Raw genomic sequence first — 43,371 nt, 5'->3', positions numbered from 1 at the left:
GCCGCGCACCGCGGCGTGCGCCGCGGTGCGCGGCAGCAGGCGACTGAAGTAGAAGTCGGCGGTGGCCAGCTTGGCTTCGTAGAACGCGGCCTCGCCGCTGCCGGCATCCAGCTTCTCGCGCGCCACCAGGGCGATGCGCAACCAGAAATAGGCCAGGGTCACGTAGCCGGAGAACATCAGGTAGTCCACCGAGGCGGCGCCCACTTCGTCGGCATTCTTCATCGCCGCCAGGCCCACCTGCTGGGTCAGTTCGCCCCACTGCGCGTTCAGCGCCGCCAGTTGCGCGACCTGTCCCTTCAGTTGCGGATGCTCGGCCTGGGCCTGGCACAACTGGTGGACCAGTTTGGTGAAGCCGCGCAACAGCTTGCCCTGGCTGCCCAGTACCTTGCGGCCAAGCAGGTCGAGGGCCTGGATGCCGTTGGTGCCTTCGTAGATCTGTGCGATGCGGCAATCGCGGACCAACTGCTCCATGCCCCACTCGCGGATGTAGCCGTGGCCGCCGTAGACCTGCATGCCGAGGTTGGTCACCTCCTGCCCGGTCTCGGTCATGAAGGCCTTGCAGATCGGTGTCAGGAAGGCCAGCAGGTCGGCGGCCCGCTCGCGCTCGGCGGCGTCCTGCGACAGGTGCTCGGTGTCGAGCAACTGGGCGGTGAAGTAGGCCAGCGCGCGGTTGCCTTCGTTGAACGCCTTCATGGTCAGCAGCATGCGCCGTACGTCGGGGTGCACAATGATCGGGTCGGCCGGCTTGTCCGGCGCCTTCGGCCCCGTCAGCGAGCGCATCTGCAAGCGCTCCCGGGCGTAGCGCACGGCGCCCTGGTAGCTGGTCTCGCCAAGGCACAGGCCCTGCATGCCGGTGCCCAGGCGGGCGTGGTTCATCATGGTGAACATGCAGTGCAGGCCCTTGTTCGGCTCGCCGATCAGGTAGCCGGTGGCGCCGTCGAAGTTCATCACACAGGTGGCCGAGGCCTTGATCCCCATCTTGTGCTCGATGGAGCCACAAGAAACCGCGTTGCGCACGCCTGCCTCGCCGGCGGCGTCGGGGAGGAACTTCGGCACGATGAACAGCGAGATACCCTTGGTCCCGGCCGGCGCATCGGGCAACTTGGCCAGCACCAGGTGAACGATGTTCTCGCTCAGGTCGTGCTCGCCGGCGGAGATGAAGATCTTCGTCCCGCTGATCGCATGGCTGCCGTCGGCGTTCGGCACCGCGCGGGTCTTGATGATGCCCAGGTCGGTGCCGCAGTGCGGCTCGGTCAGGCACATGGTGCCGGTCCAGGTGCCGGCGGTCATCCGCGCCAGGTAGAGGTCCTTCTGCGCCTGGCTGCCGTGGGCGTGGATCGCCGACATGGCGCCGCGGGTCAGGCCCGGGTACATGCCCCAGGAGACGTTGCTGGCGCCGATCATCTCGCTGAGCAGCAGACCCAGCGAGTGCGGCAGGCCCTGGCCGCCGTACGCGGGATCGCTGGCGACACCGTTCCAGCCACCCTCGACGTACTGTGCATAGGCTTCCTTGAAGCCCTTGGGCGTGGTCACCACGCCGTTGTCGAAGTGGCAGCCTTCTTCGTCGCCGGAGCGGTTCAGCGGCGCCAGAACCTGTTCGCAGAATTTCGACCCTTCATCGAGGATCGCCGCCACCATGTCCGGGGTCGCGTCGCTGGCGCCGAGCGCCTGGTAGCGCCCATGGAAGTCGAATACCTCATCGATCAGGAAGCGCATGTCGCGCAGCGGAGCCTTGTATTCCGGCATCTCTGTTCTCCTCGGCAGGGGCGCCCTACAGGCGCGAATCCCTCGAAGCTACTGCGCCGGGCGGGCGCCTACAATCACGCTGCGGACGCTGAATGCAACGCCATAACCCCGAGGTCGGAAGGCCAGGATGCAGCGGATCGCAGGCATGAAAAAGCCCGCCGAAGGGCGGGCTCTTTCTCACCTGGGGAACGGGCCGCCAGCGGCCCGTGCCATCAGTAACCGAGGGCGAAATCTTCCTCGGCCATCTCCATCAGGTTGTTGGCGCCGGACAGCATGGCGGCGACGTGGGCGCGGGTACGCGGCAGGATGCGCTGGAAGTAGAAGCGCGCGGTCTGCAGCTTGGCCTTGTAGAAGGCTTCCTCGCCGGTGCCGGCGGCCAGCTTCTCGGCGGCCAGGCGCGCCATGTCGGCCCAGAAGTAGGCCAGGCAGGCGTAGCCGGAGTACATCAGGTAGTCCACCGAAGCGGCGCCGACTTCCTCGCGATCCTTCATGGCGGCCATGCCGACCTTCATGGTCAGGTCGCCCCACTCCTTGTTCAGCTGCGCCAGCGGAGCGACGAATTCCTTGACGGCTTCGTTGGCTTCGTTGGCCTGGCAGAACTTGTGCACGATCTTGGTGAAGCCCTTCAGCGCCTCGCCCTGGGTCATCAGCACCTTGCGACCCAGCAGGTCGAGGGCCTGAACGCCGGTGGTGCCTTCGTACAGCATCGAGATGCGGCTGTCGCGGACGTTCTGCTCCATGCCGTGCTCGGCGATGAAACCATGGCCACCGAAGATCTGCACGCCGTGGTTGGCGGACTCGAAGCCGACTTCGGTCATGAACGCCTTGGCGATCGGCGTGAGGAAGGCCAGCATCGAGTCGGCGGCTTTCTTCTGCTCTTCGTCCTGGCTGCGCTGGACGATGTCGACCTGCTTGGCGGCGAAGTACAGCATCGCGCGGTTGCCTTCGGCGAAGGCCTTCATGGTCAGCAGCATGCGGCGCACGTCAGGATGCACGATGATCGGGTCGGCGGGCTTCTCGGGCGCCTTCGGACCGGTCAGCGAGCGCATCTGCAGACGCTCGCGAGCATAGGCGATGCCGCCCTGGAAACCGACTTCGGCATGGGCCAGGCCTTGCAGCGCGGTACCCAGGCGAGCGGTGTTCATGAAGGTGAACATGCAGTTCAGGCCCTTGTTCGGCGGGCCGATCAGGAAGCCGGTGGCGGCGTCGAAGTTCATCACGCAGGTGGCGTTGCCGTGGATGCCCATCTTGTGCTCGATGGAACCGCAGGAAACCGCGTTGCGCTCGCCGGCGTTGCCTTCGGCGTTGGGCAGGAACTTCGGTACGATGAACAGCGAGATGCCCTTGGTGCCCTGCGGGGCGTCGGGCAGGCGGGCCAGGACGATATGGACGATGTTGTCGGCCATGTCGTGCTCGCCGGCGGAGATGAAGATCTTGGTGCCGGTGACCTTGTAGCTGCCGTCGGCCTGCGGCTCGGCCTTGGTGCGCAGCATGCCCAGGTCGGTGCCGCAGTGCGGCTCGGTCAGGCACATGGTGCCGGTCCACTCGCCGGAGACCAGCTTGGTCAGGTAGGTCGCCTGCTGCTCGGCGGTGCCGTGGGCATGCAGGGTGTTCATGGCGCCGTGGGACAGGCCCGGGTACATGCCCCAGGACCAGTTGGCCTGGCCGACCATCTCGCTGATGGCCAGCCCGAGGGATTCCGGCAGACCCTGGCCGCCGTGCTCGACGTCATGGGCCAGGCTCGGCCAGCCGCCTTCGACGAACTGCTGGTAGGCCTCCTTGAAGCCAGTCGGGGTCTTCACGCCGTCGGCGCTCCAGGTGCAGCCTTCCAGGTCGCCAACGCGGTTCAGCGGAGCGATCACCTGTTCGCAGAACTTCGCACCTTCCTCGAGGATGGCGTTGACCATGTCGGGAGTCGCGTCTTCGGCGCCCGGCAGGCTCTGGTAGTGCGCTTCGTAGCCCAGCAGCTCGTCGCGAACGAAACGGATATCACGCAAGGGGGCCTTGTAATCAGGCATAGCAGTCAACCTCTACGAAGGGTTCTGGTTAATCGGCGACCGGACGGATGTCCAGAGTCTGCGGTCGCAGTGCGGGATCGCTCCCGGTCGCCTTGCCGGACGCACTCATGCGTCCCGACTCTCAAACAGGCGTTTGAAACATACGTTTACGCCAATCCCTTGTCAAGCATCCGAACCGACCGCTCGGTCATGCCCGAAATCACTGGCTGCAACGACCATCCAAAGCGCTTTCGTCTCTCTCAGTAAAGCCCATGGCGAAGCGCCCGGCAGGCTTCAGGGGCCGCCGGGTGACAGTCGGAAAAGAAAGAGTCGGGGGCGACCGCTGCCGGCCGCCAGGGAGTCAGGCGTGGGTGTCGATCAGGGTGCCGAGGGTCTCGTCGGCTACCTCGATGACCCGGGCGCCGCTCTGCGCCTCGAGCTTGCCGCGGGTCAGCTCGACCATCTGCTCGGCCTGGGGCGAACGGGCCTCCACGGTGTTGCGGGCGATCTCGCTGCCGGCCTGGGCGACGCGGGCGCTACCCGACTGCACCGCATTGAGGCCACTGACGAAAGCGTTGCCGGAAATTTCCACCCTCTACTCCTGGGGACGCGCACGCGCCGCTACGATAGCAAGTGGCTTCTATTCAAGCAGACTTGGCCGGCGCTGGGTACCGCCCGTTGGTTATGGACGGCCCGCTGTTTATAGCCCGATGCCCAGGGGCCGCAGGTCGAGGTGCGCGGCCACGGCCGCGGGAGTGGCTTCCTCCAGGCGCGGTACCCGGCCCAGGCAGGGCGCCGGCAGGCGCTCGGCGAGGGTCGCCAGGTTCTCCTCCAGGCGCGAGGTAGCCGGGTCGACCACGTTGGCCACCCAGCCGGCCAGCGCCAGGCCGTCGCCTAGGATCGCCTCGGCGCTGAGCAGCGCATGGTTGATACAGCCCAGGCGCACGCCGACCACCAGCACCACCGGCAGCGCCAGCAGGCGCGCCAGGTCGGAGAGGTTCTCGCGACCCTGCAACGGCACGCGCCAACCGCCGGCGCCCTCCACCAGGGTGAGATCGGCCTGTAGCGCCAGCACCTCGCGCACCGCCTCGTGCAAGCGTGCGGCGCTCAGTTCGACGCCGGCCTCGCGCGCCGCCAGGTGCGGGGCGATGGCCGGCGCGAAGGCCAGCGGGTTGACCTGCTCGTAGGCCAGCGCCAGCGAACACTGGCCGAGCAACGCCAGCGCGTCGCCATTGCGCAGGCCTTGCGCCGTGGGCTCGCAGCCGGAGGCCACCGGCTTCGCCGCGGCGGTGCTCAGGCCGGCACGCCGGGCCGCGTGGAGCAGGCCGGCGGCGATGGTGGTCTTGCCGATCTCGGTGTCGGTACCGGTGACGAAGAACGCCGGCATGGTTCAGGAATCCTTGCGCAGCACGCCGAAGACGACGCGGTAGGTAGCGGGCAGCCCCTCGGGCTGGCGGAAACGCTCGTAGGCGGCGACCAGCGCGCGGATGCGCTGGCGCCCGGTCAGGCCGTCGGGCCGCCCGGGGTTGAGGTTGTGCGCGCCCAGCGCCTTGAGTTCGTGGGTCAGGCTGCGCAGGTCGGGGAAATGCAGGACCCGGTCCTCGTGGCGCAGGGTCAGCGGCAGCAGACCGCTGCCGGCCGCGTGTTGCAGGTAGTCGGCGAAGGCGCGGAAGCGATTGACGTGGACGAAGCCGTCCACCACCCGCCAACTGTCGCGCAACTCGCCCAGGGTACCGACGCACAGGCTGCTGAACGCCAGCACGCCGCCCGGCCGCAGGACCCGCCGCGCCTCGGCCAGGACCGCCGGGAGGTCGGCGCACCACTGGATGGCCAGGCTGGAGAACAGCAGGTCGCAACTGCCGTCGCGCAACGGCAGCCTCTCGGCGTCGCCGCCGATGAAATGGCTGGCGCCGCCGCGCGCGCGGGCATGCCGCAGCATGCCTTCGGCGATGTCCACAGCCAGGCCCTCGGCCGCGCCAAAGCGGCGTTCCAGGGCCCGGCTGAAATGACCGGTGCCGCAGCCGAGATCGACCCAGCGGCGCGGCGAGAAGCCTTCCGGCAATGCCGACAGCAGGCTCTCGCCGACGCCGCGCTGGAGTTCGGCCACCGCGTCGTAGCTGGCCGCCGCGCGGGAAAACGACGCGGCGACCCGGCGCTTGTCGGGCAGCGCGGCAACGCCATGGGGCGCCAGCAGCGGCGCGGAATCGTCAGGCATCGTCACCCTCGCGAAGGAATCTCAGGATTGCGCTGGCCACCTCGTCCGGGCATTCCAGCGGCAGGCCGTGGCTGGCCGCCAGGGTCGAGACCTCGACGTCCGGCAGCCACTCGAGCAGGGCCTCGGCGGCGGCCACCGGCACCAGCGCATCGGCTTCGGCGAACAGATGCAATTGCGGCCCGCGGAAGTTTTCCAGGGCGGCCCGGGTATCCAGTTGGCCGAGCAACTGCAGGCCGGCGACCAGCGCCTCGCGCTCCAGCTGCGGCAGCGCCACCTGCAGTTGCCGCGCCAGGGTCCGAGGGTCGCGCGCACCCTGGCTGACCAGTAGGGTGAAACGCTTGCGGGTCAGGTGCGGTTCGAGCAGGAAAGCCTCGAAGAAGTCCTCGAAGGTTTCCGCCGGCATCGCGTTCGGCCAGTCCTCGCGCACACGGAAGCACGGATTGCTGGCCAGGGTCAGCAGGCCCCGGCAATCGTCGCCGCGGCGCGCCGCCAGTTCGCCGGCGAGCATGCCACCCAGCGACCAGCCGGCCAGCCAGCTATCGCGCGGCAGGTTGTCGTCGAGTTCGTCGAGCCAGTCGGCGGCATCGTCCAGCGACGGCAGCGGCTCGATCAACACGTTCAGGTGCGGCTCGCGCTCGTGCAGCGCGTCGCGCAGCGGTTCCAGCGGTGCGCTGCCCAGGCCCCAGCCCGGCAACAGGATCAGGTGGTCACGCATCGTCTCCCTCCTCGGCTTCGATCTCTGCCAGAAGGCTAGACGACAGCTGTCGCCAGCTTTCGCCGAGGGCTTCGAGCAAGCGGTCGACCTGCGCTTCGCTGTGCGCGGCGGACAGCGTGACGCGCAGCCGCGCGCTGTTGGCCGGCACGGTTGGCGGGCGGATCGCGCCGACCATGATGCCGCGGGCTCGAAGCATGCCGGCCAGGGCCACGGCCTGGCGGCTGCCGCCGACCAGGATCGGCTGGATCGGCGTGAAGCTGTCCATCAGGGTCAGGCCAAGCGCCTCGGCGCCATGGCGGAAACGGGCGATCAGCGCCGCCAGGTGTTGCCGCCGCCAGCTTTCGCGGCGCAGCAGCTCCAGGCTCCTCAGGGTGGCGCAGGCCACCGCTGGCGGCTGGCTGGTGGTGTAGATGTAGGGCCGGGCGTACTGAATCAGGGTCTCGATCAGTTCCTCGCTACCGGCTACGAAGGCGCCGGCGGTACCGAAACCCTTGCCGAGGGTGCCGATCAGCACCGGCACCTGCTCCTGGCCGAGGCCGAAGTGTTCGACGATCCCGCCGCCGCTGGCGCCCAGCGGGCCGAAGCCATGCGCGTCGTCGACCATCAGCCAGGCGCCGCGGGCCTGCGCGACGGCGGCCAGGGCCGGCAGGTCGGCGAGATTGCCGTCCATGCTGAAGACCCCATCGGTGACCACCAGGGTATTGCCCTCGGCCTTGTCCAGGCGCGCGGCGAGGCTTGCCGGGTCGTTGTGCAGGTAGCGCGAGAAACGCGCGCCGGAGAGCAATCCGGCATCCAGCAGCGAAGCGTGGTTGAGGCGGTCCTCCAGCACCGTGTCGCCCTTGCCGACCAGCGCGGTCACCGCGCCAAGGTTGGCCATGTAGCCGGTGGAGAACAGCAGCGCGCGCGGCCGCCCGGTGAATTCGGCGAGGGCCAGCTCCAGTTCGTGGTGCGGACCGCTGTGGCCGACCACCAGGTGCGAGGCGCCGCCGCCCACGCCCCAGCGCTCGGCGCCGGCGCGTAACGCGGCGATCACTTCGGGATGATTGGCCAGGCCGAGGTAGTCGTTGGAACAGAAGGCCAGCAGCGGCTGGCCGTCGACCACGACGTCCGGGCCCTGGGCCGACTCCAGCAGCGGCCGCTGGCGGTAGAGGTCTTCCGCGCGCCGGCTGGCGAGGCGGGAAGCGAGATCGAAGGACATGGCAGGTCGCTCGTGTTGCTGGACGGACGCAGGCGCACCCGTCCACGCAGGGCCGACATCAGCGGCTGCAACGAAGGGACGGCGGCGCCCTCCCTTCCAGTATGGTCAGGCGGAAGCGGCGTTATAGAACAGCTTCGATTCGCGTTGTTCCACCAACGCCTGCTCGATGGCGGCCTGGTGCACTTCGTCGGCGTGCTCTTCGCGCTCTTCCGGCTTGATGCCGAGACGGGCGAACAACTGCATGTCCTTTTCGGCCTGCGGGTTCTTCGTGGTCAGCAGCTTTTCGCCGTAGAAGATCGAGTTGGCCCCGGCCATGAAGGCCAGCGCCTGCATCTGCTCGTTCATCTGCTCGCGGCCGGCGGACAGGCGCACGTGGGACTTCGGCATCATGATCCGGGCCACCGCCAGGGTGCGGATGAAGTCGAAGGGATCGACGTCCTTCTCTTCCGCCAGGGGCGTGCCCTTGACCTTCACCAGCATGTTGATCGGCACCGACTCCGGGTGCTCCGGCAGGTTCGCCAACTGGATCAGCAGGCCGGCGCGGTCGTCCACCGACTCGCCCATGCCGAGGATGCCGCCGGAGCAGATCTTCATCCCCGCCTCGCGCACGTAGGCCAGGGTCTGCAGGCGCTCGCTGTAGGTGCGGGTGGTGATGATGTTGCCGTAGAACTCCGGCGAGGTATCCAGGTTGTGGTTGTAGTAGTCGAGGCCGGCGTCCGCCAGCGCCTGGGTCTGTTCCTGGGTCAGGCGGCCGAGGGTCATGCAGGTCTCCAGGCCGAGCTTCTTCACGCCCTTGACCATCTCCAGGACGTAGGGCATGTCCTTGGCCGACGGGTGCTTCCAGGCAGCGCCCATGCAGAAGCGGGTCGAACCGATGGCCTTGGCCTCGGCCGCCGCCTCGAGGACCTTCTGCACCTCCATCAGCTTCTCCTTGTCCAGGCCGGTGTTGTAGTGGCCGGACTGCGGGCAGTACTTGCAGTCCTCGGGACAGGCGCCGGTCTTGATCGACAGCAGCGTCGAGACCTGTACGCGGTTCGGGTCGAAGTGCGCGCGATGCACCGTCTGCGCCTGGAACAGCAGGTCGTTGAACGGCTGCTCGAACAGGGCACGGACTTCGGCGAGGGACCAGTCGTGACGGGTGGCGACGGAAGCGGTTGCACTCATGGGGAAGATTCCTTCGACGCTTGCATGGCGCCTTTTGTCGGGGAGCCCCGGCACGCCGGGGTCAGGCTTAAGGGGCATCATAAGTGGCTCTAGGACGCTGTCAACCCAGACCAGGACACAGGTATACACCTGATCAATATTTGATCATTTCATCGGCGATCGTCGCCCCTGAGCATTTCACCCAAGACACTCGACTTCGGCCTACTTCAAGCGCTTCAAGCCGCCACCAACCAGACCATCAAGGAAAAGCCCTTCCAGATCACTGCAAGCAAGAACTGCAATAGCGCCTATGGCCTGGGAGCCCTTCTGAGACCCGTGAATTCTTCCAGCACCGTAGGCGACACGTTGGTGCCGGGAGACAACAAGTCCGTAGGCATCACCGTGCTCAGGCAAGAAGACCGTCGCATCGTCCCCTTCAACAAAGAATTCCAATTGGTGGAACACAGCAAAGACCAGGTCGTGGTGAAGAACTTCCTGGCCCAACTGAAATGGATGACCAACGCACCTACGTTGGGTCGATTCAATGCCACCACTGCGATAGATATCTACTACAAGTGAGCGGGAGGCCGCTTCGCAGACGGAAGCGGCCGGTATCGACGACTCAGCGCAGGAAGAAGTGCTGGAGTCGTTGCACTTGCCAGTTGTAACGGCGACGCGCCTCGAGACCTTCCTCCAGGCTGACGGCGACGAAACGCGCCTTCTGGTTCGGTTGCATCTGCGCCAGCCGGTTCAGGTCGGGGCTGATCACCGTGCCCAGCGTGGCATATCCCCCACCGGATACCGCATCACGATGCAGGACGATGGGTTCGAGCCCGCCCGGTACCTGGATCGAGCCGATGGGATAGCAGGCGTCGACGATGTTGGACGGGTCCGAGCCTGCGCCGAATGGCTGTTCGCGCGGCTCGAACCGGAGCGCCGTGCCGCCCTTGAAGCGGTAGCCGGTGCGGTCCGCCTCCGAGCCGACGGTCCAGGTCTCGGCGAAGAAACGCTCGACCGCGTCGGGAGTCAGGCGATGGACGTAGAGTCCGGGAACTACCCGCAAGCTCACCTCGCCGCCGACCTCCACCTGCAACGAGCGCGGCAGCGCCAAGCCCTCCACGGCAGAGGGCGAGGCAGGCCCCAGGGGCAGCAGGTCGCCCTCCGCCAGTCGCCGTCCCTGCAAGCCACCGATCGCCCCCAGACCGTAGGTCGAACGGCTGCCCAGCACCTCGGGTACCGCGATGCCGCCGTCGATGGCGAGATAGCCACGGGCGCCGGCACGGATGAAATCGAACCCCAGTACCTGGCCGGCGCGAACCCGGAAGGAAGTATCCAGCGGCATCTCCGCGCCCTCCAGGCGAGGCGTCATGCGCGCCCCGCACACGGCCACCAGGGCGTCGCGCTGGAACTCCAGCTGCGGACCCAGCAGCGCGCACTCCAGCACGGCGGCGGTCGGTGCGTTGCCCACCAGCAGGTTGGCCGCGCGCAGGGCGTACTGGTCGAGCGCGCCGGACGGCGGGATACCCAGGTGATAGTGGCCTTCGCGGCCGGCGTCCTGCACCGAGGTGGCGAGGCCGGGCTTGAGCACCTTAATCGACATACAGCACCTCCTGCAGACGTTGCGTGCAGCCTCGCGGATCGGCGAGGAACGCGTCGAGATCGAAACTCACCGGACGGATGCGCAGGTCGAATGTGCCCGCTTCGACTTCGGCCGCCATGCGCTCGTATTCGGTCCGCTCGATGGGGCGGAACTGGACGATGTCGCCAGCGCGGAAGAACACCATCGATTCCTCGAGATAGGGCAGGCCCTGGCGGGGATCGAAGATCGGCGCCGGAGTCACGCCGAACATCTGGTAGCCGCCGGCACCGCGCACCGAATAGATGCAGCCGAAGCAACCGCCGTGGCCGAGGGTCAGCTTCGGCGTGTCGATGCGCGGACGCAGGTACTTGGGCACCTGCAACTGCCGCTCGCGCTCGACCATCTGGTACATGAACGGCAGGCCGGCGACGAAACCGACCATCGAGACGAACCACGGCGTGCCGCTGTGCGCCTGGATGAACGCCTGCACGTCGGCGTAGCCGTTGATCCGCGCAGCGTACTCGAGGTCGGTGGAGTCCGGGTCCTGGTGACGGTCGCGGAAGCGCATCAGGGTCTCGTGGGTCCAGGGATCGTTGTACAACACCGGCACTTCGACGATACGCGTCTCGATGCTGCGCGCGGCGACCGCCTCGGCTTCCAGGCCGCGCACGGTCTCCAGCAGCGCCTGCGGGGCCAGCCGGTCGGGGTCGAAGCGGACCTGGAACGAGGCGTTGGCCAGGCACACGTCGAGCACCCCGGGCAATTGCAGGGCCTCGATGGCGCGGGTGATCGCCATGCCGCGAAAGAAGGCTTCCAGCGACATGGCTTCGGCGACCTCGGCGAACAGGTGCTCGTCGCCGCCGAAGCTGTAGCGGATGTTGGCGTGCATCTCAAACCTCCTGCGCGGCGGCGGTCCGCTCGGCGAGCCAGGTTTCCAGGGTAGCGGTATCGAACTGCGCGGCCTGTACCCGCGCATCGGCGAGCAGCCAGCGGTGCAGCGGCAGGGTAGTGGCCATGCCGGCCAGCACGGTGCGCTCCAGCGCCTGGCGCGCGCGGGCGAACGCTTCGTCGCGGTCGCGACCATGGACGATCAGCTTGGCCAGCAACGAATCGTAGTACGGCGGCACCCGGTAGCCGGGATACAGGTGGCTGTCCACTCGCACGCCCTCGCCCTGCGGCCATTCCAGGCGCTCCACGGTGCCGGGGCTGGGGAAGAAATTGCGCGCCGGGTCTTCGGCGTTGATCCGCATCTCCAGCGCCGCGCCGTTCAGGCGAATGTCCTCCTGGCGCCAGGGCAGCGCCTCGCCGGCGGCGATGCGCAGCATGGCCTGGACCAGGTCGATGCCGGTGACCATCTCGCTGACCGGATGCTCGACCTGGATACGGGTGTTCATCTCGATGAAGAAGAACTCGCCGCTGTGCGCGTCGAACAGGTATTCCAGGGTGCCCGCGCCACGATAGCCGAGACTCTGCGCCAGGCGCACGGCGCTCTCGCAGAGGGCCTGGCGCTGCGCGCCGTCCAGCGCCGCCGAAGGTGCCTCCTCGAAGACCTTCTGGCGCCGCCGCTGCAGCGAGCATTCGCGTTCGAACAGATGCACCGCGCGCTCGCCATCGCCGAGGATCTGCACTTCGATGTGCCGCGCCTGGCGGATGAAGCGCTCCAGGTACACCGCCGGCGAACCGAAGGCGGCCTGCGCCTCGCGCTGGGCGATGGGGAATTCCCGACGCAGTTCGTCGGCGTCGTGGGCGATACGGATGCCACGCCCGCCGCCGCCAGCGGAGGCCTTGACCAGCAGCGGATAGCCGACCTCTTCGGCGCAGGCCAGCGCCGCGTCGAGGTCGTCCAGCTCGCCGGGCGAGCCCGGCACCACCGGCACCCCGGCGGCCATCGCGGTACGCCGCGCCTCGGCCTTGTCGCCCATGCGGCGGATGGTCTGCGCATCCGGACCGACGAAGACCAGTCCGGCCGCCTGCACCGCTTCGGCGAAGGCAGGGTTCTCGGAGAGGAAACCGTAGCCGGGATGGATCGAGTCGGCACCGGTTTCCCGCGCCGCCATGAGAATCGCCTCAATATCCAGGTAGCTCCGCTCGGCCCGCGCAGGGCCGATCAGACGTACCTCATCGGCCAGCCGCGCGGCCAGCGAATCGCGATCCGCCTCGCTGCACACCGCTACCGTGGGAATGCCCAGTGCCTGCGCGGCGCGGATGATGCGCACGGCGATCTCGCCGCGATTGGCCACCAGCAGCTTGTTCAGTCGCTTGTGCATGGCGTCCTCCTCAGGTAGCGCTGGCGATCACCGCCAGCACCTGTCCCGGCTCGATGGCCTCGCCATCTTCCACGTGGAACGCCTGGAGTATGCCGGCCTGCCCGGCCTGCACTTCGGAAAACTGCTTCATCACCTCGATCAGCCCGATCACGCTGCCGGCCTCGACCGCCTGCCCGACCTCCGCGTAGGGTGGCGCGTCGGGGCTGGCCTTGCGATAGAAGGTGCCGGGCAAGGGGGACTGCACGTTATGTTCGGCCATGACGAATCCTCATTATTCGAACGTTGTAGGAAATGGCAGAAAAGCTTGTCGCGAGGCTCGCCGAGGCGAGCGGCGCTCAACGCGGCGCCTTGATGCGGATGCCGGCGCCTTCCAGGCGCGCGCGGGTGCTGGCGACCAGCTCCAGGGCGCCGGGGGTGTCGCTGTGGATGCACACCGAGTCGAAGGCGATGTCGAGGTCCTCGCCCTCGACGGTGCGCACCTTGCCCTCGCGGCAGGCGCGCAGGACCTTGTCGGCGACCTGTTGCGGATCGAGGGCGGCGACCCGCCGGGTGAAGACGATGGAGCCGCTACGGTCGTAGTCGCGGTCGGCGTAGAACTCGCGCACCAGCGGCTGGCCCAGTTCCCGACCGATGCGCCAGGTGGCCGAACCGGGCATGCAATAGAGCAGCAGTTCCGGTTCCAGGCGTTGCAGGGTCTCGACGAACAGGCGCGCGGCGGCCTCGTCGCGCGCCAGGTGCATGTAGAGCGCGCCGTGGGGCTTGACGTGTTGCAGCGACAGGCCCTGCAGCCGGGCGAATTCGCGCAGGGCGCCAAGCTGGTAGAGCATGTCGTTGACCAGCTCGATGGCCGGCGCGGCGATGTGCCGGCGACCGAAGCCGACCAGGTCGCGGAAGCCCGGATGGGCGCCGATGGCCACGCCATGCTCGGCGGCCATCTCCACGGTGCGGCGCATGCTGCTCGGGTCGCCGGCATGGAAACCGGTGGCGATGTTGGCGCTGCTGATCAGCGGCATGATCGCGGCATCCACGCCATCGCCGATGGTCCATGGGCCGAAGCCTTCGCCCATGTCGGAATTGAGGTCGACTTCAGTCATTGCCCGCTGGCCTCATCTGCCTTGTTGTTGGATGGAGCCACGGTAAAAGCCGGGAAAGGTATTGGGTAGATTTATTATTCGATAGACTGGTTTCTGAAAAACAGATACCTCTTCCGGATGCTGCCCATGGCCCTGACCCTCCGCCAGGTTCGCTACTTCATCGCCACCGCCGAGTTCGGCCAGATCTCCCAGGCCGCCATCCACCTGAACATCTCGCAGTCGGCGGTGACCAGCGCGATCCAGGAACTGGAGGGCATGCTCGGCGTCGCCCTGTTCACCCGCACGGCCCAGGGCATGAACCTGACCGACAGCGGCCGGCACTTCCTCAACCACGCCTATTCGATCCAGCGCAGCGTCGACGACGCGCTCAACAGCCCGCAACCGGACACCCGGGTCGACGGCACCCTGAAGGTCGCCGCCAGCTATACCGTGATGGGCTATTTCCTCCCCCACCACCTGCAACGCCTGGCGCAGTGGTACCCGGAACTGGAGCTGCAACTGTTCGAGGACGAGCGCGCCAGCATCGAGCGCGGCCTCCTCGACGGTCGCTACGACATCGCCGTGCTGCTCACCGGCAATCTCACCGAGCCCGGGATCGCCGCCGAAACCCTGTTCAACTCCGAGCGCCGGTTGTGGCTGCCCAGCCGCCATCCGCTGGGTGAGAAGGCCGACCTGGGCCTGGCCGACGTGGCCGGCGAGCCCTACATCATGCTCACCGTCGACGAGGCCGGGCAGAGCGCGCTGCGCTACTGGCAACAGAGCGGCCACCGGCCGCAGGTGATCCTCCATACCAGTTCGGTGGAAGCGGTGCGCAGCATGGTCGCCAACGGCTCCGGCGTGGCCATCCTCTCCGATCTGGTGTACCGGCCCTGGTCGCTGGAAGGCAAACGCATCGAGACGCTATCGCTGGTCGACCCGGTGCCGTCGATGAGCGTCGGCCTGGCCTGGCGCCGCGACACCGAAGCGAGCGCCGGGATGCGCGCGTTCCGCGAATACTTCCGCCAGTCGTTCCTCGCTCCGCAGCAAAGCAGCAGCCGGCGCTGAACCCGGCGGCTAATCTCTGATCCAACGCTGGGAACACTCAGGACAGGACACTCATGGGTACAGAAGGCTTTTTCGACGGACTGGGCGAGATGCTGGGCAGGGCGATCCGCTTCGTGGTGGACCTGCTCTCCGGCCTGCTGGGCGGCATCTGGGGCGCCATGGACGACTTCCTCCACGGCCTGGCCAGGGCCATCGGCATGGACGCATCGCTGTTCAGCTTCGTCTTCCTGGTGCTCGGCCTGTTGCTGCTCTACAGCGGCATACGCGCCTTCATGCGCCGCTCGATAGTCGGCGGGGTGATCTGGACGGTGCTCGGCCTGATCGTCATGAGCTGGCTCATCCACTGATCCACGCGTCGGCCGTTTCCGCAAGGAGCGAAGGAAGGTTTCGGTTATCCACAGGCGAGTTCCGAACCCGCTGGCAACGGCTGGTCGGCGGCGCGCGCCTGCGGTTGCATGGTGCGACATCCGCCAGGAAGTCCCGCCATGTCGTTCCCGCTTCGTCCTCTCACGCGCTGGCTTTTGCCGCCGCCGGCCTGCCTGCTCTGCGCCGCCCGCAGCGACCAGCCGCCCCGCCCGCTGTGCCGCGCCTGTGCCGCCGACCTGCCCTGGTCGCGCCAGCAGTGCCGGCGCTGCGCCCTGCCCCTGCCGCTGGACGGCCAGGTGTGCGGCGAGTGCCTGCGCCGCCCGCCGGCCTATGAACAGGCGATCGCACCCTGGCGCTACGCCTTTCCGCTCGACAGCCTGATCAACCGCTTCAAGCACCAGGCGGCCTGGCCGCTGGGGCGGCTGCTCGGCGAGTTGCTGGCGGAACACCTGCGGCAACGCTACGCCGAAGGCCTGCCGCGCCCGGCACGCCTGCTGCCGGTCCCGCTGGCGCCACGGCGCGAACGTCGGCGCGGCTTCAACCAGGCGCAACAGCTCGCCGAGCGACTGGCCGGCGAGCTGGACCTGCGCAGCGATCCGCACAGCCTGCGGCGAGTGCTGGATACGCCGGCCCAGCAGGGGCTGGACGCGACGGTGCGGCGGCGCAACCTGCGCCACGCCTTCGCCCTGGCGCCCGCCAGCGATGTTCGCGGGCTGCACCTGGCACTGGTGGACGACGTGCTCACCACCGGGGCCACCGCCGAGTGCCTTTCCCGTCTGTTGCGCCGGGCGGGCGCCGCGCGGGTCGACGTCTACTGCCTGGCGCGCACGCCGAAGCCCGGCTGAGCTGGGCTAAACTGCCGCGCAACCGATACGGGAGAGGATCCATGCGCGCACTGCTGGTCGTGGCCTGCCTGTTGCTCGGCGGTTGCAGCCACTTCGCCGAAGACGACTGGCTGGGCGAAGACAAGGCCCTGCATTTCGCCAGTTCCGCGGCCCTTACCGCGGCGGGCATGCAGATGGCCCACGACCGCGGCCTGCACGGTGCTCGCCAGGCACGCTTCGGCCTGAGCTTCTCGCTCGCCTTCGGCGTCGGCAAGGAACTCTACGACAGCCGTTCCGCCGGCAGCGGCTGGAGCTGGAAGGACCTCGCCTGGGACCTGGCCGGCGCCGCCGCCGGCTACGGTCTCTACCAGGCCGCCGAGTGACGCCCTTGCGTTTTGCCCATGGCTGTTGGAGCCTTCGCCGTATACGTCCGCTCATAGCGAAGCTTCCATGTCCGCACTCTCCACTCTCGCCCAGCACGTCACCCGTCGCCCGCAACGCATCGCCCTGCTCGCGCAGATCGCCGAACTGGGCTCCATCACCCGTGCGGCGAAGGCCGTGGGCATCAGCTACAAGGGCGCCTGGGACGCCATCGACGAACTGAACAACCTGGCCGAGCGTCCGCTGGTCGAGCGTAGCGTCGGCGGCAAGGGCGGCGGCGGCGCCCGGCTGACCGCCGAGGGCGAACGCCTGCTGGCTCTCTACCGGCGCCTGGAAGCCTTGCAAGCGCAGGTGTTGCAGGCCGCGGAAGACGCCGAGGACCTCAACCTGATCGGCCGCCTGATGCTCCGCACCAGCGCACGCAACCAATTGCACGGGCGGGTCCTGTCGATCCATGGCGAAGGCTTCCACGACCGCATCGCCATCGAGCTGCCAGGCCAGCAACGCATCGAGGCGCTGATCACCCGCGCCAGCACCGAGCAACTCGAACTCGGTCGCGGCCGCCCGGTACTGGCGCTGATCAAGGCCGGCTGGCTGGACGTCGGGCTGGAACCGCGCGAGGACCAGCCGAATCAGTTGCACGGCACCCTGGAGGAAATCCTCGCGGCCAAGGCCGGTCCCAGCGAGGTGCGCATCGCCCTGGGCAGCGGTCTTACCCTCTGCGCGCTGCTGTCCGGCGAACGCCTGGCCAGCCTGGGGCTGAAGAAGGGCCAGAAGGTGATCGCCTCCTTCGATCCAGCCCAGGTCCTGCTCGGCACGCCGCTGTGAACCTGCCGGCCCGCGCCGGCTTGCGTACACTAGGGGTCTTTCGAGCCTTGGATGCCCCGTCATGTCCCATCCCTTCGACCAACTGACCCCCGACCTCGTCCTGGATGCCGTGGAAAGCCTCGGCTATCTCAGCGACGCACGGGTGCTGGCGCTCAACAGCTACGAAAACCGCGTGTACCAGGTCGGCATCGAGGACGGCGAGCCGCTGATCGCCAAGTTCTACCGACCGGACCGCTGGAGCGACGCGGCGATCCGCGAGGAGCACGCCTTCTCCGCCGAGCTGGCGGAATGCGAGGTGCCGGTGGTGGCGCCGCTGTCGCGCGACGGCGAAAGCCTGTTCGCATTCTCCGGCTTCCGCTTCGCCCTGTTCCCCCGGCGCGGCGGGCGCGCGCCCGAGCCGGGCAATCTCGACCAGCTCTACCGCCTCGGCCAGTTGCTCGGCCGCCTGCACGCGGTCGGCGCCACGCGGCCGTTCGAGCACCGCGAGGCGCTCGCTGTGGATAACTTCGGCCACGCCTCGCTGGCCACCCTGCTGGAAGGCAATTTCATCCCCAGGAGCCTGCTGCCGGCCTACGAGTCGGTCGCCCGCGACCTGCTGAAACGCCTCGACGCCCTGTTCGCCGAGGTGCCCTACCAGCCGATCCGCCTGCACGGCGACTGCCATCCAGGCAACCTGCTGTGCCGCGACGAGGTCTACCACATGGTCGATCTCGACGACTGCCGCATGGGCCCGGCCCTCCAGGACCTGTGGATGATGCTCGCCGGCGAGCGCCACGAACGCCTGGCGCAGATTGCCGAACTGGTCGACGGCTACAACGAGTTCCACGACTTCGACCCGCGCCAGCTACCGCTGCTCGAAGGCCTGCGCAGCCTCCGCCTGATGCACTACAGCGCCTGGCTCGCGCGGCGCTGGGACGACCCGGCGTTCCCGCCGAGCTTCCCCTGGTTCGGCAGCGAACGTTACTGGGGCGAGCAGGTGCTGGTGCTGCGCGAACAACTGGCGGCGCTGGACGAGGAACCGCTGCGGCTGTTCTGAGCCTCCTGCGGACAGGGCGAATGGCGCGCGGCGCTATCCGTCCCGCCGCGGGGCAGGCGAGGGAACGGCAAGTGTGCCGGTGCTTTTCCGCGGGAACTGTGCGCAGACAAGCCCGCCACCCCCCTACTAGAATTCACAGGTCATCCGCTCGTGCATGCCGTGCACGGCCATTCTTACCTGCCTGACGTTTCAAGGATTCTCCATGGCGACCGCCAACCTCCGTCGGGGCTATGTCCTCGGCCTGACGGCTTATGTGATCTGGGGATTGTTCCCGCTCTACTTCAAACTGCTCGAACGCATTCCCGCGGTGGAAATCATCGTCCAGCGCGCGGTCTGGTCGGCCCTGTTCGGCGCCGTCCTGCTGCTGTTCTGGAAACACCCGGGCTGGTGGCGCGAACTGCGCCAGAATCCGCAGCGCTTCGTCGTGCTGGCCGCCAGCGGACTGCTGATCGCCAGCAACTGGATGACCTATGTCTGGGCGGTGAACAACGGCCACATGCTGGAAGCCAGCCTGGGCTACTACATCAATCCGCTGATCAACGTGATGCTCGGCATGTTGCTGCTCAAGGAACGCCTGCGTCCTCTGCAATGGCTGGCGGTGGCCCTGGCTTCGCTGGGCGTGGCGCAGCAGGTCTGGCAACTCGGCAGCCTGCCCTGGGTGTCGCTGGTGCTGGCCCTGACCTTCGGCTTCTACGGCCTGATCCGCAAAAAGGCGCCGGTCGCCGCGCTGCCCGGACTGGTGGTGGAAACCTGGCTGCTGCTGCCGCTGGCGCTGGTCTGGTTGCTGTTTTTCGCCGACGGGCCGACCAGCGAAACGGCTTTCTGGAGCACCCCGGAAGCCCTGTGGGTGGTCGCCGCGGGCCCGGTGACGCTGGTTCCGCTGGTCTGCTTCAACGCTGCGGCAAGGCACCTGCCCTACGCCACCCTGGGCTTCCTGCAATACCTGGCGCCGACGCTGGTCCTGCTACAGGCGATCCTGCTGTTCGGCGAGCATCTGGACTCCAGCCGCCTGACCGCCTTCGCTTTCATCTGGCTCGCCCTGGCCGTCTACAGCTTCGACGCCTGGCGCAGCCTGCGCCGCCTTCCCCAGCCGGGCTGACGTTATCCCCAGGCTTGCGGAACTCCGCAAGCCTGGCGAAAAAACACGCACTCCTTCCTATCCCCCGCCAATACTGACGCTCAGCGATCCACCCCAGGCTTTTCCACAGGTTCATGCACGTACTTTGTGCATAGACCTGCCTTCTCCTCCCCGCAGGCGCGTGGATAACTCGTCGGAAGAAGCCCTGCAAAGCGCCTGATCAGTCTTTGAGCACACCGCTGTATGCCAGTATTACCAAGGGTTACACCGATATACACAAGGCTTATCCACAAAGCTGCCCAAGGCTTTTGTGAGCAACTGTGGATGAACCGGAAGAGCCATCGATCAAAAAACGTACGGATTCTTGGACTGCCGATGGATAAAGGCCTGCATGGATTCTTCCCCGGCTTACCCACAGACTGCTCCACGTTATTTGTGCACAGGGGCAATAACAGCGGCGAAGGTTAATCCACAAGCAAAAGCGCAAGAGAGGCTGCTCAGAAAACGATCAAACCCTTGTATCGCCCATGGATAAAGACCTGCAAGGTTATCCACACAGAATACCCACAGGCTGGTCCACCTGGCTTGGGAATAACCGCAACGTAGCTGGTCAAAAAACGCGCTACGACCTCCAAGCCTCGCGGCGCCTGGGTTTCAGGGTTTCACCCAAGGCTTTTCCACAGGCCCGTCCCCGGCTTTCCTGAACAACTTCAGGACGCGTCCAGCACCAACTCCACCATCAGGTCGTCGGCCAGGTCTTCCAGTCGCTCGCGCAGGGTGTCCAGCGACAGGGTCAGCGGCACCGCCAACAGCGCATCGGCATGGAACAGCGGTTCGCTGCTCATCGGCGCCGGGCGCACTTCGGTGGACAGGCTCTCCAGGTTCACCCCGTGCTCGGCCAGCAACCGGGTGATGTCGCGCACGATACCGGGGCGGTCGTTGCCCACCAGGTCGAGGTGGATAGGCTTCCAGTTGCATACCGGCTCGATCCCGCTTTCCGCCAGGAGCACGCGAATGCCGTGGCTGGACAGGCCCTGTAGCCCTTCCACCAGTTCGTCGTAGCCCTCCGCCGGCACGGCCACCCGCAGTATCCCGGCGAACTGCCCGGCCATCCGCGACATGCGGCTTTCCAGCCAGTTGCCGCCGTGGGAGGCGATGCATTGGGCGATGCGCTCGACCAGGCCGGGATGGTCGGTGGCGATCACGGTCAGGACCAGGTGATCCATGAGCTTGCCTCCTGCTGGGACGAATGGGAGTTCAGAGCTGCAGCCAGTAAGTGTAGAACTGTTCGTCACGGACATAGCCGAGGCGCTCGTAGAGCGACTGCCCGGCGTGGTTGGTCTTCGCCGTCTCCAGTTGCAGGCCGCAGGCGCCCATGCTTTCGGCGAAACCCCGGGCCTGGTTCATCAGGGCCTCGCCGACGCCCTGGCGGCGCGCCTCCGGACGGACGTAGAGATCGCTGAGCAGCCACGAAGGTCGTAGCGCAAGGGAGGCGAACAGCGGATAGAGTTGGACGAAGCCCAGCGCCCGCGCCTCGGCATCCCTGGCCAGGAACAGGGTCGAATCGCCCTGGCGCAGGCGCTCGGCGAGGAATGCGCGGACCTGCTCTTCCGGCGCCGGCACTTCGTAGAAGTCGAGGTAGGCGGAAAACAGCGGAACCAGGTCGGCGAGATCGGCGAGGGATGCGGCATGGACGGGCATGGCGAGGCTCCTGGGGCGATTCCGGGAGTATAGGCAAGGCGCTCGCAGCGCAGTGAAACATCCTGCGACGCCGCGCCGCAGTTGGGCTCGCGATAAATCGTGTACTGTTTTTAGATTTATCTGGAACAAAGTACAGTTTTTTTGCGAACATTGAGCCTGGCCAACGTGACCGTGAAGCGTCATCCAGTCGTAACGCGACGCGTAACCACTGATTTTTCCCGCGGCATCATGTAGTATGCCGCGGCTCGGACTACAAGGCCGTGCGGCCCGGGTCCAGAGCTGGTCTAGAGCAGAGTGAGGCAAACAATGACTGAACGCGTTCAAGTCGGTGGCCTGCAGGTCGCCAAAGTCCTGTTCGACTTCGTGAACAACGAAGCCATCCCCGGAACCGGCGTCTCTGCCGACACGTTCTGGACCGGTGCGGAGGCCGTGATCAACGACCTGGCGCCGAAGAATAAAGCCCTGCTCGCCAAGCGCGACGAACTCCAGGCCAAGATCGACGGCTGGCACCAGGCTCGCGCCGGCCAGGCCCACGACGCCGCTGCCTACAAGGCCTTCCTCGAGGAAATCGGCTACCTGCTGCCCGAGGCGGAAGACTTCCAGGCCGGCACCCAGAACGTCGACGACGAGATCGCCCGCATGGCCGGCCCGCAGTTGGTGGTGCCGGTGATGAATGCGCGCTTCGCCCTCAACGCCTCCAACGCCCGCTGGGGCTCGCTGTACGACGCGCTCTACGGCACCGACGTGATCAGCGAAGAAGGCGGCGCCGAGAAAGGCAAGGGCTACAACAAGGTTCGCGGCGACAAGGTCATCGCCTTCGCTCGCGCCTTCCTCGACGAGGCCGCGCCGCTGGAGTCCGGCTCCCATGTCGACGCCATTTCCTACAGCGTGAAGAACGGCGCGCTGGTCGTCGCGCTGAAGAACGGTAGCGAAACCGGCCTGAAGAACGCTGGCCAGTTCCTTGCCTTCCAGGGCGACGCCGCCAAGCCGCAAGCGGTACTGCTCAAGCACAACGGCCTGCACTTCGAAATCCAGATCGACCCGAGCAGCCCGGTCGGCCAGACCGATGCCGCAGGCGTGAAGGACGTGCTGATGGAAGCCGCCCTCACCACCATCATGGACTGCGAGGACTCGGTCGCCGCGGTCGACGCCGACGACAAGGTAGTGATCTACCGCAACTGGCTGGGCCTGATGAAAGGCGACCTGGCCGAGGAAGTCAGCAAGGGCGGCAGCACCTTCACCCGCACCATGAACCCGGACCGCGTCTACACCAGGGCCGACGGTTCCGAACTGACCCTGCACGGCCGCTCGCTGCTGTTCGTGCGCAACGTCGGCCACCTGATGACCAACGATGCGATCCTCGACAAGGACGGCAACGAAGTGCCGGAAGGCATCCAGGACGGTCTGTTCACCAGCCTGATCGCCATTCATGACCTGAACGGCAACACCAGCCGCAAGAACAGCCGCACCGGCAGCGTGTATATCGTCAAGCCGAAGATGCACGGTCCGGAAGAAGCCGCCTTCACCAACGAGCTGTTCGGCCGCGTCGAGGACGTCCTCGGCCTGCCGCGCAACACCCTGAAGGTCGGCATCATGGACGAGGAGCGCCGCACCACCGTGAACCTGAAGGCCTGCATCAAGGCGGCCAAGGATCGCGTGGTGTTCATCAACACCGGCTTCCTCGACCGCACCGGCGACGAGATCCACACCTCCATGGAAGCCGGCGCCGTGGTGCGCAAGGGTGCCATGAAGTCGGAGAAGTGGATCGGCGCCTACGAGAACAACAACGTCGACGTCGGCCTGGCCACCGGCCTGCAAGGCAAGGCGCAGATCGGCAAGGGCATGTGGGCCATGCCCGACCTGATGGCCGCCATGCTCGAGCAGAAGATCGGCCATCCGCTGGCCGGCGCCAACACCGCCTGGGTCCCGTCGCCGACCGCCGCGACCCTGCACGCCCTGCATTACCACAAGGTCGACGTGTTCGCCCGCCAGGCCGAGCTGGCCAAGCGCACCCCGGCCTCGGTGGACGACATCCTGACCATTCCGCTGGCGCCGAACACCAACTGGACCGCGGAAGAGATCAAGAACGAGGTGGACAACAACGCCCAGGGCATCCTCGGCTATGTCGTCCGCTGGATCGACCAGGGCGTCGGCTGCTCCAAGGTGCCGGACATCAACGACGTCGGTCTGATGGAAGACCGCGCCACCCTGCGCATCTCCAGCCAGCTGCTGGCCAACTGGCTGCGTCACGGCGTGATCAGCCAGGAGCAGGTGGTCGAGAGCCTCAAGCGCATGGCCGTGGTGGTCGACCGGCAGAACGCCAGCGACCCGTCCTACCGGCCGATGGCGCCGAACTTCGACGACAACGTCGCGTTCCAGGCCGCCCTGGAGCTGGTGGTGGAAGGCACCCGGCAGCCGAACGGCTATACCGAGCCGGTCCTGCATCGCCGCCGCCGCGAGTTCAAGGCGAAGAACGGGCTGTAGGCCGTTCGCCGCAGCGCAACGAAAAGCCGCCCCGAGGGGCGGCTTTTTCATTTCTTCGGGTAGCCATGCACACGCTCCCAACAGTCGTCACGCAGCTCCTCGGCATGGCTACGGATGCTGCCCCAACCGTTCTGCCGCAGCGCCTCCCGGGCCTCTCGACGTACCGCCTGCCATCCGGGGTGGGCATAGATGTCGAAGTCGAAGCAGCCCAGCGCTTCCTCGGGCAGCTCGTTGCACAGCGCCCAGACACGCCTCAAGGCATCGCGAAAACTCCCGGCCTGGTGACCCGGACAGCCTTCGAGCCACTCGTGCAGCGGCACGATCTTCTCCGACCAGGTAGAGCAGCCCGGGCAACTGCCGATGGTCTCTCTCTGCATGGCACCGTCAAGGGCCAGGAAATCGAGCGCCAGGAACGCCTCTGCGCTGAGCAGGACCCATCGATGCTCATCCTGCCCGTACCACGTCCAGATGAAACTGCCCGGCTCGTTCATGTCGGCTCCTGCGCCGAGGGAAAAGCCGCGACGATAGCCTAATCAGGCTGCGCCGAGAAAGCTCAGCACCGCGCCTTCGAACGCCTGCGGGAACTCGACGTTCGACAGATGCACGGCGATGCGCTCGTCCCACTGCGCCGCCGGGCCAAGCCAGGCCGAGGTGTTGGCCAGCACCAGCCGCTCGATCCGCTGCGGCGCATGCAGCGCCAGCCACTGGCCGACGATCCCGCCCAGGGACAGGCCGAGGAAATGCGCGCGCCGAACCTCCAGCGCGTCGAACAGCTCCAGTACGTCCTCGCCCAGCCGGGCCAGGGTATAGGGCCCCGGCGGCACGCTGGAGGCGCCATGGCCACGGGCGTCGTAGCGCAGGACGCGGAAGTGCCGGGTCAGTGCCGGGAGTTGTGCATCCCACATGTGCAGGGTGGTACCGATGGAGTTGGAGAGCGCCAGCAGCGGTTTCTCCGCCGCACCGTCCAGGCGATAGGCGAGGCTGGCGCCATCGCTGGTAGCGAGAAAAGACAGGTTGCCCATGGGAGCCTCCGGGGTCAGGGTGATTGCCATGCACGCCAGGCTAGTTGCGACGGCCCCTGGGAAAAACTACAAAGAATGGAACGACTCTGTCAGGGAAGCTGACATGCACGATTTCACCCTCCACGACCTCCAATGCTTCGACGCAGTGGTCGACGCCGGCGGCTTCCAGGCCGCCGCACAGCGCCTGCACCGCTCCCATCCGGCGGTGTTCGCCGCCGTTGCCAGGCTGGAGCGCCAGCTCGGCCTGGTGCTGCTGGAACGAGGCGGCTACCGGGTCGGCCTGACCGCCGCCGGTCGCTCCTTCCACCAGCGTGCCCAGGCCCTGCTCTACGAACTGGAAGGGCTGCGGGGCCACGCCGCGCACCTGGCCCAGGGCGAGGAAAGCGAGCTGCGCGTGGTACTGGGCGACCTCTGCCCGCCGCGCCCGGCCCTGGCGCTGCTCGCAGGGTTCTTCGGCAGCCAGCCGCAGACCCGCCTGCAACTGCTGTTCGAAACCGTCAGCGGCCCGCTGGAGCGCCTGCTGGACGGCGAGGCCGACCTGATCCTGCATCGCGTGGACAAGTCCGACCCACGCCTGGAATGGCTCGACCTGTGCAGGGTCGGGCTGGTCCCGGTCATCGCGCCGGGCCTGCTCGGCGATCCTCCGCCGCGATCGGTGCGCCCGGAACAACTGCGCCCCTTCGCCCAGTGCGTGATGCGCGACAGCGCCCGCCATTCGCCGCCGACGGACTATTTCATGCTCGCCGGCGCGCGACAGTGCAGCGTGCCGGACCAGCGAACGAAGAAAGAGGTGATCCTCCAGGGCCTCGGCTGGGGGCACCTGCCGGACTTCCTGGTCGACGAGGAACTGGCCGACGGCCGCCTGCTCGCCCTGGCCGGGCCGCATCTGCCAGGACGCAGCGAAGAGGTGGTGGCGGCGCGCCGGCGCGATCGCGCGCAGGGCCCGGTAGCGGAACGCCTGTGGGCGTTCCTGCGGGACAACGCTACGACGTTGCGGGGGAAAAGCGGCGACAGGGCGGAGGGCGCCAGGCGTCCTCGGTGAAAAGCTGGCGGATATCGCCAGGCGCTATTCGCCCTACCCCCACGCACTCCCCCGGCATCAACGCCGGCTTGCCGCCAGCTACTCCGCCATCTTGCGCAACGCCTCGCCATCCAGCCGGTAGCGCACCCACTCGTCCTGCGGCAGCGCGCCGATGGAGCGGTAGAAGTCGATGGCCGGCTGGTTCCAGTCCAGCACGCTCCACTCCAGGCGTCCGCAGTCGTTGGCCACGGCCTCGCGGGCCAGCTCGCGGAGCAGCCGGCGACCGGCGCCGACGCCACGGTACTCAGGGGTGACGTAGAGGTCTTCGAGGTAGATGCCGTTGCGCCCCAGCCAGGTCGAGTAGCTGTAGAAATACACCGCATAGCCGATCGGCCGGCCTTCGCTCAGGCACATCAGCGCGCGGGTCGGCGAGCCTTCGGCGAACAGGCTGCGGCGGATGCCTTCGACATCGGTGACCACCTCATGGCGGGCGCGCTCGTAGTCGGCCAGTTCGATGATGAAGGCAAGGATCTGTTCGGCGTCGGCCGGTACGGCGGGACGGATTTCGAGAGTCATGGGCAACCTTCCGGTGGGGGATCCGGCCATCCTAGTGCGCCTGCTAAGATGCATGAAGTGCATTCTTCTCATCGGCAACTGAATAACATGCATCCCCTGCTGCGCCGCCTCGATCTCAACCTCCTGCTTGTCTTCGACGCCCTGTATCGCCACCGCAACGTCGGCACCGCAGCCAGCGAACTGGCGATCAGCGCCTCGGCCTTCAGCCATGCGCTGGGGCGCCTGCGCCAGGGGCTGGACGACGAGCTGTTCCTGCGCCAGGGCAACCGCATGCAGCCGACCCAGCGTGCCGAGCACCTGGCCGCTGCGGTGGCCGCCGCCCTGCGCGCCCTCGGCGAGGGGCTGGAAGAGTGGCGGCCGTTCGTACCGGGACAGAGCCAGCGCACCTTCGTCTTCGCCGCCACCGACTACACCGCCTTCGCCCTGCTTCCGCCGCTGATGAACCGCCTGCAGCACAGCGCGCCCGGAGTGCGCCTGCGCCTGGTCAACGCGGAACGCAAGTTGTCGGTGGAGGCCCTGGCCAGCGGGCGGATCGATTTCGCCCTCGGCTACGACGAGGAACACGAGCGCCTGCCCGAAGGCATCCAGGCCCATGACTGGTTCGCCGACCGCTACGTGGTGGTAGCGCGGCGCGACCACCCGCGCCTCGCCGGGGCGCCGACGCTGGAGGGCTACCTGGCCGAACGGCATGCGGTGGTGACGCCGTGGAACGAGGACAGCGGGGTGATCGACCGGCTGCTGGCCCGCTCCGGCCTGCGTCGCGAAGTGGCGGTGCAACTGCCGACGGTGCTGGCGGCGCTGTTCCTGGCAGGCTCCACCGATTTCCTGCTCACCGCTCCGCGACATGCCGCACAGGCCCTGACGGAAGCCGCCGGCCTCGCCCTGTATCCCGCGCCGTTCGACATTCCGCCCTACGTGCTGCGGCTCTACAGCCACGTCCAGCATGCCGGGCGTGATGCCCATGCGTGGATGATCGGGCAGTTGAAGGGCCTGGATATTTCCCGGACGGGCTGAGCTTCGCGCCGCGCACCGTCGACGGGCGCGGCGGTAACACTGGGCACAATTATTGTGCACAATTTTCCCAATACGGCCTCCTGGCGTCCCGCTTTTTTCCCCTCTCCCTCGTCCGTCCGCATAAGCCTATGAATCGGTTCGAAATTCTTACCTGATCGAAGCAACAGCTTTTTCCCAAGCGGTTTCAGGGGCTTGCCGCCGAAAGGCCGGTTTCCGCAGAGCGCGGAAAATTCGATCGAGAATCGGTTGGCACACAACTGGCTTAAATATTCGAAATTCTTGTATACAAAAACAACAGACGAACCCGACCTCGCGCCGAGTTCTTCCGACTGCCGGAGGAGACCGCCATGTCCAGCACCCCGAAGCCGCCCGCCTCGCCCCGCGAGTTTTCTCCCTCGCTGCTCGACCTCGGCACCCTGGAAAGCCTCGACAGCCTGCCGCGCGCCGGTCAGCGGAGCGCGGAGTTCTCCGCCTCGCTGCTCGACCTGGGCACTCCGGCCAGTCTCGATTGCCTGCCACGCGCCGGGCTGCGCGCAGCGGAGTTCTCGGCGGCGCGCCTGGACCTGGGCACTCCCGCCAGTCTCGATTGCCTGCCCCGCGCCAGCCATCACGCCGGCCCCGAACTGCCGCCGCTGAGCCCGCGCCTGTACAGCGCCGATCTCGCCCCGACCAAGGCCGAAGGGCGCCGCTGGGGACGCTACAGCCTGTTCGCGCTGTGGACCAACGACGTGCACAACATCGCCAACTACTCCTTCGCCATCGGCCTCTTCGCCCTCGGCATGAGCGGCGCGCAGATCCTCGCCGCGCTGGCCCTGGGCGCGCTGATGGTCTACGGGCTGATGAACCTGTCCGGCTACATGGGCCAGAAGACCGGGCTGCCCTACCCGGTGATGTGCCGCATCGCCTTCGGCATCCACGGCGCACAACTCCCCGCGCTGATCCGCGCGGTGATCGCCATCGCCTGGTTCGGCATCCAGACCTATCTCGCCTCCATCGTCCTGCGCGTGCTGCTGACGGCGATCTGGCCGGGGCTCGCAGCCTACGACCAGGACGCCATCCTCGGCCTGTCGAGCCTGGGCTGGGCGACCTTCGTCGCCATCTGGTGCGTGCAACTGCTGATCTTCGCCTACGGCATGGAGATGGTGCGTCGCTACGAATCCTTCGCCGGACCGGTGATCCTGCTCACCGTCGCCGCCCTCGCCGCCTGGATGTACCTGCGCGCCGGCGCCTCCATCGCCTGGTCCAGCGGCGAACCCATGAGCGGTTCGCAGATGTGGTTGAAGATCTTCGGCGGCGCGGCGTTCTGGGTGACCCTGTACGGCACCATGATCCTGAACTTCTGCGACTTCGCCCGCGGCTGCCCGGACCGGCGCACCATCAGCGTCGGCAACTTCTGGGGGCTGCCGGTGAACATCCTGCTGTTCGGCCTGTTCGCGGTGGTCCTCGCCGGCGCCCAGTTCAGGATCGACGGCCAGCTCATCCAGAGCCCCACCGACATCGTCGCCGCGATCCCCGACACCCTCTTCCTGGTGCTGGCCAGCCTGGCGCTGCTGATCGTCACCGTGGCGGTGAACATCATGGCCAACTTCGTCGCCCCGGCCTACGTACTCACCAACCTGGCGCCGAACCTGCTGAACTTCCGCCGCGCCGGGCTGATCAGCGCGACCATCGCGGTGCTGATCCTGCCCTGGCACCTGTACAACAGCCCCGGGGTGATCCTCTACTTCCTCGGCGGCCTCGGCGCGCTGCTCGGCCCGCTGTACGGGATCATCATGGTCGACTACTACCTGGTGCGGAAAGGCCGGGTGAACCTGCCGGAGCTGTACACCGAAAGCCGCGCCGGCGCCTATCACTACGCGCGAGGGGTGAACCCGCGGGCCATCGCCGCGTTCGTCCCGGCGGCGATCATCTCCACCCTGCTGGCGTTGTTGCCGGCATTCGCCGAGCTATCGCCGTTCTCCTGGTTCTTCGGCGCCGGCCTGGCCGGCCTGATCCACTACGCCCTGGCCAAGCGCCGCGTGGCGTACCGCGAAGTCTCCGGCGAAGCGATCGCGGTGGACAGCGTGCAGCACTGACGGATACCTGGCCGGCCTGGGCGCGACACCCGCCTAGGCCGGCAGTAGCGCCTGCAATTCTTCCTCGATCGCATCCAGCGCCTGGAACGACCGCTCGACGCGGGCCACCGCGACCGCCCCCTCCAGCGCCGCGAGGATCAGCCAGGCGCGCGAGGCGGCGAGCTTTTCCGCCAGTCCGTCGGCGCGCAACGCACGCTCGATGCTGGCGTGCCAGGCGCGGAGCGCCCGGCGGCATTCAGCGTGCACCGGGGCCAGCTCGGCGTCGATGCTCAGGCTGGTGGAAAGCACCGGGCAGGCCTCTTCGAAACGCGAATGCTCCAGCCAGCCACGCAGGGTCGTGGTGAACTGGCGGAGGACGTTGCGCGCATGGGGGGCCTGGGTTCCGGCGCGGTCGAGGAAGGACGCCACCTCGTCGGCGACGAAGCCGATCGCGGCGCTGGCGATCTGCGGCTTGCCCTCGGGGAAATAGTGATAGAGCGAGCCTTTCGGCGCCTCGGCGCGAGCGATGATGTCGCTCAGCCCGGTGCCGAAATACCCGCGGCTGGCCAGCAGCGAGGCGGTGGCATGGACGATCCGTTCGGCGGCATTGGACTTCTTCGGCAAACCTGACTCCCCAACTCACGGCAGACGACCGGGCAAGCATGCCCGAGCCTCAGGGCAGATGAAACACGCCGCTGGCGCTGGCCACCAGGCGCTCGCCGCTGTGCAGCCGGGCCGAGGCGAAGGCCATGCGCTGGCCGAGCTTGTCGACCCGGGTATGCACCTCCAGCCAGTCGCCGACCCGCGCGACCCCGCAGAAGTCCAGGCGTAGGCCGACGGTGACCATCGGCTGCGGCGGTTCGCGGGAGAACGCCATGGCATAGCCGAGGCCGACGTCGGCCAGGGTCGAGAGCAGGCCGCCGTGGGCGGTGCCACCATGGTTGCAGTGCTTTTCGTCGATGCGCAGCGCCACCACCAACTGGCGCTGGGCGTCGTGCCGGCAGAAGAAAGGACCGAGCAGGTCGAGCAACGGACTGCTGCGGAACAGCGGCTGGAATCCTTCGGGGACGTTCATCACGGTGCGGCCTCCGTCTTATATAGACTGGTCTATATAAAATATGCCCGGACGCTGGATCCACCAGCGCCGCGAAGGTCTTATCCAGGCGTTGAATGGCGCTTCATCAGGACGGCGCCCAGGGCGCCGCCCACTCTCCCTCTCAGCGGCTCATCGGACCGCGCACCGGCCGCTCGCGGGCATGGCTGGTCTCGCTGAGCGGCGCGCCGGCCTCGCGCAGCGCCTGGCGCTGTTCGGCGACCGGGGTCTGCGCGGTGGCCTTCTCGAAACGCGCCAGATGCTGGAAGGCCGGCAGGGAGAAGGCGTCGGCCAACAGACGCGCCAGGCGCGGCCAGCGCTCGCCGTCGACCTGGTAGCGCGCCAACTGGGCATTGCGGAACAGGCAGGCGACGGCGACATCGGCGATGGACAGCTCGCCGAACAGCCAGCCGCTCGGCGGGATCCGCCCTTCCAGGTAATTGCAGATCGATGGCAGGTCTTCGTCGTAGGTGCGTTGCAGGATCGCCTGGTCGGGTTCGCGCTGCCAGATGCCACGGTTGATCACCAACTGGTGGAACAACTGCCAGATGATCACCTGGCCCAGCCGCGAATCGGCGTACTCCTCCAGCCAGCGGGCCTGGGCGCGCTGGCCGATGTCGACGGGATACAGGCTCGGCTGCGGGTAGCGCTCCTCCAGGTACTGGCAGATCACGCTGGAATCGTTGAGGACGAAGTCACCGTCCACCAGCACCGGAATCTGGCGCAACGGACTGAGGCGCTCGAAGGCCGCGTCGCCGAAGAACGGCACGATGGGGTCGATGCGGTAGGCGATGCCTTTCAGTTCCAGCAGCACCAGCACCTTGCGCACATAGGGGGACAGATAGGAACCGATGATCAGCAAAGGTTCGGCCACGGCGAGACTCCTGTTCTTGTTATGGGAACGCCGATCCTCCGGCAAACCGGTGGGACGACTCAAGTGGCTTCCCGACGGACGCCAATTGCAGGGATAGTCGCACTTTGCGATCATTTGCGAATAATTCTCGTTTTTCCATTCAATCCCGTTTCGGGATGGGGAGCGGCCGTGTCGGCGGGTGACGTCAGCAACAGCGAATTCGTGGGTAGCCTGTACCGGGACCACCGCGGCTGGCTGCTTGCCTGGCTGAACCGCAACCTCGGCTGCCGCCAGCGCGCCGAAGACCTCAGCCAGGACACCTTCGTTCGCCTCCTCGGCCGCCCGGAGCTGCCCGGCCTGCGCGAACCACGCGCGTTCCTGGCGAAGGTGGCGCGCGGCCTGATGATCGACCACTTCCGCCGCGCCGCCCTTGAGCAGGCCTATCTCGCCGAACTGGCGCTGGTTCCGGAAGCGGAGCAGCCTTCGGCCGAAGAGCAGTACCTGATTCTCGAGGATCTCCGCGAGATCGATCGCCTGCTTGGCACGCTGTCGCTGAAGGCGCGCAGCGCGTTTCTCTATAGCCGCCTGGACGGCATGCCCCACGCGGAGATCGCCGAGCGTCTCGGAGTCTCGGTGCCGCGCGTGCGCCAATACCTGGCCCAGGGCCTGCGCCAGTGCTATATCGCCCTCTACGGAGAGCCCCGGTGAGCGCCGACGATCGTCATTCGCCGGTACGCGCGCGGGTGCTCGACGAAGCCATCGCCTGGCAATTGCTGCTCGACTCCGGCGAAGCCCATCCCGACGATCACCGCGCCTTCCACCGCTGGTACGCGGCGCATCCCGAACACGAACGCGCCTGGGAACAGCTCGGCGGCCTCGACCGGCACCTGGCGAGAGCCGCCAACGGGCCGGCGCGCAACGCCCTGCTGACCGGCAACGCACGCTTCAAGCGCCGCCTGCGCCGGCTCGGCGGCAGCGCCCTGGGGCTAGTGCTGGCGCTGGGCGTCGGGCTCGGCGTGGCCAACCGCTACGTCCCGGTCCGCTACCTGCTGGCCGACGCTTACAGCGCCACCGGCGAACAGCGCGAGCTGACCCTCCCGGATGCCACCCATGTGCGCCTGAACAGCCGCAGCGCCATCGACGTCCGCTTCGACGGCGAACGCCGCCAGGTCGTGCTACTGGCCGGCGAGATCCTGGTGGAAACCGCCCATGGCGACCCGCGCCCCTTCGTGGTCAGCAGCGCCGATGGCGACATGCGCGCCCTCGGCACGCGCTTCCTGGTGCGCCGCGAGGAACCCGGCACGCGCCTCACCGTGTTGCAGTCGGCGGTGGCCGCGCGCGCGGAAACGCTCAGCGAAGAGCGTGTGATCAAGGAAGGCCAGCAGGTGCTGATCCTGCCGCAAGGCCTGCAGGCCAGCGAAGCGGCCCCGGCCCTGGCCGGCGCCTGGGCACAAGGCATGCTGGTGGTGGAGAACGCCCGGCTGGCCGACCTGGTGGCGGAACTGGGGCGCTATTCGCCGGCGCTGCTGCGGGTCGACCCGAGCATCGCCGACCTGCGCGTCACCGGCAGTTTCCCGCTGAAGGACACCCGCCTCGCCCTTCAGGCTTTGGAGCCGAGCCTGCCGGTGCGCAGCGTGAGGCACAACGCCTGGTGGTTCGAAGTGGTGCCACGCTGAACCGAACGGGCCGGCGAAAAATTTTTCCCGCCGGCCCTATCACTTTTTCCGACTCGTCCGGCAAGGAGGCATTGAGACTCGTTTCCATCCAGGAGCCCCGCACATGCCCCGCCCGACGTTCCGTCCCGGCCTGCTCGCCCTAGCCATCGCCCTCGCCGTTCCCGCACCGTTCCTCCACGCCGCCCCGGCCGAACAGGCCAGCGTGCGCGACTACCGCATCGCCGCCGGGCCGCTGGCAGGCACCCTGAACCGCATCGCGGCCCAGGCCGGCCTGGTCCTCGCCCTGGACCCGGCGCTCGCCGAAGGACGCAGCGCCCACGCCGTACAAGGTCGCTTCGACGCGCCCGGCGCATTGCGCGAAGCGCTCAAGGGCAGCGGCCTGGAGCTGGTGGAAAATGCCGGCGGCACCTACAGCCTGCGCAAGGTGCCGGAAGACACCCTGTCGTTGCAGGCGATGACGGTCAGCGGCGCCGAGGAAGACCCACTGGGGCCGACCAGCGGCTACGTGGCCAAGCGCAGCATGACCGGGACCAAGACCGATACGCCGATCCTCGAGACCCCGCGCTCGATCTCGGTGGCGACCCGCCAGCAGATGACCGACCGCGCCGTGCACAACCTCGACGACGCGGTGCGCTACATGCCCGGCGTCGTCGCCAGCAGCTTCGGCAGCGACACCCGCTCCGACTGGTTGAAGGTGCGCGGCTTCAAGCCGACCCAGTTCCTCGACGGCCTGCCGATGGCGGTCGGCGTCTACAACAACCCGAAGCTGGAAACCTGGAACCTGGAGCGTGTCGCCCTGTTGCGCGGCCCGGCCTCCTCGGTCTACGGCCAGACCCCGCCCGGCGGCATGCTCGACATGGTCAGCCTGCGTCCGCAGAACGTCACCAGTCACGAGGTGAAGGCCGAGGTCGGCAACTACAACCACAAGCAGGTCAGCTTCGACAGCACCGGCCCGCTCGACGACGAGGGACGCTTTCTCTATCGCATCTCCGGCGTGGTGCGCGACAGCAACACCCAGGTCGACCATATCGACGACAAGCGCTACAACATCGCCCCGAGCCTGACCTGGAACATCGACGACGACACCAGGCTGACCTTCCTCGGCCAGTTCAACCGCGACGATACCGGCATCACCAGCCAGTTCCTGCCGCTGCGCGGAACCAAGTACGACGCGCCGTTCGGCAAGGTTTCCCACCACAAGAACCTCGGCGACCCGGACTGGGAATACTACGACCGCACCTACTACTGGCTGGGCTACGCCTTCGAGCGGCGGATCAACGATGTCTGGCAGTTCCGCCAGAACCTGCGTTACCTGCGCAACGACCTGTCGTTCCAGGCGGTTACAGCGGGCACAGCTCATGCCGACGGCACACTGGAACGCAGCACCACCTCGGTGGATGAAGACGTCAGTCAGTTCGTAGTAGATAACAACTTCCAGGCCGACTTCGAAACAGGCGCCCTGCGCCACACCCTGCTGCTAGGCCTGGATCACAACCGCACCGACAATCAATACACATCAATCTTTGGCAGCGCGCCGCCGAGCAACGTCAACAACCCGATCTACGGCCAGCCGATCGTCAAACCGGATCGTTCGACGGCCTTCTACGACTACAAGCAGAAGACCTACCAGACCGGCCTCTACGTCCAGGACCAGATCGCCCTCGACAACTGGCGCCTGACCCTCGGCGGTCGCGAGGACTGGGTGCACACCGGGGCCACCTTCTACAACAAGGGCGACGCCACCAATACCAGCCGCGACAAGAAGTTCAGCGGCAACGCGGCGCTCAGCTACATCTTCGACAATGGCGTGGCGCCCTACATCTCCTATGCGGAGTCGTTCCAGCCCACCACTGGCGCCGATATGAACAGCACCAGTTCGCTGAAGCCGACCGAAGGCAAGCAATGGGAAATCGGTGTGAAGTACCAGCCGGTGGGCTCCGACTCGCTGTTCACCGCCGCGGTCTATGACCTGCGCCAGGAGAACGTCAGCGTGTCGCAGAACATAGGCGGCACGCCGGTCACTTCGCAGACGGGCGAAGTGAAGGTCTCCGGGATAGAGCTGGAAGCCACCAGCAACGTCACCGACAACCTGAAGTTGATCGGCGCCTATAGCTACGCCGACACCGAAGTGAAAAAAGGCCAGTACGCAGGCAACCGCCTGCAACAGGCGCCGCGCAACCAGGCCTCGCTATGGGCCGACTACACCTGGCACGAGGGTGCGCTGAACGGTTTCAGCGTGGGTGCCGGCGCCCGCTACGTAGGCTCGACCTACGGCGACCAGGCCAACACCTACGACGGCTACGCCGGCTCGTACACCCTGTACGACGCCGCCGTGCGCTACGACCTGGGCCAATTGAACGGCAGCCTGAAAGGCGTCAGCGTGGCGGTCAATGCCAACAATCTGTTCAACAAGGACTACCTGGCGTCCTGCGACGGCTACTACTGCTACTACGGCGACCAGCGCAGCGTGGTGGGCAGCGTCAGCTACAAGTGGTGAGCGACGCGTCACAGGTGCGCAACGGCGGATAACCGCTTCGCGGTTATCCGCCCTACCGCAGAACGTACCTTCCGGGCACCGGATGCCCTCCTCCCGCCTGTGGGAGAGGGCCGGGATATCGGCAGCCGGCGCATCGGGGAGGAGCTGCATTCCGGGCGCCGGAGATCGTCGTTCACCCCGCGATCCGACCCCACAGCGCGCTGGCGTCGTCGTGGATCTTGAAACGCGGGAAAGCCAGGGCCTGGTCGTCGCCCTGTTCGATCTCGCGCAACTCGTCGAGCATGGCGCTCACTCCGACGTCCTCGAGGCGCCGCAGCAACTGTTCGTCGGTATAGCGGCGGAAAGGCTCGACCAGCCGGTCGAAGCCGTCGGTCATCAGCACGAAGGAACGCAACGCGGCGAGCGGCAAGGTCTCGCGCTGCACCTGGCCGAGCCAGCGGTCGCTGATGTCCAGCGCCCAGTAGCCCTCGGGCTTGTTCATCAGCAGGCGGTTCTGCCGCACGCGCGGGCGGCTGGCCTTGAACAGTTCGGCGTGATCCCACTGCGGATGTTCCTCGCGCATCCGGCAGAAATGCGCCAGGGATTGCCGATCCAGTTCGTACAGGGCCGAATCGCCGAAGCTGCGTACCTGGCCGTCGGCGCCTTCGACGAGAATCCGGCTGTCGCCGATGTTGAGCAGTTCGATTTCTCCGCCGCGAATCCGCAGCAGGCTCAGGCAGGCCGCCGGCATGTCTTCGAGGTCGTGCCAGTCGCGGCCGCTCTGGGCGCGGAAGTCGCCCTGGATATCGTTGAGCAGGCGCCGCAGCAGGGTCTCGCTGGATTGCTCGGGCTCGACTTCCAGCAGCAACCGCAGGTGCCGGTCCACCGCCTGGGCCAGCCAGCGCGCGTCGCTTTCCACGCCCAGCACGCTGCGACCGATGCTGGTGGCACCGTCGATCACCCAGGCGGCCTGCGCCGTGCAGCCCAGCGCATCGTCGTTCACCGCGCCCCCCGCGCGGCATTCCGCCCCGAGTATTTCCACTGTGGCCATTCGCAGTTCCTCCTATGCTCAATGCGCTGCCAGAATAGCAAGACAGAGCCTTTCCACGTTCCGCTCGTCGTTCCGGGAGAACCGTATGCGTCACCTGCCCTACCCGCTGCTGGGCCTGTTCCTGGCCCTGTCGTCGACCGGCGCCGCCCTGGCCGGCGAACAGTACTACCCGCTGGACAAGGGCTCCGCGCCCTACGCGGTCGCGCCCAGTGCACAGGGTGCGGTCTGGTACGGCGCGGACGGCGGGCATTCGCTGGGGCGCCTCGACCCGACCAGTGGCGAGAGCGTGCAGGTGCCGCTCGGCGAAGGCTCGCGGCCGCGAGCCATCGTCAGCGACGAGAGCGGCAACGCCTGGGTGCTCGACAGTGGCCTCAACGCCATTCTTCGCGTCGGCGGCGAGCGCCTGGGCAGCGAACGTTTCCCGCTACCGGCCAAGGCCGCGCCGGCCGGGCTCGAGTCCGCGGTATTCGACGACGACGGGCGCCTCTGGTTCACCGGCAGCCGCGGTTTCCACGGTCGCCTCGACCCAGCCAGGCGCCTGGTGGAGGTCTGGCCCTCGCCCCAGGGCAAGGCGGCGAACGGCATCTGCGTCACCCCGGACGGCGAGGTCTGGTACGCGCAGGACGACGCGCTGGTGCATGTCGATCCGCTCGACGGCAGCGCCGAGCGATTGCCCGCGCCTGAAGGCACGAAGGCCTTGCGCGGCATCGGCGCCGACTCCATCGGCAGGCTCTGGGCCAGCGACAGCGGTGGCGCCCGGCTGTACCGCTACGATCCCAGCGATGCCTCGTGGCAGAGCTGGCCGCTGCCGGACAGCCAGGCCCGCCCGGACAGCCTGCGGGTCGACGCCATGGACCGTGTCTGGCTGCACGACGCCGCCAGCGGGGCGCTCTTGCGTTTCGACAGTGGGCAGGCGACATTCCGCGTCCTGCCCAGCGACCGGCCGGCGCCCGGCAACGCCCTGCTCGGCGGTCGCCCCGGAGAAACCTGGAGCGCCGAGCCTGCCGCCGATCGTCTGCGCGTCGTCCGCGACTGATCCTTCCAAGGAGCCCGCATGAGCGCTACCCATACGCTGTTCTACGCCGCCGCCTCGCCCTTCGTGCGCAAGGTCCTGGTCCTGCTCCACGAAACCGGCCAACGCGAGCGCGTGGCGCTCGAGGAAGTCACGCCGACGCCGGTCGCGCCCATCCGGCAGCTCAACGCCAGCAACCCGGCCGGCAAGATTCCCGCCCTGCGCCTGCCGGACGGCCAGGTGCTGCACGACAGCCGGGTGATCTGCGACTACTTCGACCAGCAGCACGTCGGCGAACCGCTGATCCCCCGCGAAGGCAGCGCCCGCTGGCGACGCCTGACCATCGCCTCGCTGGCGGACGCCGTCCTCGACGCCGCGGTGCTGTCCCGCTACGAGACCTTCGTCCGCCCCGAGGAGAAGCGCTGGGACGCCTGGCTCGAGGCACAGCGGGAAAAGATCGCGCGGTCCCTGGCATGGCTGGAGAGCGACTGCACCGCCGAACTGCAGGCGCGCTTCGACATCGCCGCCATCGGCGTCGCCTGCGCCCTGGGCTATCTCGACCTGCGCCAGCCGGAGTGGGACTGGCGCGGCCGCTACCCGCGACTCGCCGCCTGGTTCGCCGAAGTCAGCCAGCGCCCGTCGATGCAGGCCACCCGCGCCTGACCCCGAGGCCCGCCGACGCCTGCTGCCGCCGCAGGCGCTCAGCGCGTTGCAGCCAGGCCGCCGAGGGGCCGGGGAACAGCAGGCCGATCCGCGCCGCCAGGCGCTCACCGTCGCGACGGTCGTCGCGCAGGCCGACATAGCCGTTCATTTCCAGCACACCAGGCGGAACAGCAGCAGGCCCAGCAACAGCGCGCTCTGTCCGAGCCCCATGCAAAGCTCCAGGAAGGAGCGCACGTGCGGATTGCCGGCGGCGCCCTCGATGCCGCTGAGGCCTTCCCAGAATCCGTCCGGCATCAGCACCAGCATGGCGTGGGCCAGGGGCTTGCCGCTGGCGATCCAGTACTCGATCAGGCCGAACTTGCCGAAGAACAGCAGGAAGATCAGGATCACACCGCTGACCAGCAGGCCGAGGGCGGCACAGAGGGTGAACTCGAAGAACAGGCGCATGGTTTTCCTCCTTGGAAATCGGCGGCGGCCGGCGCCGCCGCCCTCGTCGTCAGGCCTTGGCGGGTACGGCTGGGAGGTCCTTGCGGCCGACCCCGTACCAGTCCAGGCGGCGGGTCAGCACCATCACCGCGGCAAGCACCGCGAACAGCAGCAGCGAGCCCATCAGCAAGGCGTAGTCCTCCGCGCTCAGCAAGCCGTAGAGCAGGCCGTACAGCCCTGCCAGGCCGACGCTGAAGCCCAGCCCTCGGGCCACGCTGCGCAGGACGAAGCACAGGTAGAAGCCGATCAGGCCGACGCAGGCTCCGGCGGAGACCAGGTAGGCCAGCTCGAAGCCGACGTGCTCGGCCAGCGACAGCAGCAGCAGGTAGAAGAACGCCAGCGCCAGGCCGACCAGCGCGTACTGGATCGGGTGTACCGCCAGGCGCTTGAGCACCTCGAAGAGGAAGAATCCGGCGAAGGTCAGGGTGATGAACAGCAGCGCGTACTTGATCGCGCGGTCGGCCTTCAGGTACTGGTCCACCGGATCGACCAGGCCGACGCCGAAGGCGCGCGCCTGGAAACCGTCGCAGCGCTGCTCCTCCACGCAACTGCGCAGCGCCTCTTCCATGTTGGTGGCGAAGAAGCTGGTCTGCCAGCGCGCGGTGAAGCCCTGGGCGGTGATCTCCCGCTCGCTGGGCAGGAACTCGCCGCCGAAGCTCGGGTGCGGCCAGTCGGCCTTCAGGATGACCTGGCTGTCGCGGCCCACCGGCACGATGTCCAGCCGCTCGCTGCCGAGCAACGACAGGTCGAAGGCGTACTCCAGGCGCTGCGCCTGGCGCCCGTCGACGCCTTGCAGCGGTGCGTGCACACCGCTGCCGAGCAGGCCGACCCGGCTACCCGGCTCGAAGTCGACGCTGGTACCGTTGAGGGACAGGCGCAGGGCATTCTCGATGCCGCGGATGTCGCTGATACCCATCGCCAGGAACGGCGTTTCGAACTGGTAGTCCTCCAGGTCTTCTTCGATGCCATAGTGCGCAGGCACCTGGAAGTAGCCGGCGACCTTGTTGTCGACGTGGTACAGGCGCGCCTGGTAGATGCCGCGGTAGCGCAGCTCGGTGCGCATCTGCCCGTCGAGGGCGAAGCGGTCGGGCAGGAAGTACAGCTCGCCGCGCTGCTCGCGCTCCTGCAACACGCGCTTCTCGGTCTTCTCCTCGGTGACCCACTCGCGCACCGTCCTGCGGTACGGCACCACCAGCAGCGGGCCGGTGAGGCGCTGGCTGTAGCTGGAGCTGCGGGCGATATCCTGCAGCACGCCGTCACGAACCTCCTGGCGATCGCGGATCAGGCCGTCGATCATCAACAGGGGAATCAGCAATAGCAGGATGAGTAGGGCGATGGCGCCGAGCTTGTAGGCCAGCGTGCGGTTCATGGGGGGACTCTCCGTCGGGGTGATGGCGGAAAGTCTGCGGCGCCGCGATGGCGGGCTTCGGGTCGCCGTGTGGAGAGTCGATGGAGTTTCCGTGGAGACGCCTCAGCCGCGCGGCAGCCAGAGCAGCGCCTCGACGCCATCGTCGCGGTTGCCGACCTGCAACCGGCCGCCATGCAGTTGCGCCACCTCGGCGACGAAGTTCAGTCCCAGCCCGGTGCTCTTGCGCCCGCTGGCCGGGCGCGGCAGCGAGTAGAAGCGTTCGGTGAGGCGCGCCAGGGCGTAGTCGGGAATCGCCGGCCCCTGGTTGAACAGGCGCAGGGCGATACCCTCGCCGTCGGCCTCGGCGAGCAGGCGAAGGATGCCGCCGGGCGGGGTGAAGTCGAGGGCGTTGTCGAGCAGGTTGGCCAGCGCCTGGCGCAGCAGGAACTGCTCGCCGCGAACCTCGCAGGGACCTTCCAGGCGGTTCTCCACCCGCAATCGCTGGCGCTGGATACGCGCCGCCTGGCCTTCCAGCAGGGACGCGGCGATCTCCCGCAGGTCGACCTTGCCGACCTCCTCCAGGCCTTGCCGCTGCTCCACCTGGGCCAGGCTCAGCAGGCGCTCGATCAGTTGTTGCAGGCGCTCGCTCTCGCCGGCGATGTTGCCGACGAAGCGCGCCCGCTGCTCGGCCGGCATCTCGCCGTCGAGCAACTCGGCGGCGCCACGGATCGCCGCCAGCGGGCTCTTCAATTCGTGGGTCAGGGTATGCACGTAGCGCTCGACGTAGTCCTTGCCCTCCAGTTGCGTGCGCATGCGTTCCACCGCGTCGGCCAGTTGCGCCATCTCGCCGCCGCGATAGCGCGGCAGCTCGGCGCGGCGCCCCTCGCTGACCGCCTGGGCGTACTGGGTGAGGCGCCGCAGCGCGCCGCTGAGCCACCAGGAGAGCAGCCCGCCGACCAGCAGGCCGAGGGCGATCAGCCCGGCGCCGAGCCAGGCCAGGCGCCGCTGCGAACGGTCGATGTAGGGTTGCAGGCTGCTGTTCGGCTTGGCCACCGAAACCACCCCGATGATCTTCCCGGCATCCTTGATCGGCGCCGCCACGTACATCACCGAGGAATCCGGGTCGTCCGGGTCTTCGCGGCTGGAGCGCGCGCCGTACTGGCCACGGAGAGTCAGGTAGACGTCGTTCCAGCGCGAATAGTCCTGGCCGACGGCCACCCCGGCGGAGTCCAGCAGCACCTTGCCGCTGGCGTCGGTGACGTAGATGCGGTGGTTCACCGCCTCCTTGCGCAAGCCCCAGATATCCGCCTGCGGCACCCGCTTGCCGTAGTCCTCGAGCATCTCCGGCAGGTCGCTCTGTGCCAGGGTGCCGTTCTTCACGTCCTGGCGGAGGATCTCGGCGAGCAGGTTGGCGGTGTCCACCAGGGTTTCCTCGGTGGACTGGCGCACGCCGGGGCGCACTTCGTCCATCACCGTGCTCAGCACGAAGTAGCCGGTGAGACCGACGAACAGGAAGTAGACCAGGAAGATCCGAACGCCGAGCGGCATCAGGCGTGGTCCGGGCTGTAGCTGTAGCCCAGGCCGCGATGGGTCTGGATCGCTTCGCCGCGTTCGTTCACCTGGCGCAGCTTGGCGCGCAGGCTCTTGATGTGGCTGTCGATGTTGCGCTCGTAGCCGGCCTCGCTGGCGACGCCGAGGGCGTCGAGCAACTGCTCGCGGCTGAATACCCGCTCGGGCTGCCCGAGCAGCGTCTGCAGCAGGCGGAACTCGTGGCGGGTGAGGTTGAGCGGGGTGTCGCGGTAGTGGATCCGCACGCGCTCCTCGTCGACCTGGAACGGCCCGCTCGGCGCGGCCTCTTCCAGCGCCGCCGGGCGCGGCGCCATGCGCTTGAGGATGGCCTTGACCCGAGCCGCCACCTCGCGCGGGCTGAACGGCTTGACCACGTAGTCGTCGGCGCCGATCTCCAGGCCGACCACGCGGTCGATCTCGGCATCGCGCGCGGTGAGGAAGATCACCGGCACCTCGGAGAACCGCCGCAGGCGCTTGCAGGCCTCGAAACCGCTGATGTCCGGCAGACCGACGTCGAGGATCAGCAGGTCCGCCGGCTGGCGCTCCTGCAACACCAGCGCCTCGCCGGCGAGGGTCACCCAGGTGGTGGCGAAGCCTTCGGCCTGCAGGGCGTAGAGCAGGGTGTCGGCAATCGCGGCTTCATCTTCGACGATTAGGATATGCGGCATGGCGTGACGGCGGCTGACGGGAATGCCGGAACGGTGCCGCAAGCCGGCGCGCGCGTCAATCGCGCCGCCGGTGGCGTAGGACGCTTACTTGCAGGTGGGCTTGTCGGCGACGAAGCGCTCGGAGGGATCGACCGCGACGTGGAATTTGCGCAAGCCCTTGGTGCCCATCAGGAACGGATAGTTGAAGGCGCTGCGGTCGGTGAGGTTGACCTCGATGGTCTTCATCGCTCCGCCCAGGCAGACCTGCAGGTCGATCACCGGGCGTTCGCTCAGGCGGTCCTCATCCTCGTCCTCGCCGTTGCGGTTGTCGGCGCGGTTCTTGATCTTGCCGATGCGCGCCAGCTTGTGCTCGAACACCGAGCCGTCGGCCTCCTTGGTGGCCAGGCGGAAGCGCACCCACTCCTCGCCGTCGCGCTGGAACAGCTCGATGTCCTTGGCCGACAGCGAGGAGGTGTAGGCGCCGGTGTCCATCTTCGCCTGCAGGGTGCGGTCCAGCTCCGGCAGGGAGACCCATTCGTAGCGGCCGTAGAGGTTGGGCTCGGCGGCGAGGACCGGCAGGGCGAACAGCGAGAGCAAGGCAAGGGCACGCTTCACGCGGGCATCTCCTGAAGTGATACGAGGTCCACATAGGACTAGCACGGCGCGGTTTCGTTCGCCACGCCGGCGGCTTGGGCGGCGCGGCGCGGATGCGTATGATGGACCGCGTCGACCCACACCCAGGACAGGGAAACCAACCATGCGGGAACTGTTGACCGGCCTGACCAGCAGCCTTCTGCTGCTTCTCAACACGCTGATCCTGATCGGCCCGATGATGCTGATCGCACTGCTCAAGCTGGTGCTCCCCGGCCAGCGCCTGAAGGACCTCTGCTCCAGGGGCGTGATGTGGATCGCCGAGACCTGGGCGGAGATCGACAAGTGGATCTTCGCCACCTGCACGCCGACGGTCTGGGACGTGCGCGGCGCCGGCGACCTGCGCCAGGACACCTCGTACCTGGTGGTGAGCAACCACCAGTCCTGGGTCGACATCCCCGCGTTGATCCAGGTGTTCAACCGGCGCACCCCGTACTTCAAGTTCTTCCTCAAGAAGGAGCTG

The 43,371-nt window shown here is 67.4% G+C and carries 45 protein-coding genes and 1 pseudogene; 18 read left to right on the top strand and 28 right to left on the bottom strand.

The genetic code is table 11. The annotated features are described in order from the left end of the window. The 8 genes from FFS27_RS01230 to bioB form a co-directional block, all read right to left on the bottom strand. Positions 1-1,746, bottom strand: a 1,746-nt coding sequence (locus FFS27_RS01230; protein ID WP_137951912.1) for an acyl-CoA dehydrogenase C-terminal domain-containing protein, incomplete at its 3' end; no start/stop codon positions are given. Between the two features lie 212 nt (positions 1,747-1,958). Further along, positions 1,959-3,764: a phenylacyl-CoA dehydrogenase gene (locus tag FFS27_RS01225; protein ID WP_003084842.1), complete on the bottom strand. Its 1,806-nt coding sequence runs from the start codon at positions 3,762-3,764 to the stop codon at positions 1,959-1,961. Between the two features lie 340 nt (positions 3,765-4,104). Continuing rightward, positions 4,105-4,335, bottom strand: a complete 231-nt coding sequence (locus tag FFS27_RS01220) for a hypothetical protein (RefSeq protein ID WP_003103338.1) — start codon at positions 4,333-4,335, stop codon at positions 4,105-4,107. Between the two features lie 108 nt (positions 4,336-4,443). Beyond that, complete coding sequence (gene bioD / locus FFS27_RS01215) at positions 4,444-5,130, bottom strand: dethiobiotin synthase (RefSeq protein WP_003111241.1); 687 nt, start codon at positions 5,128-5,130, stop codon at positions 4,444-4,446. Positions 5,131-5,133: 3 nt separating this feature from the next. After that, entirely contained in the window at positions 5,134-5,958 is an 825-nt protein-coding gene (bioC, locus tag FFS27_RS01210; RefSeq protein ID WP_003084830.1) for a malonyl-ACP O-methyltransferase BioC, read from the bottom strand. Then, positions 5,951-6,673: an alpha/beta fold hydrolase gene (locus tag FFS27_RS01205; RefSeq protein WP_003084828.1), complete on the bottom strand. Its 723-nt coding sequence runs from the start codon at positions 6,671-6,673 to the stop codon at positions 5,951-5,953. Before FFS27_RS01205 ends, bioC begins: the two co-directional genes overlap by 8 nt. After that, positions 6,666-7,871, bottom strand: coding sequence for an 8-amino-7-oxononanoate synthase (bioF, locus tag FFS27_RS01200; RefSeq protein WP_015502248.1), 1,206 nt, complete (start codon positions 7,869-7,871; stop codon positions 6,666-6,668). Before bioF ends, FFS27_RS01205 begins: the two co-directional genes overlap by 8 nt. A 105-nt stretch (positions 7,872-7,976) precedes the next feature. Then, complete coding sequence (gene bioB, locus FFS27_RS01195; protein WP_003103330.1) at positions 7,977-9,035, bottom strand: biotin synthase BioB; 1,059 nt, start codon at positions 9,033-9,035, stop codon at positions 7,977-7,979. Positions 9,036-9,203: 168 nt separating this feature from the next. Here bioB and FFS27_RS01190 point away from each other — a divergent pair, with 168 nt between their 5' ends. Then, positions 9,204-9,593, top strand: coding sequence for a fimbrial protein (locus tag FFS27_RS01190; protein ID WP_218014958.1), 390 nt, complete (start codon positions 9,204-9,206; stop codon positions 9,591-9,593). Positions 9,594-9,636: 43 nt separating this feature from the next. Here FFS27_RS01190 and FFS27_RS01185 read toward each other — a convergent pair whose 3' ends face one another. From FFS27_RS01185 to FFS27_RS01165, 5 genes are all read right to left on the bottom strand, one after another. Beyond that, positions 9,637-10,614, bottom strand: coding sequence for a biotin-dependent carboxyltransferase family protein (locus FFS27_RS01185; protein ID WP_003084819.1), 978 nt, complete (start codon positions 10,612-10,614; stop codon positions 9,637-9,639). Further along, complete coding sequence (locus tag FFS27_RS01180) at positions 10,604-11,482, bottom strand: 5-oxoprolinase subunit B family protein (protein ID WP_021263093.1); 879 nt, start codon at positions 11,480-11,482, stop codon at positions 10,604-10,606. The genes FFS27_RS01185 and FFS27_RS01180 overlap by 11 nt, the downstream gene beginning before the upstream one ends. A gap of 1 nt (position 11,483) precedes the next feature. After that, the gene (locus tag FFS27_RS01175; RefSeq protein WP_003084815.1) at positions 11,484-12,860 is read right to left on the bottom strand and encodes an acetyl-CoA carboxylase biotin carboxylase subunit; all 1,377 of its coding nucleotides are present in this window, start codon (positions 12,858-12,860) and stop codon (positions 11,484-11,486) included. A gap of 10 nt (positions 12,861-12,870) precedes the next feature. Further along, positions 12,871-13,119: an acetyl-CoA carboxylase gene (locus FFS27_RS01170; protein ID WP_003084813.1), complete on the bottom strand. Its 249-nt coding sequence runs from the start codon at positions 13,117-13,119 to the stop codon at positions 12,871-12,873. 76 nt (positions 13,120-13,195) lie between these two features. Then, positions 13,196-13,954 (bottom strand): 5-oxoprolinase subunit PxpA, encoded by a 759-nt coding sequence (locus tag FFS27_RS01165; protein WP_003111232.1) that lies wholly within the window; start codon positions 13,952-13,954, stop codon positions 13,196-13,198. Between the two features lie 117 nt (positions 13,955-14,071). Between FFS27_RS01165 and FFS27_RS01160 the strand changes: the two genes are divergently transcribed. From FFS27_RS01160 to rarD, 7 genes are all read left to right on the top strand, one after another. Then, positions 14,072-14,998: a LysR family transcriptional regulator gene (locus tag FFS27_RS01160; protein WP_003129068.1), complete on the top strand. Its 927-nt coding sequence runs from the start codon at positions 14,072-14,074 to the stop codon at positions 14,996-14,998. Between the two features lie 53 nt (positions 14,999-15,051). Then, positions 15,052-15,345 carry a hypothetical protein gene (locus FFS27_RS01155; RefSeq protein ID WP_003084806.1) on the top strand — a complete coding sequence of 98 codons (294 nt, stop codon included), beginning with the start codon at positions 15,052-15,054 and terminating at the stop codon, positions 15,343-15,345. Positions 15,346-15,483: 138 nt separating this feature from the next. Further along, the gene (locus tag FFS27_RS01150) at positions 15,484-16,209 is read left to right on the top strand and encodes a ComF family protein (RefSeq protein WP_004365178.1); all 726 of its coding nucleotides are present in this window, start codon (positions 15,484-15,486) and stop codon (positions 16,207-16,209) included. Positions 16,210-16,250: 41 nt separating this feature from the next. Continuing rightward, entirely contained in the window at positions 16,251-16,571 is a 321-nt protein-coding gene (locus FFS27_RS01145; protein ID WP_004365177.1) for a YfiM family lipoprotein, read from the top strand. A 67-nt stretch (positions 16,572-16,638) separates the two neighbouring features. Then, on the top strand, positions 16,639-17,397 hold the full coding sequence (locus FFS27_RS01140) for a TOBE domain-containing protein (RefSeq protein WP_003084796.1): 759 nt from the start codon (positions 16,639-16,641) through the stop codon (positions 17,395-17,397). A 61-nt stretch (positions 17,398-17,458) separates the two neighbouring features. Then, a complete protein-coding gene (locus FFS27_RS01135; protein WP_003084794.1) occupies positions 17,459-18,433 on the top strand; it encodes a serine/threonine protein kinase in 975 nt (324 codons plus the stop codon). Between the two features lie 202 nt (positions 18,434-18,635). Next, complete coding sequence (gene rarD / locus FFS27_RS01130; RefSeq protein WP_003103301.1) at positions 18,636-19,532, top strand: EamA family transporter RarD; 897 nt, start codon at positions 18,636-18,638, stop codon at positions 19,530-19,532. Between the two features lie 689 nt (positions 19,533-20,221). Here rarD and FFS27_RS01125 read toward each other — a convergent pair. Together FFS27_RS01125 and FFS27_RS01120 are read right to left on the bottom strand one after the other, a co-directional pair. Then, the gene (locus tag FFS27_RS01125) at positions 20,222-20,737 is read right to left on the bottom strand and encodes a glycine cleavage system protein R (RefSeq protein WP_003084789.1); all 516 of its coding nucleotides are present in this window, start codon (positions 20,735-20,737) and stop codon (positions 20,222-20,224) included. A gap of 31 nt (positions 20,738-20,768) precedes the next feature. Continuing rightward, complete coding sequence (locus FFS27_RS01120) at positions 20,769-21,212, bottom strand: GNAT family N-acetyltransferase (RefSeq protein ID WP_003084786.1); 444 nt, start codon at positions 21,210-21,212, stop codon at positions 20,769-20,771. A 306-nt stretch (positions 21,213-21,518) separates the two neighbouring features. Here FFS27_RS01120 and FFS27_RS01115 point away from each other — a divergent pair, with 306 nt between their 5' ends. Further along, positions 21,519-23,696 carry a malate synthase G gene (locus FFS27_RS01115; RefSeq protein WP_003129059.1) on the top strand — a complete coding sequence of 726 codons (2,178 nt, stop codon included), beginning with the start codon at positions 21,519-21,521 and terminating at the stop codon, positions 23,694-23,696. Between the two features lie 47 nt (positions 23,697-23,743). Here FFS27_RS01115 and FFS27_RS01110 read toward each other — a convergent pair whose 3' ends face one another. Continuing rightward, a complete protein-coding gene (locus tag FFS27_RS01110; RefSeq protein WP_009315086.1) occupies positions 23,744-24,187 on the bottom strand; it encodes a hypothetical protein in 444 nt (147 codons plus the stop codon). Between the two features lie 51 nt (positions 24,188-24,238). Then, positions 24,239-24,718 (bottom strand): annotated as a pseudogene (locus FFS27_RS01105) (alpha/beta fold hydrolase); the annotation flags it as partial. Between the two features lie 103 nt (positions 24,719-24,821). Between FFS27_RS01105 and FFS27_RS01100 the strand changes: the two are divergent. After that, positions 24,822-25,760, top strand: a complete 939-nt coding sequence (locus FFS27_RS01100) for a LysR family transcriptional regulator (protein WP_009315084.1) — start codon at positions 24,822-24,824, stop codon at positions 25,758-25,760. 78 nt (positions 25,761-25,838) lie between these two features. On the opposite strand, the gene FFS27_RS01095 is transcribed toward FFS27_RS01100, so the two are convergent. After that, entirely contained in the window at positions 25,839-26,315 is a 477-nt protein-coding gene (locus FFS27_RS01095) for a GNAT family N-acetyltransferase (RefSeq protein WP_003084777.1), read from the bottom strand. Between the two features lie 87 nt (positions 26,316-26,402). Here FFS27_RS01095 and FFS27_RS01090 point away from each other — a divergent pair, with 87 nt between their 5' ends. After that, a complete protein-coding gene (locus FFS27_RS01090) occupies positions 26,403-27,329 on the top strand; it encodes a LysR substrate-binding domain-containing protein (RefSeq protein WP_021263096.1) in 927 nt (308 codons plus the stop codon). A 347-nt stretch (positions 27,330-27,676) separates the two neighbouring features. Next, positions 27,677-29,404 (top strand): NCS1 family nucleobase:cation symporter-1, encoded by a 1,728-nt coding sequence (locus FFS27_RS01085; protein ID WP_023100763.1) that lies wholly within the window; start codon positions 27,677-27,679, stop codon positions 29,402-29,404. 33 nt (positions 29,405-29,437) lie between these two features. On the opposite strand, the gene FFS27_RS01080 is transcribed toward FFS27_RS01085, so the two are convergent. The 3 genes from FFS27_RS01080 to FFS27_RS01070 form a co-directional block, all read right to left on the bottom strand. Then, positions 29,438-30,007: a TetR/AcrR family transcriptional regulator gene (locus tag FFS27_RS01080; RefSeq protein WP_021263098.1), complete on the bottom strand. Its 570-nt coding sequence runs from the start codon at positions 30,005-30,007 to the stop codon at positions 29,438-29,440. Between the two features lie 49 nt (positions 30,008-30,056). Next, the gene (locus FFS27_RS01075) at positions 30,057-30,461 is read right to left on the bottom strand and encodes a PaaI family thioesterase (protein ID WP_003084769.1); all 405 of its coding nucleotides are present in this window, start codon (positions 30,459-30,461) and stop codon (positions 30,057-30,059) included. Between the two features lie 139 nt (positions 30,462-30,600). Beyond that, positions 30,601-31,350, bottom strand: coding sequence for a glutathione S-transferase family protein (locus tag FFS27_RS01070; RefSeq protein ID WP_023100762.1), 750 nt, complete (start codon positions 31,348-31,350; stop codon positions 30,601-30,603). 168 nt (positions 31,351-31,518) lie between these two features. On the opposite strand from FFS27_RS01070, the gene FFS27_RS01065 reads away from it, so the two are divergent. The 3 genes from FFS27_RS01065 (at position 31,519) to fiuA (ending at position 35,502) form a co-directional block, all read left to right on the top strand. Next, complete coding sequence (locus FFS27_RS01065; protein ID WP_003084762.1) at positions 31,519-32,037, top strand: RNA polymerase sigma factor; 519 nt, start codon at positions 31,519-31,521, stop codon at positions 32,035-32,037. Continuing rightward, on the top strand, positions 32,034-33,005 hold the full coding sequence (locus FFS27_RS01060) for a FecR domain-containing protein (protein ID WP_023100761.1): 972 nt from the start codon (positions 32,034-32,036) through the stop codon (positions 33,003-33,005). The genes FFS27_RS01065 and FFS27_RS01060 overlap by 4 nt, the downstream gene beginning before the upstream one ends. A gap of 103 nt (positions 33,006-33,108) precedes the next feature. Beyond that, a complete protein-coding gene (gene fiuA / locus FFS27_RS01055; RefSeq protein ID WP_023100760.1) occupies positions 33,109-35,502 on the top strand; it encodes a TonB-dependent ferrichrome receptor FiuA in 2,394 nt (797 codons plus the stop codon). A 172-nt stretch (positions 35,503-35,674) separates the two neighbouring features. Here fiuA and FFS27_RS01050 read toward each other — a convergent pair whose 3' ends face one another. Continuing rightward, a complete protein-coding gene (locus tag FFS27_RS01050) occupies positions 35,675-36,532 on the bottom strand; it encodes a PP2C family serine/threonine-protein phosphatase (protein WP_003084748.1) in 858 nt (285 codons plus the stop codon). 85 nt (positions 36,533-36,617) lie between these two features. On the opposite strand from FFS27_RS01050, the gene FFS27_RS01045 reads away from it, so the two are divergent. Further along, on the top strand, positions 36,618-37,568 hold the full coding sequence (locus FFS27_RS01045; RefSeq protein WP_021263102.1) for a Vgb family protein: 951 nt from the start codon (positions 36,618-36,620) through the stop codon (positions 37,566-37,568). Positions 37,569-37,586: 18 nt separating this feature from the next. After that, positions 37,587-38,207, top strand: coding sequence for a glutathione S-transferase (locus tag FFS27_RS01040; RefSeq protein ID WP_023100759.1), 621 nt, complete (start codon positions 37,587-37,589; stop codon positions 38,205-38,207). Here FFS27_RS01040 and FFS27_RS01035 read toward each other — a convergent pair. The 6 genes from FFS27_RS01035 to rloA2 all read right to left on the bottom strand — a co-directional run bounded on the left by FFS27_RS01035 (position 38,170) and on the right by rloA2 (position 42,872). After that, positions 38,170-38,355 carry a hypothetical protein gene (locus FFS27_RS01035; RefSeq protein ID WP_003084739.1) on the bottom strand — a complete coding sequence of 62 codons (186 nt, stop codon included), beginning with the start codon at positions 38,353-38,355 and terminating at the stop codon, positions 38,170-38,172. The genes FFS27_RS01040 and FFS27_RS01035 overlap by 38 nt on opposite strands. Then, positions 38,352-38,654, bottom strand: a complete 303-nt coding sequence (locus tag FFS27_RS01030) for a hypothetical protein (RefSeq protein ID WP_003084737.1) — start codon at positions 38,652-38,654, stop codon at positions 38,352-38,354. Before FFS27_RS01030 ends, FFS27_RS01035 begins: the two co-directional genes overlap by 4 nt. Before the next feature lie 49 nt (positions 38,655-38,703). After that, the gene (gene creD, locus FFS27_RS01025) at positions 38,704-40,062 is read right to left on the bottom strand and encodes a cell envelope integrity protein CreD (protein WP_003111757.1); all 1,359 of its coding nucleotides are present in this window, start codon (positions 40,060-40,062) and stop codon (positions 38,704-38,706) included. Between the two features lie 102 nt (positions 40,063-40,164). Further along, a complete protein-coding gene (gene creC / locus FFS27_RS01020; protein WP_003084735.1) occupies positions 40,165-41,589 on the bottom strand; it encodes a two-component system sensor histidine kinase CreC in 1,425 nt (474 codons plus the stop codon). After that, complete coding sequence (creB, locus tag FFS27_RS01015; RefSeq protein ID WP_004365157.1) at positions 41,589-42,278, bottom strand: two-component system response regulator CreB; 690 nt, start codon at positions 42,276-42,278, stop codon at positions 41,589-41,591. The genes creC and creB overlap by 1 nt, the downstream gene beginning before the upstream one ends. 84 nt (positions 42,279-42,362) lie before the next feature. Next, positions 42,363-42,872, bottom strand: a complete 510-nt coding sequence (gene rloA2, locus FFS27_RS01010; RefSeq protein ID WP_003084733.1) for a retropepsin-like aspartic peptidase RloA2 — start codon at positions 42,870-42,872, stop codon at positions 42,363-42,365. Positions 42,873-43,014: 142 nt separating this feature from the next. Between rloA2 and FFS27_RS01005 the strand changes: the two genes are divergently transcribed. After that, a partial coding sequence (locus FFS27_RS01005; RefSeq protein WP_171019177.1) for a 1-acyl-sn-glycerol-3-phosphate acyltransferase occupies positions 43,015-43,371 on the top strand: 357 nt, incomplete at its 3' end.

Origin of the sequence: Pseudomonas sp. 2VD (assembly GCF_005503585.1) — a bacterium.
Classification (GTDB): Bacteria; Pseudomonadota; Gammaproteobacteria; order Pseudomonadales; family Pseudomonadaceae; genus Pseudomonas; species Pseudomonas aeruginosa.
Note: the sequence above shows the minus strand (reverse complement) of the source record. Positions and strands in the feature narration are given on the sequence as shown.

Excerpts from the sequence above, each read along its gene's own strand:
- FFS27_RS01030 (WP_003084737.1), bottom strand. The coding sequence starts at position 38,654 with ATGCGCCTGTTCTTCGAGTTCACCCTCTGTGCCGCCCTCGGCCTGCTG.
- FFS27_RS01150 (WP_004365178.1), top strand. The coding sequence starts at position 15,484 with ATGTCGTTCCCGCTTCGTCCTCTCACGCGCTGGCTTTTGCCGCCGCCG.
- creD (WP_003111757.1), bottom strand. The coding sequence starts at position 40,062 with ATGAACCGCACGCTGGCCTACAAGCTCGGCGCCATCGCCCTACTCATC.
- FFS27_RS01185 (WP_003084819.1), bottom strand. The coding sequence starts at position 10,614 with ATGTCGATTAAGGTGCTCAAGCCCGGCCTCGCCACCTCGGTGCAGGAC.
- FFS27_RS01180 (WP_021263093.1), bottom strand. The coding sequence starts at position 11,482 with ATGCACGCCAACATCCGCTACAGCTTCGGCGGCGACGAGCACCTGTTC.
- bioD (WP_003111241.1), bottom strand. The coding sequence starts at position 5,130 with ATGCCGGCGTTCTTCGTCACCGGTACCGACACCGAGATCGGCAAGACC.
- FFS27_RS01125 (WP_003084789.1), bottom strand. The coding sequence starts at position 20,737 with ATGGATCACCTGGTCCTGACCGTGATCGCCACCGACCATCCCGGCCTG.
- FFS27_RS01050 (WP_003084748.1), bottom strand. The coding sequence starts at position 36,532 with ATGGCCACAGTGGAAATACTCGGGGCGGAATGCCGCGCGGGGGGCGCG.
- rarD (WP_003103301.1), top strand. The coding sequence starts at position 18,636 with ATGGCGACCGCCAACCTCCGTCGGGGCTATGTCCTCGGCCTGACGGCT.
- FFS27_RS01045 (WP_021263102.1), top strand. The coding sequence starts at position 36,618 with ATGCGTCACCTGCCCTACCCGCTGCTGGGCCTGTTCCTGGCCCTGTCG.
- FFS27_RS01140 (WP_003084796.1), top strand. The coding sequence starts at position 16,639 with ATGTCCGCACTCTCCACTCTCGCCCAGCACGTCACCCGTCGCCCGCAA.
- fiuA (WP_023100760.1), top strand. The coding sequence starts at position 33,109 with ATGCCCCGCCCGACGTTCCGTCCCGGCCTGCTCGCCCTAGCCATCGCC.
- FFS27_RS01165 (WP_003111232.1), bottom strand. The coding sequence starts at position 13,954 with ATGACTGAAGTCGACCTCAATTCCGACATGGGCGAAGGCTTCGGCCCA.
- FFS27_RS01145 (WP_004365177.1), top strand. The coding sequence starts at position 16,251 with ATGCGCGCACTGCTGGTCGTGGCCTGCCTGTTGCTCGGCGGTTGCAGC.
- bioB (WP_003103330.1), bottom strand. The coding sequence starts at position 9,035 with ATGAGTGCAACCGCTTCCGTCGCCACCCGTCACGACTGGTCCCTCGCC.
- FFS27_RS01090 (WP_021263096.1), top strand. The coding sequence starts at position 26,403 with ATGCATCCCCTGCTGCGCCGCCTCGATCTCAACCTCCTGCTTGTCTTC.
- FFS27_RS01175 (WP_003084815.1), bottom strand. The coding sequence starts at position 12,860 with ATGCACAAGCGACTGAACAAGCTGCTGGTGGCCAATCGCGGCGAGATC.
- FFS27_RS01110 (WP_009315086.1), bottom strand. The coding sequence starts at position 24,187 with ATGAACGAGCCGGGCAGTTTCATCTGGACGTGGTACGGGCAGGATGAG.
- FFS27_RS01120 (WP_003084786.1), bottom strand. The coding sequence starts at position 21,212 with ATGCCCGTCCATGCCGCATCCCTCGCCGATCTCGCCGACCTGGTTCCG.
- creC (WP_003084735.1), bottom strand. The coding sequence starts at position 41,589 with ATGCCGCTCGGCGTTCGGATCTTCCTGGTCTACTTCCTGTTCGTCGGT.
- FFS27_RS01155 (WP_003084806.1), top strand. The coding sequence starts at position 15,052 with ATGGGTACAGAAGGCTTTTTCGACGGACTGGGCGAGATGCTGGGCAGG.
- FFS27_RS01205 (WP_003084828.1), bottom strand. The coding sequence starts at position 6,673 with ATGCGTGACCACCTGATCCTGTTGCCGGGCTGGGGCCTGGGCAGCGCA.
- bioF (WP_015502248.1), bottom strand. The coding sequence starts at position 7,871 with ATGTCCTTCGATCTCGCTTCCCGCCTCGCCAGCCGGCGCGCGGAAGAC.
- FFS27_RS01100 (WP_009315084.1), top strand. The coding sequence starts at position 24,822 with ATGCACGATTTCACCCTCCACGACCTCCAATGCTTCGACGCAGTGGTC.
- bioC (WP_003084830.1), bottom strand. The coding sequence starts at position 5,958 with ATGCCTGACGATTCCGCGCCGCTGCTGGCGCCCCATGGCGTTGCCGCG.
- FFS27_RS01170 (WP_003084813.1), bottom strand. The coding sequence starts at position 13,119 with ATGGCCGAACATAACGTGCAGTCCCCCTTGCCCGGCACCTTCTATCGC.
- FFS27_RS01095 (WP_003084777.1), bottom strand. The coding sequence starts at position 26,315 with ATGACTCTCGAAATCCGTCCCGCCGTACCGGCCGACGCCGAACAGATC.
- FFS27_RS01135 (WP_003084794.1), top strand. The coding sequence starts at position 17,459 with ATGTCCCATCCCTTCGACCAACTGACCCCCGACCTCGTCCTGGATGCC.
- FFS27_RS01035 (WP_003084739.1), bottom strand. The coding sequence starts at position 38,355 with ATGAACGGCTATGTCGGCCTGCGCGACGACCGTCGCGACGGTGAGCGC.
- FFS27_RS01085 (WP_023100763.1), top strand. The coding sequence starts at position 27,677 with ATGTCCAGCACCCCGAAGCCGCCCGCCTCGCCCCGCGAGTTTTCTCCC.
- FFS27_RS01040 (WP_023100759.1), top strand. The coding sequence starts at position 37,587 with ATGAGCGCTACCCATACGCTGTTCTACGCCGCCGCCTCGCCCTTCGTG.
- FFS27_RS01115 (WP_003129059.1), top strand. The coding sequence starts at position 21,519 with ATGACTGAACGCGTTCAAGTCGGTGGCCTGCAGGTCGCCAAAGTCCTG.
- FFS27_RS01225 (WP_003084842.1), bottom strand. The coding sequence starts at position 3,764 with ATGCCTGATTACAAGGCCCCCTTGCGTGATATCCGTTTCGTTCGCGAC.
- creB (WP_004365157.1), bottom strand. The coding sequence starts at position 42,278 with ATGCCGCATATCCTAATCGTCGAAGATGAAGCCGCGATTGCCGACACC.
- FFS27_RS01160 (WP_003129068.1), top strand. The coding sequence starts at position 14,072 with ATGCTGCCCATGGCCCTGACCCTCCGCCAGGTTCGCTACTTCATCGCC.